This window comes from Mesorhizobium sp. LNHC209A00, from assembly GCF_000502915.1.
In the GTDB taxonomy this organism is placed as follows: domain Bacteria; phylum Pseudomonadota; class Alphaproteobacteria; order Rhizobiales; family Rhizobiaceae; genus Mesorhizobium.
In genome coordinates, this window is record NZ_AYWT01000003.1 from 117,851 (window position 1) to 171,689 (window position 53,839).

63 protein-coding genes, 1 tRNA gene and 2 pseudogenes (1 of these 66 only partly in view) are annotated in these 53,839 nt (G+C 62.1%); 29 read left to right on the forward strand and 37 right to left on the reverse strand.

Going from position 1 to position 53,839, the window contains the following annotated elements; all coding sequences use genetic code 11:
* From X739_RS157725 to sppA, 4 genes are all read right to left on the reverse strand, one after another.
* A protein-coding gene (locus tag X739_RS157725; RefSeq protein WP_023770624.1) for an ornithine cyclodeaminase family protein crosses the window boundary here: on the reverse strand, nucleotides 1-563 show its 5' portion. Its footprint begins 403 nt before the window's first position; the window shows 563 of its 966 coding nt (coding positions 1-563); it begins with the start codon at nucleotides 561-563; its stop codon lies beyond the left edge, outside the window.
* Between the two features lie 36 nt (nucleotides 564-599).
* Nucleotides 600-1,004: a hypothetical protein gene (locus tag X739_RS157720; protein ID WP_023770623.1), complete on the reverse strand. Its 405-nt coding sequence runs from the start codon at nucleotides 1,002-1,004 to the stop codon at nucleotides 600-602.
* Between the two features lie 50 nt (nucleotides 1,005-1,054).
* On the reverse strand, nucleotides 1,055-1,339 hold the full coding sequence (locus tag X739_RS157715; protein ID WP_006200394.1) for an integration host factor subunit beta: 285 nt from the start codon (nucleotides 1,337-1,339) through the stop codon (nucleotides 1,055-1,057).
* 79 nt (nucleotides 1,340-1,418) lie between these two features.
* On the reverse strand, nucleotides 1,419-2,375 hold the full coding sequence (sppA, locus tag X739_RS157710) for a signal peptide peptidase SppA (protein ID WP_023770622.1): 957 nt from the start codon (nucleotides 2,373-2,375) through the stop codon (nucleotides 1,419-1,421).
* 355 nt (nucleotides 2,376-2,730) lie between these two features.
* Here sppA and lptC point away from each other — a divergent pair, with 355 nt between their 5' ends.
* From lptC to ptsN, 6 genes are all read left to right on the forward strand, one after another.
* A complete protein-coding gene (gene lptC, locus X739_RS157705; protein WP_023770621.1) occupies nucleotides 2,731-3,444 on the forward strand; it encodes an LPS export ABC transporter periplasmic protein LptC in 714 nt (237 codons plus the stop codon).
* On the forward strand, nucleotides 3,431-4,039 hold the full coding sequence (locus tag X739_RS157700; protein WP_023770620.1) for an LptA/OstA family protein: 609 nt from the start codon (nucleotides 3,431-3,433) through the stop codon (nucleotides 4,037-4,039). Before lptC ends, X739_RS157700 begins: the two co-directional genes overlap by 14 nt.
* Nucleotides 4,039-4,857 (forward strand): LPS export ABC transporter ATP-binding protein, encoded by an 819-nt coding sequence (lptB, locus tag X739_RS157695; protein WP_023770619.1) that lies wholly within the window; start codon nucleotides 4,039-4,041, stop codon nucleotides 4,855-4,857. Before X739_RS157700 ends, lptB begins: the two co-directional genes overlap by 1 nt.
* A gap of 199 nt (nucleotides 4,858-5,056) precedes the next feature.
* A complete protein-coding gene (gene rpoN / locus X739_RS157690) occupies nucleotides 5,057-6,580 on the forward strand; it encodes an RNA polymerase factor sigma-54 (protein WP_023770618.1) in 1,524 nt (507 codons plus the stop codon).
* 264 nt (nucleotides 6,581-6,844) lie between these two features.
* Nucleotides 6,845-7,429, forward strand: coding sequence for a ribosome-associated translation inhibitor RaiA (raiA, locus tag X739_RS157685; RefSeq protein WP_015315719.1), 585 nt, complete (start codon nucleotides 6,845-6,847; stop codon nucleotides 7,427-7,429).
* A gap of 57 nt (nucleotides 7,430-7,486) precedes the next feature.
* On the forward strand, nucleotides 7,487-7,951 hold the full coding sequence (gene ptsN / locus X739_RS157680) for a PTS IIA-like nitrogen regulatory protein PtsN (RefSeq protein WP_023770617.1): 465 nt from the start codon (nucleotides 7,487-7,489) through the stop codon (nucleotides 7,949-7,951).
* A 70-nt stretch (nucleotides 7,952-8,021) separates the two neighbouring features.
* On the opposite strand, the gene X739_RS157675 is transcribed toward ptsN, so the two are convergent.
* On the reverse strand, nucleotides 8,022-8,279 hold the full coding sequence (locus X739_RS157675; RefSeq protein WP_023770616.1) for a DUF1150 family protein: 258 nt from the start codon (nucleotides 8,277-8,279) through the stop codon (nucleotides 8,022-8,024).
* Nucleotides 8,280-8,343: 64 nt separating this feature from the next.
* Complete coding sequence (locus X739_RS157670) at nucleotides 8,344-8,769, reverse strand: Hsp20 family protein (protein ID WP_023770615.1); 426 nt, start codon at nucleotides 8,767-8,769, stop codon at nucleotides 8,344-8,346.
* Between the two features lie 335 nt (nucleotides 8,770-9,104).
* Between X739_RS157670 and X739_RS157665 the strand changes: the two genes are divergently transcribed.
* On the forward strand, nucleotides 9,105-10,049 hold the full coding sequence (locus X739_RS157665; protein ID WP_023770614.1) for a nucleoside hydrolase: 945 nt from the start codon (nucleotides 9,105-9,107) through the stop codon (nucleotides 10,047-10,049).
* 45 nt (nucleotides 10,050-10,094) lie between these two features.
* Here X739_RS157665 and X739_RS1000000169175 read toward each other — a convergent pair whose 3' ends face one another.
* From X739_RS1000000169175 to X739_RS01000000165880, 9 genes and pseudogenes are all read right to left on the reverse strand, one after another.
* Nucleotides 10,095-10,322, reverse strand: coding sequence for a hypothetical protein (locus tag X739_RS1000000169175; protein ID WP_156939345.1), 228 nt, complete (start codon nucleotides 10,320-10,322; stop codon nucleotides 10,095-10,097).
* Nucleotides 10,295-10,909 carry a LysE family translocator gene (locus X739_RS157660; RefSeq protein ID WP_023770612.1) on the reverse strand — a complete coding sequence of 205 codons (615 nt, stop codon included), beginning with the start codon at nucleotides 10,907-10,909 and terminating at the stop codon, nucleotides 10,295-10,297. The genes X739_RS1000000169175 and X739_RS157660 overlap by 28 nt, the downstream gene beginning before the upstream one ends.
* A gap of 94 nt (nucleotides 10,910-11,003) precedes the next feature.
* Nucleotides 11,004-12,449 (reverse strand): amidase, encoded by a 1,446-nt coding sequence (locus X739_RS157655; protein ID WP_023770611.1) that lies wholly within the window; start codon nucleotides 12,447-12,449, stop codon nucleotides 11,004-11,006.
* Nucleotide 12,450: 1 nt separating this feature from the next.
* Nucleotides 12,451-13,356, reverse strand: coding sequence for a ribokinase (locus tag X739_RS157650; protein ID WP_023781189.1), 906 nt, complete (start codon nucleotides 13,354-13,356; stop codon nucleotides 12,451-12,453).
* Between the two features lie 86 nt (nucleotides 13,357-13,442).
* Nucleotides 13,443-13,925, reverse strand: coding sequence for a hypothetical protein (locus X739_RS157645; protein ID WP_023770609.1), 483 nt, complete (start codon nucleotides 13,923-13,925; stop codon nucleotides 13,443-13,445).
* Complete coding sequence (locus tag X739_RS157640; RefSeq protein WP_023770608.1) at nucleotides 13,900-14,418, reverse strand: hypothetical protein; 519 nt, start codon at nucleotides 14,416-14,418, stop codon at nucleotides 13,900-13,902. The genes X739_RS157645 and X739_RS157640 overlap by 26 nt, the downstream gene beginning before the upstream one ends.
* Nucleotides 14,385-14,777 (reverse strand): hypothetical protein, encoded by a 393-nt coding sequence (locus X739_RS157635; protein WP_023770607.1) that lies wholly within the window; start codon nucleotides 14,775-14,777, stop codon nucleotides 14,385-14,387. The genes X739_RS157640 and X739_RS157635 overlap by 34 nt, the downstream gene beginning before the upstream one ends.
* A gap of 21 nt (nucleotides 14,778-14,798) precedes the next feature.
* A complete protein-coding gene (locus tag X739_RS157630) occupies nucleotides 14,799-15,269 on the reverse strand; it encodes a hypothetical protein (protein ID WP_023770606.1) in 471 nt (156 codons plus the stop codon).
* A gap of 220 nt (nucleotides 15,270-15,489) precedes the next feature.
* Nucleotides 15,490-16,376: pseudogene (locus X739_RS01000000165880) on the reverse strand (bifunctional helix-turn-helix domain-containing protein/methylated-DNA--[protein]-cysteine S-methyltransferase).
* A 327-nt stretch (nucleotides 16,377-16,703) separates the two neighbouring features.
* On the opposite strand from X739_RS01000000165880, the gene X739_RS01000000165885 reads away from it, so the two are divergent.
* Entirely contained in the window at nucleotides 16,704-16,889 is a 186-nt protein-coding gene (locus tag X739_RS01000000165885; protein WP_023770604.1) for a hypothetical protein, read from the forward strand.
* A gap of 76 nt (nucleotides 16,890-16,965) precedes the next feature.
* Here X739_RS01000000165885 and X739_RS157625 read toward each other — a convergent pair whose 3' ends face one another.
* Entirely contained in the window at nucleotides 16,966-17,460 is a 495-nt protein-coding gene (locus tag X739_RS157625) for a DUF2244 domain-containing protein (RefSeq protein WP_023770603.1), read from the reverse strand.
* Between the two features lie 22 nt (nucleotides 17,461-17,482).
* Here X739_RS157625 and nth point away from each other — a divergent pair, with 22 nt between their 5' ends.
* A complete protein-coding gene (nth, locus tag X739_RS157620; RefSeq protein ID WP_023793765.1) occupies nucleotides 17,483-18,295 on the forward strand; it encodes an endonuclease III in 813 nt (270 codons plus the stop codon).
* Here nth and X739_RS157615 read toward each other — a convergent pair.
* Nucleotides 18,283-18,738 carry a DUF2214 family protein gene (locus X739_RS157615; RefSeq protein ID WP_023793768.1) on the reverse strand — a complete coding sequence of 152 codons (456 nt, stop codon included), beginning with the start codon at nucleotides 18,736-18,738 and terminating at the stop codon, nucleotides 18,283-18,285. The genes nth and X739_RS157615 overlap by 13 nt on opposite strands.
* A 200-nt stretch (nucleotides 18,739-18,938) precedes the next feature.
* Between X739_RS157615 and X739_RS157610 the strand changes: the two genes are divergently transcribed.
* Nucleotides 18,939-19,139, forward strand: coding sequence for a YdeI/OmpD-associated family protein (locus X739_RS157610; protein ID WP_023770600.1), 201 nt, complete (start codon nucleotides 18,939-18,941; stop codon nucleotides 19,137-19,139).
* Nucleotides 19,140-19,247: 108 nt separating this feature from the next.
* The gene (locus tag X739_RS157605) at nucleotides 19,248-19,781 is read left to right on the forward strand and encodes a GNAT family N-acetyltransferase (protein WP_023793770.1); all 534 of its coding nucleotides are present in this window, start codon (nucleotides 19,248-19,250) and stop codon (nucleotides 19,779-19,781) included.
* A gap of 175 nt (nucleotides 19,782-19,956) precedes the next feature.
* Here the strand turns inward: X739_RS157605 and X739_RS157600 are convergent, their stop codons facing one another.
* On the reverse strand, nucleotides 19,957-20,727 hold the full coding sequence (locus tag X739_RS157600; protein ID WP_023793773.1) for an IclR family transcriptional regulator: 771 nt from the start codon (nucleotides 20,725-20,727) through the stop codon (nucleotides 19,957-19,959).
* 184 nt (nucleotides 20,728-20,911) lie between these two features.
* On the opposite strand from X739_RS157600, the gene X739_RS157595 reads away from it, so the two are divergent.
* The 5 genes and pseudogenes from X739_RS157595 (at nucleotide 20,912) to X739_RS157580 (ending at nucleotide 26,053) form a co-directional block, all read left to right on the forward strand.
* Nucleotides 20,912-21,889, forward strand: a complete 978-nt coding sequence (locus X739_RS157595) for a tripartite tricarboxylate transporter substrate-binding protein (RefSeq protein ID WP_023770597.1) — start codon at nucleotides 20,912-20,914, stop codon at nucleotides 21,887-21,889.
* Between the two features lie 130 nt (nucleotides 21,890-22,019).
* Nucleotides 22,020-22,556 (forward strand): tripartite tricarboxylate transporter TctB family protein, encoded by a 537-nt coding sequence (locus tag X739_RS157590; RefSeq protein WP_023770596.1) that lies wholly within the window; start codon nucleotides 22,020-22,022, stop codon nucleotides 22,554-22,556.
* 4 nt (nucleotides 22,557-22,560) lie between these two features.
* Nucleotides 22,561-24,084, forward strand: coding sequence for a tripartite tricarboxylate transporter permease (locus X739_RS157585; protein WP_023793776.1), 1,524 nt, complete (start codon nucleotides 22,561-22,563; stop codon nucleotides 24,082-24,084).
* A gap of 15 nt (nucleotides 24,085-24,099) precedes the next feature.
* A pseudogene (locus X739_RS01000000165890) lies at nucleotides 24,100-25,205 on the forward strand (CoA transferase).
* On the forward strand, nucleotides 25,202-26,053 hold the full coding sequence (locus X739_RS157580) for a citryl-CoA lyase (protein ID WP_023781196.1): 852 nt from the start codon (nucleotides 25,202-25,204) through the stop codon (nucleotides 26,051-26,053). Before X739_RS01000000165890 ends, X739_RS157580 begins: the two are co-directional and overlap by 4 nt.
* A gap of 3 nt (nucleotides 26,054-26,056) precedes the next feature.
* Here the strand turns inward: X739_RS157580 and X739_RS157575 are convergent, their stop codons facing one another.
* Together X739_RS157575 and X739_RS157570 are read right to left on the reverse strand one after the other, a co-directional pair.
* Nucleotides 26,057-26,533, reverse strand: coding sequence for an NUDIX hydrolase (locus X739_RS157575; RefSeq protein ID WP_023770592.1), 477 nt, complete (start codon nucleotides 26,531-26,533; stop codon nucleotides 26,057-26,059).
* Between the two features lie 127 nt (nucleotides 26,534-26,660).
* Nucleotides 26,661-26,969: a hypothetical protein gene (locus X739_RS157570; RefSeq protein ID WP_023781198.1), complete on the reverse strand. Its 309-nt coding sequence runs from the start codon at nucleotides 26,967-26,969 to the stop codon at nucleotides 26,661-26,663.
* Nucleotides 26,970-27,350: 381 nt separating this feature from the next.
* Here X739_RS157570 and X739_RS157565 point away from each other — a divergent pair, with 381 nt between their 5' ends.
* The gene (locus X739_RS157565; protein ID WP_023793779.1) at nucleotides 27,351-27,932 is read left to right on the forward strand and encodes an invasion associated locus B family protein; all 582 of its coding nucleotides are present in this window, start codon (nucleotides 27,351-27,353) and stop codon (nucleotides 27,930-27,932) included.
* A gap of 59 nt (nucleotides 27,933-27,991) precedes the next feature.
* On the opposite strand, the gene coaBC is transcribed toward X739_RS157565, so the two are convergent.
* From coaBC to ubiE, 3 genes are all read right to left on the reverse strand, one after another.
* Nucleotides 27,992-29,464, reverse strand: a complete 1,473-nt coding sequence (gene coaBC, locus X739_RS157560) for a bifunctional phosphopantothenoylcysteine decarboxylase/phosphopantothenate--cysteine ligase CoaBC (RefSeq protein ID WP_023793781.1) — start codon at nucleotides 29,462-29,464, stop codon at nucleotides 27,992-27,994.
* Between the two features lie 87 nt (nucleotides 29,465-29,551).
* Complete coding sequence (gene ubiB / locus X739_RS157555; protein ID WP_023781201.1) at nucleotides 29,552-31,126, reverse strand: 2-polyprenylphenol 6-hydroxylase; 1,575 nt, start codon at nucleotides 31,124-31,126, stop codon at nucleotides 29,552-29,554.
* Nucleotides 31,127-31,196: 70 nt separating this feature from the next.
* The gene (gene ubiE / locus X739_RS157550; protein WP_023781202.1) at nucleotides 31,197-31,973 is read right to left on the reverse strand and encodes a bifunctional demethylmenaquinone methyltransferase/2-methoxy-6-polyprenyl-1,4-benzoquinol methylase UbiE; all 777 of its coding nucleotides are present in this window, start codon (nucleotides 31,971-31,973) and stop codon (nucleotides 31,197-31,199) included.
* A gap of 133 nt (nucleotides 31,974-32,106) precedes the next feature.
* Between ubiE and X739_RS157545 the strand changes: the two genes are divergently transcribed.
* From X739_RS157545 to X739_RS157535, 3 genes are all read left to right on the forward strand, one after another.
* Entirely contained in the window at nucleotides 32,107-33,081 is a 975-nt protein-coding gene (locus X739_RS157545; protein WP_023781203.1) for an adenosine deaminase, read from the forward strand.
* A gap of 148 nt (nucleotides 33,082-33,229) precedes the next feature.
* Complete coding sequence (upp, locus tag X739_RS157540; RefSeq protein ID WP_015315749.1) at nucleotides 33,230-33,859, forward strand: uracil phosphoribosyltransferase; 630 nt, start codon at nucleotides 33,230-33,232, stop codon at nucleotides 33,857-33,859.
* A 120-nt stretch (nucleotides 33,860-33,979) separates the two neighbouring features.
* Nucleotides 33,980-34,543 (forward strand): TIGR02281 family clan AA aspartic protease, encoded by a 564-nt coding sequence (locus X739_RS157535; protein WP_023793785.1) that lies wholly within the window; start codon nucleotides 33,980-33,982, stop codon nucleotides 34,541-34,543.
* Between the two features lie 6 nt (nucleotides 34,544-34,549).
* Here the strand turns inward: X739_RS157535 and deoA are convergent, their stop codons facing one another.
* From deoA to X739_RS157505, 6 genes are all read right to left on the reverse strand, one after another.
* The gene (deoA, locus tag X739_RS157530) at nucleotides 34,550-35,869 is read right to left on the reverse strand and encodes a thymidine phosphorylase (RefSeq protein ID WP_023781205.1); all 1,320 of its coding nucleotides are present in this window, start codon (nucleotides 35,867-35,869) and stop codon (nucleotides 34,550-34,552) included.
* Nucleotides 35,869-36,678 (reverse strand): purine-nucleoside phosphorylase, encoded by an 810-nt coding sequence (locus X739_RS157525; protein ID WP_023781206.1) that lies wholly within the window; start codon nucleotides 36,676-36,678, stop codon nucleotides 35,869-35,871. The genes deoA and X739_RS157525 overlap by 1 nt, the downstream gene beginning before the upstream one ends.
* Nucleotides 36,679-36,691: 13 nt before the next feature.
* Nucleotides 36,692-37,084 (reverse strand): cytidine deaminase, encoded by a 393-nt coding sequence (cdd, locus tag X739_RS157520; protein ID WP_023781207.1) that lies wholly within the window; start codon nucleotides 37,082-37,084, stop codon nucleotides 36,692-36,694.
* 65 nt (nucleotides 37,085-37,149) lie between these two features.
* Complete coding sequence (locus X739_RS157515; protein ID WP_023770582.1) at nucleotides 37,150-38,121, reverse strand: ABC transporter permease; 972 nt, start codon at nucleotides 38,119-38,121, stop codon at nucleotides 37,150-37,152.
* Between the two features lies 1 nt (nucleotide 38,122).
* Nucleotides 38,123-39,262, reverse strand: a complete 1,140-nt coding sequence (locus X739_RS157510) for an ABC transporter permease (RefSeq protein ID WP_023781208.1) — start codon at nucleotides 39,260-39,262, stop codon at nucleotides 38,123-38,125.
* Nucleotides 39,259-40,791, reverse strand: a complete 1,533-nt coding sequence (locus tag X739_RS157505; RefSeq protein ID WP_023793790.1) for an ABC transporter ATP-binding protein — start codon at nucleotides 40,789-40,791, stop codon at nucleotides 39,259-39,261. Before X739_RS157505 ends, X739_RS157510 begins: the two co-directional genes overlap by 4 nt.
* A 216-nt stretch (nucleotides 40,792-41,007) precedes the next feature.
* Here X739_RS157505 and X739_RS157500 point away from each other — a divergent pair, with 216 nt between their 5' ends.
* Nucleotides 41,008-41,214, forward strand: coding sequence for a SlyX family protein (locus tag X739_RS157500; RefSeq protein WP_198026135.1), 207 nt, complete (start codon nucleotides 41,008-41,010; stop codon nucleotides 41,212-41,214).
* A 22-nt stretch (nucleotides 41,215-41,236) separates the two neighbouring features.
* The gene (locus X739_RS157495; protein ID WP_023770580.1) at nucleotides 41,237-41,635 is read left to right on the forward strand and encodes a hypothetical protein; all 399 of its coding nucleotides are present in this window, start codon (nucleotides 41,237-41,239) and stop codon (nucleotides 41,633-41,635) included.
* On the opposite strand, the gene X739_RS157490 is transcribed toward X739_RS157495, so the two are convergent.
* The 4 genes from X739_RS157490 to X739_RS01000000165895 form a co-directional block, all read right to left on the reverse strand.
* Complete coding sequence (locus X739_RS157490) at nucleotides 41,614-42,090, reverse strand: GNAT family N-acetyltransferase (RefSeq protein ID WP_023781211.1); 477 nt, start codon at nucleotides 42,088-42,090, stop codon at nucleotides 41,614-41,616. The genes X739_RS157495 and X739_RS157490 overlap by 22 nt on opposite strands.
* 101 nt (nucleotides 42,091-42,191) lie before the next feature.
* Entirely contained in the window at nucleotides 42,192-43,181 is a 990-nt protein-coding gene (locus tag X739_RS157485; RefSeq protein ID WP_023770579.1) for a BMP family ABC transporter substrate-binding protein, read from the reverse strand.
* Between the two features lie 245 nt (nucleotides 43,182-43,426).
* Nucleotides 43,427-43,750 carry a hypothetical protein gene (locus X739_RS157480; protein ID WP_023781212.1) on the reverse strand — a complete coding sequence of 108 codons (324 nt, stop codon included), beginning with the start codon at nucleotides 43,748-43,750 and terminating at the stop codon, nucleotides 43,427-43,429.
* 132 nt (nucleotides 43,751-43,882) lie between these two features.
* Nucleotides 43,883-44,617: a DUF2569 domain-containing protein gene (locus X739_RS01000000165895; RefSeq protein WP_245273797.1), complete on the reverse strand. Its 735-nt coding sequence runs from the start codon at nucleotides 44,615-44,617 to the stop codon at nucleotides 43,883-43,885.
* Between the two features lie 370 nt (nucleotides 44,618-44,987).
* Here X739_RS01000000165895 and X739_RS157475 point away from each other — a divergent pair.
* The 3 genes from X739_RS157475 to X739_RS0133930 all read left to right on the forward strand — a co-directional run bounded on the left by X739_RS157475 (nucleotide 44,988) and on the right by X739_RS0133930 (nucleotide 48,446).
* A tRNA-Ser gene (locus tag X739_RS157475) sits at nucleotides 44,988-45,077 on the forward strand.
* 524 nt (nucleotides 45,078-45,601) lie between these two features.
* Nucleotides 45,602-47,752 carry an ATP-binding domain-containing protein gene (locus X739_RS157470; RefSeq protein WP_023793794.1) on the forward strand — a complete coding sequence of 717 codons (2,151 nt, stop codon included), beginning with the start codon at nucleotides 45,602-45,604 and terminating at the stop codon, nucleotides 47,750-47,752.
* Nucleotides 47,745-48,446, forward strand: a complete 702-nt coding sequence (locus X739_RS0133930; RefSeq protein ID WP_023793796.1) for a DUF2290 domain-containing protein — start codon at nucleotides 47,745-47,747, stop codon at nucleotides 48,444-48,446. Before X739_RS157470 ends, X739_RS0133930 begins: the two co-directional genes overlap by 8 nt.
* Nucleotides 48,447-48,762: 316 nt before the next feature.
* Here the strand turns inward: X739_RS0133930 and X739_RS157465 are convergent, their stop codons facing one another.
* A complete protein-coding gene (locus X739_RS157465; protein ID WP_023793799.1) occupies nucleotides 48,763-49,218 on the reverse strand; it encodes a hypothetical protein in 456 nt (151 codons plus the stop codon).
* Between the two features lie 128 nt (nucleotides 49,219-49,346).
* Between X739_RS157465 and X739_RS1000000167750 the strand changes: the two genes are divergently transcribed.
* Both X739_RS1000000167750 and X739_RS157455 read left to right on the forward strand, forming a co-directional pair.
* A complete protein-coding gene (locus X739_RS1000000167750; RefSeq protein ID WP_245273798.1) occupies nucleotides 49,347-49,811 on the forward strand; it encodes a hypothetical protein in 465 nt (154 codons plus the stop codon).
* Between the two features lie 73 nt (nucleotides 49,812-49,884).
* Nucleotides 49,885-50,178 carry a hypothetical protein gene (locus X739_RS157455; protein ID WP_023793804.1) on the forward strand — a complete coding sequence of 98 codons (294 nt, stop codon included), beginning with the start codon at nucleotides 49,885-49,887 and terminating at the stop codon, nucleotides 50,176-50,178.
* A gap of 6 nt (nucleotides 50,179-50,184) precedes the next feature.
* Here the strand turns inward: X739_RS157455 and X739_RS157450 are convergent, their stop codons facing one another.
* On the reverse strand, nucleotides 50,185-50,898 hold the full coding sequence (locus tag X739_RS157450; RefSeq protein ID WP_023793806.1) for an SOS response-associated peptidase: 714 nt from the start codon (nucleotides 50,896-50,898) through the stop codon (nucleotides 50,185-50,187).
* 360 nt (nucleotides 50,899-51,258) lie between these two features.
* Nucleotides 51,259-51,405: a hypothetical protein gene (locus X739_RS1000000169180; RefSeq protein WP_023793810.1), complete on the reverse strand. Its 147-nt coding sequence runs from the start codon at nucleotides 51,403-51,405 to the stop codon at nucleotides 51,259-51,261.
* 636 nt (nucleotides 51,406-52,041) lie between these two features.
* Here X739_RS1000000169180 and X739_RS157440 point away from each other — a divergent pair.
* Complete coding sequence (locus tag X739_RS157440; RefSeq protein ID WP_023770576.1) at nucleotides 52,042-52,344, forward strand: DUF982 domain-containing protein; 303 nt, start codon at nucleotides 52,042-52,044, stop codon at nucleotides 52,342-52,344.
* 117 nt (nucleotides 52,345-52,461) lie between these two features.
* Here the strand turns inward: X739_RS157440 and X739_RS157435 are convergent, their stop codons facing one another.
* Complete coding sequence (locus X739_RS157435) at nucleotides 52,462-52,698, reverse strand: hypothetical protein (protein WP_023770575.1); 237 nt, start codon at nucleotides 52,696-52,698, stop codon at nucleotides 52,462-52,464.
* 217 nt (nucleotides 52,699-52,915) lie between these two features.
* Between X739_RS157435 and X739_RS157430 the strand changes: the two genes are divergently transcribed.
* The gene (locus tag X739_RS157430; protein ID WP_023770574.1) at nucleotides 52,916-53,635 is read left to right on the forward strand and encodes a Crp/Fnr family transcriptional regulator; all 720 of its coding nucleotides are present in this window, start codon (nucleotides 52,916-52,918) and stop codon (nucleotides 53,633-53,635) included.
* Nucleotides 53,636-53,839 lie beyond the last annotated feature (204 nt).

Below are 53,839 nucleotides of genomic sequence, written 5' to 3' on the forward strand. Positions count from 1 at the left end.
GCGGCGCCGGCCGCGAAGCCCTCGGCGCGCAGATCGGCCGCGACTTTCTCGGCGTTGGCCGGGGTGCGGTTCCAGATGCGAATGGTCTTGATCGGTCGCACGGCGCTGTGCGCCTTGGCCAGGAAGGGCGACAGCGCGCCGGCGCCGACCACAAGCAGCCGCGAGGCATCGTCGCGGGCGAGATAGGACGCGGCGAGCGCCGAGGCGCACGCCGTGCGCCACTGCGTCAGCCGCTGGCCGTCGATCAGGGCTTCCGGCTCGCCGGTGCTGCCATCGAGCAGGAGATAGAGCCCCATCACGGCGGGCTTGCCGACGGCGTTGTTGTCTGGCGAGACGGTGACGATCTTGACGCCGATATGGCCGCCGGCGGAACCTCCCGCGGCGTGAAAATCGGTCCAGGCGGGCATCAGCAGCAAGGTCGACGCCGCGCCGTCAGGCCTTTCGACCGCGTGATGATGCCTGACCGGCTGCACCGCGCCCTCGCGAAATGCCGTGCGCAATGTATCGACCAGTCCAGGAAAGGTCAGCGCACGATCGACCTCCGCGGCCGAAATGGTCAGCATGAAAAGCTCCGTAAAAGAAACGCGCCGATCTGCGGCTCAATTGGTCGGCTTCGGCAATGCCGACCCCTGGGCCGACCCCTGGGCCGACCCCTGGGCCGACCCTTGAGCCGACCCTTGAGCGGATCCTTGGGCTGATGCCTGCGGCACCGCGGGCGTGCGGCTGACTGCCTGGCGCAGGTTTTCGGCCTCGACACCGCGCTGGCGCGCCAGTTTGCGGTAGTGGCCCTGCTTGACCCATGTCGCCAGGCTGCCGACGACCATGCCGATGGCGAGCGCCAGGAACAGGAAGATGAACAGCGGCAAGGTGAGCGTCAGCTTCGGATTGCCGGGATTGAACGGGTCCAGCGTGAAGGCGACGAGTTCGCGGTTGGCCACGGCCAATGCGATCAGGATGATCGCTAGGGGCACGAAGACCACGATGAGCATGAGGCGATTGAGCATGATGTTTTCCGTCGCAAGCGGGCCGATAGGGCCGTCCGGCGCTGACGCGCCTACTTGCCGCCGTTCAGCCTTTCACGCAATTCCTTGCCGGTCTTGAAGAACGGCACCCATTTCTCCTCGACCTCGACGGATTCGCCGGTACGCGGGTTGCGGCCGGTGCGGGCAGGTCGGTTCTTCACCGAAAAAGCGCCGAAACCGCGCAATTCGACCCGGTTGCCCTCGGCAAGCGCGTCGGTGATTTCATCGAAGATCGCGCCGACGATGTTTTCGACGTCGCGCAGGAAAAGATGCGGATTGCGCGTGGCAATAATCTGCACAAGCTCGGACTTGATCATCAGACGGGTCCCCGTGAAAGCAGTTCGGCCAAAATTATCAGGATGATTTTATTTGCTTTTTCAGCTGTCCCAACGCGTCTCAAGGGTGCCAGACGGAAACGAGACCGTCAAGAAACAAGCGGTCGGCGCCAAGTTCATGGATCACGTCGCCGCCGGAGTCCGGCAGGCCGAGCGCGCCGGCGATCGTGCGTGCCATAGCCTTCGAGAACAGGAAACCGCCGCGTCGTTCCGTGTCCTTCCACTCGACCACCTTGAGCTTGGCATCGACACCCTTGGTCGCCAGCCAGTCGATCGCCACGGACTCGCCGCCGACAGCGTCGATCAGCCCGTTGGCAACACCCTGGCGGCCAGTGAAGATCGAACCGTCGGCCAGCGCCAGCGCCTGTTCGTGGGTCATCTTGCGGCGTTCGGCGACGATGCCGACGAACCAGTCGTAGCTGTCCAGGATGAGCTTGCGGACCATGGCGCGCTCGTCGTCATTGGTCGGCTTGAAGGGCGAGGGTGAGGCTTTCAGCGGCGAGGATTTGACCTCCTCCAGCTTGACGCCGAGCTTGTCCATCAGGCCGCTGACGTCAGGATACTGGATCAGCACGCCGATCGAGCCGACGATCGAGGTCTTGCGGGCGACAATATGGTCGGCGGCACTGGCGATCATGTAGCCCGCCGACGCGGCGAGCGTACCGACCTCGGCCACGACAGGCTTGTCGGCGGCCAGCTTGCGAACCTCCTCGTAGATCGATTCCCCGCCGACGGTGGTGCCGCCAGGAGAATCGACCACAAGGATCACGCCTTTTACTTTCGGCGACTGGCGGATGGCTTCCAACCGCTTGATCAGTTCGTCGTCCTCGGTGATTGTGCCTTCGACCCTGACCTTGGCGATGTGATCGACGGCGGAGCCGCCGAAATCGTCGCCATAGAACCAGGCCGACAGCGCAATCACCCCGAGCGCCACGATGCCAAAGGCCGCAACACGCCAGAAAGTCAGCTTGCGCCGCAAGCGGCGGCGGTCGATCAGGTCGTCGGCTCTCAATGCCATCGTCAGCCTCACAGTCATCGGGAAGAGACGCTTTTAGACCATGATGTCTTGATCGGGAAGCAGTTCCGTCCCGCACATGGCGCGGCAATCCGCGCGCAGGGGTCCGTGTTGTCTGTTTCGTGACTGGCCTGTGGGGGCGGCGCAAGGTAAGTGGGAAGAACTTCGGTGGTGAAAAAAGACGCAAGGGCGTCTATTTCTGTTATGAAGCATTGGCTGTTTGCGCTGACCCGGGTTTCGTTTGTGCACGGCAGCTGTCACATTTTTGCGGTTTTCGTCGGCTTGTGCTTGCGCGAGGGCGCTGGCCTCCCACGTATAGGCGGTGCTCCCCGGGCAGGGGTTTTAGAAGAAAGCAGTCATGTTAGCGCGACCGAATGAACCGACCAGCCCGGAGACGGAGTTGGCTCCCCCGGCGGATGGCTGGACGCGGGGCGAAGCTTTCGACCGCGCCCAACGTCATTCGCGCCGCGTGCGCGTGCTCAAATTCGCCGTGCCCTTGGCCGCGGCATTGATTGCCATCGCCTTCCCGGTCTATTCCTACCTCGCCGCGCCCGTCTCCGTCGCGGTGCAGGCCGAAGGCACAGCCTTCTCCAACGGCAAGCTGGTGATGGCCAATCCCAAACTCAACGGGTTCACCAAGCAGAAGCAGCCCTATTCGATGACGGCGCTGCGTGCCATCCAGGATGTGAGCACGCAAGGCATCATCGAACTCGAAGGCATAGACGCCAAGGTGCCGATCGCCCCCGACAATGTCGCGGCGATCAAAGCCTCGCGCGGTACCTACGATCGCGACGGCAATACGATGAAGCTGAACAGCGACGTCACCATCACCACGACCGACGGCCTGCAAGCCAAGTTCAAATCGGTCTTCCTCGACATGGGCAAAGGCACTATGAAGACGGATGATCCCGTCGATGTCAGCCGTGGCGGGTCGCAGATCAGGGCGGATTCGATGTCGGTCCAGGACAATGGCAAGATCCTGGTGTTCGAGAACAAGGTTCGTGTCAACATCGATCCCGCCGTTCTAAAGGCGGCTGAGGCAAAGGGCGAAGAAGCGAATGTGGCTCAATAGTTCGACACGGCTTGCGGCCGCAACTTCGGCGCTGTTCCTGCTCAGCCTGGCGCCGGCGCTGGCGCAGTCGGGAGCGGCCAGCCAGGTGTCGGGTCTCAAATTGGCCGGCGACAAGCCGATCCAGATCGAAAGCGACAAGCTGGAAGTCCATCAGGCCGACAGCGTCGCGATCTTCACCGGCAATGTCACCGTCGTCCAGGGGCCGACGCTGATGAAGGCCGGCAAGATGATGGTCTACTACGTCAAGGACCCCAACGCGGGCGCCAAGGGCGCTGAAGCCGCTGGCGCGGCGGCCATGACCGGCTCGGCCAACATCGATCACCTGGAGATCTCCGACAAGGTCTACATCAAGTCGGATCAGCAGGTCGCGACCGGCGATCAGGGCAGTTTCGACATGAAGAGCCAGGTGCTGGTGCTTTCGGGCAAAAAGGTCGTCCTTTCGCAAAACGACAATGTTCTGGTCGGCTGCAAGCTCACCGTACAGATGAAAACCGGGCTCGCTCAAGTCGATCCATGCGCTGGGCAGCGTGTGCAGATGTCGATCACACCCCCGCCGAAATCGGATGCGCCGAAATCGGGAGCGACGAACCCCTGATGGTCAGCCTGTCGTCGCTGACGGCGCGTCTTCCGGGACGGGCCGCAGGCAAGCTTTCGGCTCCGGCCACGGTCACTGTCGACAAGGCGAAGTTCAAGGGAACCTTGATCGCCAAGGGTCTGACCAAGAGCTACAAGGGCCGCAAGGTCGTCAGCGGCGTTACGCTGGGCGTGCGCGCCGGCGAGGCCGTCGGGCTGCTCGGCCCCAACGGCGCCGGCAAGACGACCTGTTTCTACATGGTCACGGGCCTGGTGCCGGTGGATGAAGGCACGATCGAAATCGACGGCTTCGACGTCACCTCGATGCCGATGTATCGTCGCGCGCGCCTCGGCATCGGCTATCTGCCTCAGGAGGCCTCGATCTTTCGCGGCCTCAATGTCGAGCAGAACATCCGCGCCGTGCTCGAAGTGGTCGAAAAGGATCGCAAGGTCCGCGAGCGCAACCTCGACGAACTGCTCGAGGAATTTCACATCAGCCATCTACGCAAGGCGCCATCCATGTCGCTCTCGGGCGGCGAAAGGCGTCGCCTGGAAATCGCGCGGGCGCTGGCGACACGCCCGGCCTACATGCTGCTCGACGAGCCCTTCGCCGGCATCGATCCGATCGCCGTCGCCGATATCCAGCAACTGGTGCGTCACCTGACAGCGCGCGGCATCGGGGTCCTCATCACCGACCACAATGTGCGTGAGACGCTCGGCCTGATCGATCGTGCCTATATCATCCACGCCGGCCAGGTGCTCACTCACGGCCGCGCCGACGAAGTTGTGGCAAATCCCGATGTGCGGCGGCTTTATCTCGGCGAGGGTTTTACGCTCTGAGCGTGAAATTTGTTTCCTGATACGATTTTTTGCCCGCCAGCGACCTATTTTCCGCGATTTTGCTCCGGGATAACGCTCCGGTAAGCGGGTTTTGCTAGGCTTTGCCTTGACAAGCAAAAGCCGGGCCAGTTTCTATGGCCGGCCGTGAAATTCATTTCCGGAAGTTGGAACGCGTAGAGGAGGCGTTTGAAACCGAACCATGGCATTGGCGGCCAAACTACAGCTCCGACAGTCGCAGTCGCTGGTGATGACGCCGCAGCTGATGCAGTCGATTCGGCTGCTGCAGTTCACCCATGTCGAACTCGAGCACTTCATCGACGAGGAGATCGAGCGCAACCCCCTGCTGGAGCGCGCCGAGCCGCAGGATGATGCCGCGAGCGACCAGGCGCAGAAGCCCGACGTAGAGCCGCAAGCGGCCGCCGATGGCGACTGGTTCGAGAACGAGGCGGGATGGAGCGCCGAAGCGATCTCGGAAAAGCTCGACACATCCCTGGAAAACCTGTTTCCCGATGACCCCGGCACCAGCGAGCGGCTGGGGCCCGACCTGACGGCGCAATGGAAATCGGCTTCGGGCAGTGGAGGCTCCTCGTCCGAGGGGCTCGACGCCGGCGACATGGCGGCGAGCGGGATCACGCTGCGCGACCATGTCGGCGAGCAGGTCGCGCTCGCCTTCATCGATCCCGTCGCGCGGCTGATCGCCGGAGAACTTGCCGATGGGCTCGACGAGACGGGCTATGTCAGGGCCGATCTGGCGGAGATCGCCGCGCGGCTTGGCACCAACGAGGTCGCGGTGGGCAAGGTGCTGGCCGTGTGCCAGACCTTCGAGCCGGCCGGCCTGTTTGCCCGGGATCTCGCGGAATGCCTTTCGCTGCAGCTTGCCGTGCGTGACCGTCTCGATCCGGCCATGAAGGCCCTGGTCGCCAATCTCGAATTGCTGGCGCGCCGCGATTTTCAGACGCTGAAGCGGCTCTGCGGCGTCGACGAAGAGGATTTGCTGGACATGCTGGCCGAAATCCGGGCGCTCGACCCGCGGCCGGGCATGGCGTTTTCGGGCGGTGCCAGCGATGCGATCGTCGCCGATGTCGAGGTGCGGGCGGCCAATGACGGCAGCTGGACCGTCGAACTCAATGCCGAAACGCTGCCGCGCGTGCTGGTCGACCACATCTATTTCGCCCAGGTGTCGCCGCACGCGAAGAACCAGGCGGAGAAGGATTTCCTGGCCGAGTGCCTGCAGAACGCCAACTGGCTGACACGCAGCCTCGACCAGCGGGCCAAGACGATCCTCAAAGTGGCCTCGGAAATTGTGCGCCAGCAGGATGCCTTCCTCGTCCATGGCGTGCGCCAGCTGAAGCCACTCAACCTGCGCACGGTGGCGGACGCCATCGGCATGCACGAATCGACGGTCAGCCGGGTGACCGCCAACAAATACATGCTCACCCCGCGCGGCGTGTTCGAGCTGCGCTACTTCTTCACGGCCTCGATCGCGGCATCGGGTGGTGGCGATGCGCATTCCTCGGAAGCGGTGCGTGATCGCATCAAGCAAATGATCGACGAGGAGAAGCCCGTCGATGTGCTGTCGGACGATGCTATTGTCGACATGCTCAGGGAAAGCGGTGTCGATATCGCCCGGCGCACGGTCGCCAAGTACCGGGAAGGCATGAATATTCCCTCCTCGGTACAGCGCCGGCGCGAGAAACGGGCGCTCGCCAGCGCCGGCCGCTAGGCGTTCACGATTTCCACAGCTTTCAAGTTTCATTGACAAGCCACGGTGAAGTGGCTAGAAGCCCGCCCGCATGAGACGGGCTTGATGCCCGCTAGCGGATGGTCCGTCACGACAATGACCCGGGATGGTCAAGAAGGCGGCTTGTGATCAACCGGAAAGTTCGGATTTAAATCGGCGCGAGTGACGCCGCAAAGCTTGTGCGCACGGATCACGAGTATAAACTCGGGCCAGTTTGAAGCCTGAGCAAGGAAGGTCAGTTTTCAGATGAATCTGCGCATTTCGGGAAAGCACATGGATATCGGCGATGCGTTCCGTACACGCATCAACGATCGTGTCGGTGAAGCGATCGGCAAATATTTCGATCGCGGCTTCGCGGGGCATGTCACGGTCATAAAATCGGGCTCGCGCTATTCCGCGGATTGCATGATCCGGTTGGATTCCGGCGCCTCGCTGCAGGCCACCGGCGATGCCCAGGATCCGACACTCGCCTTCGAGGCCGCGGCCGATCGGCTGGAAACCCGGCTTCGGCGTTACAAGCGCCGTCTGAAATCGCACAATTCAGGCAATGGAAACGGCGAGTTGACCGACATCGCTTACACGGTGATGGCACCGCTTGCCGATGACGATGAGGAAATCCCGGAGGATTTCGCACCGGCCATCGTCGCCGAATCGACCATGACGCTGAAGACCATGTCGGTGGCCTCGGCCGTCATCGAACTCGATACCAAGGACAGTCCCGTGCTTGTTTTCCGCAATGCCGGAACCGACCATCTCAACATCGTCTATCGCCGGCCCGACGGAAACATCGGCTGGATCGATCCGTCCACGACCAAAGTCGCACAGGGATAAAAGCCAGCCGCACGAGGGGTGGGGACTGGCGCGGCAGGCGAACAAGGATTTTCAAGCATGGATCTGAGCGATCTTATCAGCGTTCCGGCGATTTTGCCGGCGTTGAAGGCGAACTCCAAGAAGCAGCTTCTGCAATTGCTGTCCGAACGGGCGGCGACCGTTTCAGGCATTCCGGAACGGGAGGTGTTCGACACCATCCTGCAGCGCGAGCGGCTGGGCTCGACCGGCGTCGGCAACGGCATCGCCATCCCGCATGGCAAGCTCGCCGGCGTGAAGCGCATCGCCGGCGTTTTCGCCCGGCTGGAGACGCCGGTCGATTTCGAATCGCTGGATGACCAGCCGGTCGATCTGGTGTTCCTGCTGCTGGCGCCCGAAGGGGCGGGTGCCGATCATCTCAAGGCACTGTCGCGCATTGCGCGCGTGCTGCGCGACGCCGACACCGTGGCCAAGGTCAGGGGCACGCGCGACGCCGCGGCGATCCATGCGCTTTTGTCGGATACGCAGGCCTCGCACGCGGCCTGAAGCCATCTTTTTAAATATTGCTCCAAGGGCCGCCATGGGCGGCCCTTTCAGTTCAGCCAACCAATTGTCTTTAATGAATGGCGACGGTGGTCAGGTCGTTTTCCATGGCGCCGGCCAGCGCGCGGTCACGCGCGTCGGAAAGCAGGATCGGCTGGCCATTGGCTCCAAACAGAGCCCAAAGCTCCATGCCGGGCGCGATTTCACCGATGTTGGGGAAGCGGCCGAGCAGTTCGTCGCTCGAAACCTTGCGCAGATAGGCGACAGAGCCTTCGCCGAGATGGGCGAATTCGCCGTTGGTCATGGTGATGGTTTCGTCAGTTCTGGTCATTTCAAGCCTCCTTGGCGCGAGGACGCCGCTCAAGGCCATCCCGCATGAGAGCCATCGGTAAAGATCAGTCTTTCACCGATATGTTTATTTTCCGTACCAGCCGTTCCGACTCCGGCCGATCAAGGTCGATCGACAAAAGGCCGTTCTTAAGCTCCGCCGCGATCACACGCATGCCATCGGCCAGCACGAAGCAGCGCTGGAACTGGCGTGCGGCAATGCCGCGATGAAGGAATTCGCGCTCGGTATCGTCGGTCTGGCGACCGCGCACGACCAACTGGTTTTCCTCCGTTGTCACATCGAGATCGCTTTCGGCGAAACCGGCGACGGCGAGTGTAATGCGCAGCCTTTCGGCGTTGCCGTCGGCACCGCTCAGGCGCTCGATGTTGTAGGGAGGGTAGCTGTCGCCGGACTTCGCCAGACGCTCCAAGGTCTTTTCCATGGCGTCGAAACCCAGGAGAAGCGGGCTGGAGAAAGGCGTCATTCGGCTCATGTTACACTGTCCTCTCAAGAGCGACATAAACTGGAAAAACCCAAATGGCATTTTTCCCGGTGGTCTTGATATGGTCCGCCCCGCGAGCAAGTTCAAGCCACCGAAAGACCCGTCCAAGGAGGCCATGTCGCGGACCCACGGAAATAGCCCAGGATCACGTCGTGGACTCACAGGAATAATCGACATGGCGCTTGAAACGACGCGCGGATGCAAGGAGAAGCGCGCAGGCCGGAACCGTCCCCCGTCAAGCGGTTCAGCAGCTTTGCAGCCGGTTGGCGTCTTTCGGGCGCGGGACCGGTCCGGTGAGCTGATGGCCAGCCAAACAAGGAATTGAAATGCCCCAACCACGCAAGATCATCATCGACACCGATCCCGGCCAGGACGACGCCATCGCGATTCTGCTGGCGCTTGGCAGTCCTGAACTGCAGATCGTCGGCATATCGGCCGTAGCCGGCAACGTGCCGCTGAAGCTCACCGAAAAGAACGCCCGCAAGATCTGCGAACTGGCCGGCCGGCCCGATATCAAGGTCTACTCCGGCGCCATCCGTCCGTTGGCTCGCGAACTGGTCACCGCCGAGGAGGTCCATGGCAAGACGGGCTTGAACGGACCGGATTTACCCGAACCGACAATGAAGCTGCAGGACCAGTATGCCGTCGATTTCATTGTCGAGACGCTGATGAAGGAAGAGAGCGGCACCATCACGCTCTGCCCGCTCGGGCCGCTCACCAATGTTGCGCTGGCGCTAATCCGAGAGCCCCGGATTGCGCCGCGCATCAAGGAAATCGTGCTGATGGGCGGTGGCTTCTTCGAGGGCGGCAACGTCACGCCCACGGCCGAATTCAACATCTATGTCGATCCGCATGCCGCCGACGTCGTTTTCCGGTCCGGCATCCCGATCGTGATGATGCCCCTTGATGTCACCCACAAGGCGCTGACCACGTCCAAGCGCATCGAGGCCTTCCGCAAGCTCGGCACCAAGGTCGGCATCGCCGCCGCCGAGATGCTTGAATTTTTCGAGCGTTACGACGAAGGCAAATACGGCACGGATGGCGGACCGCTGCACGACCCCTGCGTCATCGCCTACTTGTTGAAGCCAGGTCTGTTCAAAGGCCGCTATTGCAATGTCACCGTGGAAACCACCTCCGAACTGACCATGGGCATGACCGTGGTCGACTGGTGGGGGGTTACCTCCAGGGAAAAGAACGCCATGGTGATGCGCGACATCGACCATGATGGTTTCTTCGCGCTGCTGGTGGAGAGGTTGGGGCGGCATAACTGACGTTTGGAACCGCCGACGAGCGCGCGTTGTCACCGGCACGCGTTGTCACCCATTGAGCAATCGATAGGTGTCGACGTCGTGCTTGTGGTGTTGCCGTTCAATAGGAACGAGCGAGCCGACAAGATGCGGTCGCGCGACGTCATCGTCGATCGAAATTCGCGTGTTGTCATCAAGGCGCACGTCGTAAAGTTGTGCAGCAGCGTACAATTCTTCAACATGTCCCTGCGAAGAACGCGCTTTCGCCGTTACTTCGCCTTCGAAAACGCCAGCCACAGGCCGCCGCCGACCATGAAGCTGCCGCTGATCCGCGACAGGAGCTTGATGCGGCTGGCCGACAGCATGCGCCCGGCCCGGCCGGCGGCGAGCGCATAGGTCGAATCCGACATGGCGGCGAAGATCATGGCGGTCAAGCCCATGATGACGATCTGCAGTGGGTAGTTGCCGGCGGGAGATATGAACTGCGGAAAGAAGGCGCCAAAGAAGATCAGTGTCTTTGGATTGCTCAGCGCCACGGCCAAGCCCTGCAGGAAGAAGCCGCCGCGTGGTTTGCGGGCGGTTCCGTCGGCGTTCAGCGTGCCCTTCGAGCGGAACATCTGCACGCCCATCCAGATCAGGTAGGCAGCACCGATCAGCCTGACCCACTCGAACCAGTGGCCCATGCCCGAAATCAGCGTGTTGAGGCCGATGCCGACGATGGCGATCATGACTGCAAGGCCGGCTTGCGTGCCGGCGACATTGGCGAGACCGGCGCGAGTACCGTGGCGGATGCTGTTGGCGATGATCAGTGTGACCGTCGGTCCCGGCACCAGGATGATGACGATGCAGGCAAGGACATAGGCAGCGTAGAGTTCCAGCGACATGATTTTTCCTCGCAACACCGTTATCACGGCCTGTCAGGCGACAATCAATGCATGCGGCGAGGACGGGCGCAAGCCGGCACGCGCCGCCTCTGGCTCAGGCCCCTGCGGACCAGGGCAACGTCGTCTCATAGGCAGCCGCGGCCTTCAGCACGGCGAGATCGTCGCGTGGCCTGCCGATCAGCTGCATGCCCATCGGCCGGCCCCTGTCGTCGAAGCCGGCGGGAACATTGACCGCCGGGCAACCGCCCAGGGTGGCGAAGGCCGAAACCTGCATCCAGCGATGATAACTGTCCATCATCCGTCCCGCGACTTCGCGGGGCCAATGGGTGCCGACATCGAACGGAAAGACCTGTGCGGTAGGCAGCGCGATAAGGTCGAAGCGGTCGAACATCGACAGCAGCGTGCGGTACCAGGAGGTTCGGACGACCGAGGCCGCTCGTATCTCCGGCGCCGTCAACCGCATCGCGTTTTCCACTTCCCATACGGCTTCCGGCTTCAGCAGGCCACGCCTGGCGGGATCGTCATAGTGTACTTTCAAGGCGCAGCCGCTGCTGGCCTGCCGCAGCACCACGAAGGCCTGCCAGAGTGCCTCGAAATCGAAATCCGGTCGCAAGGGCTCGGTCAGGAAAGATACATCCGTGAACCGTGCGAGTGCTGCCTCGCATAAGTCGAGGATGCCGGGTTCGATCGGCAGATGACCGCTGAGATCGCCGAGCCAGGCGATGCGGCCACCGGTCGCCGCCGTCGCGAGCCCTTCGAGGAAGGAGCCTTGCTTCTCATAGGAGAGAGGCGCCTGCGGATGGTAGCCGGCCTGCACGTCGAGCAAGAGCGCCATGTCGGCGACGTTGCGGCCCATCGGCCCCTCGACGCCCATCTGCGCGTGGAAAACCTCGAAGTCGGGACCGCTGGGCACGAGCCCCTGCGATGGCCGAAAACCGTAGACATTGTTCCAGGCCGCCGGGTTGCGCAGCGAGCCGCCGAAATCGCTGCCATCGGCGACGGGCACCATGTCGAGTGCCAGCGCCACCGCCGCTCCGCCACTCGAGCCGCCGGCGGTCAGCGCCGGATCGAAAGCGTTCAGCGTCGGTCCGAAAACATTGTTGTAGGTGTTGGAGCCGAGCCCGAATTCGGGAACGTTGGTCTTACCGATGATGATGGCGCCGGCGTCGCGGATGCGTTCGACGAAGAAATCGTCTTCCTGCGGCACGAAATCGGCGAAGATCGGCGAGCCGAACGAGGTCCTGAGGCCGGTGGTCGAGGCAAGGTCCTTGATGGCGATGGGGAGGCCAAAGAGGGGGCTGGTTCCGTCCGTCCGCCTGATATCGGCGGCATCGGCCTCACGCAGGATGTCGGCACGGTCGCGCAACGAGACGATGGCGTTAACCATTGGATTGACCGCGTCGATGCGGTCCAGGAACGCCGTCACCACCTCGCGCACGGAGAGTTTCTTCCGGCGGATAGCATCGGCAAGCTCGACAGCCGACAGGCGGCAGATGTCGCTGGCCGCGGGCACAGCGTGTCTGGTGCGGGGACGCATCATCTCAACGGGCTTGCTGCAAGGCCTGGTCGACATCCTTGGCCAGTGGGATCGCCGGCTGGGCGCCGGGCTTGAGGCAAGCCAACGAGCCGGCGGCGCCGGCACGCGCCAATGCCTGTTCGAGCGTGAGGCCCGACGACAGGCCGGCGGCGAAATAGCCGCAAAAGGTGTCGCCGGCCCCGACCGTGTCGACCGGCGTGATCTGCAAAGCAGCGACGGTCAGGAATTCGCTCGGCGTCGCCGCCATCACGCCGTCGCCGCCGAGCGTGACGACGATGATGCGTCCAGTCTTGCTGGCATAGTCGCGCATGCGCGCCGCACGATCGCGGCCTTTCAGGGCAAGGGCTTCGCCATAGAGGTCGAATTCGGTTTCGTTCGCGACCGCATAGTCGGCCTTGCCGAGGAAGGCGGCTGCCCCGGCATGGAAAGGGGCGGTGTTGAGGACAGTGATCGCGCCGGCCGCCCTTGCTTGGTCTAGGGCCGCATCCACCGTCGCGAGCGGAATTTCATGCTGCAGCAGCACGACGTCGCCCTTTGTCAGAAAAGCCTTGGAGAGGTCGCCGGGCACCACGGAAGCGTTGGCGCCGGGCACGACGGCGATGATGTTTTCGCCGTCATCGCCGACCATGATCAGCGCCGTGCCGGTCGAGGCGAAGGTTTCTCCCACGCCCGACAGGTCGACCTTGGCCTCGCGCAGCAAAGCCAGTGCCTCCGGTGCGAAATTGTCCTTGCCGACGGCGCCGACCATCCGCACCTGAGCCCCGGCACGCGCGGCGGCGAGTGCCTGGTTGGCGCCCTTTCCGCCGGGGGCCGTCTTGAAGCTGGAACCGCTCACCGTCTCACCGGGGCTCGGCAAGCGATCGACATTGGCGATAAGGTCGAGGTTGATCGAACCGACTACGATAATCAAGAAATGCCTCCTACTGATGCGCGGAAGCTATCCTGCCGAGCCCTGCGATGCCAGACCACGCGAATGGTCCAGCGTGATTTGCCGCCTCACTCGCATCGCACGGTGACGATGCCCTGATAGTTGCCGGCGGGAAAGATACCGCTCGACTTGGTGGCGGTGAGGTCGATCTGCATGGCGTGGGTGCCGTTGGCGACCCTTTGCGGCACGCTTCCGTTGTTGTCGACCCCCGAGCCATCGAGGCGGAAGACCGAGGCGAAGGTCACGTTGGTGCCGCCGCCGCTCGGCGCGGACGAGAATGCCGCAGGCGCCGGTGCTGAAACCGAATAGCAGTCCAGCAAGTTGAGCAGCGAGCACAGAAAGGAACTTGCCACCACGGTGGCGCTGGCGCTTGATCCGCCTGCCTGCTTGGAACCCAGTATGCCGATGGCCGGATTTGCGGTCATGGTGCCCGATGCCCCGACGATGATGGTGCAGGTGCCGATGATCGCAGCCTGCGCCGGAAGGCAGCAGCCGGCGAGCGCGGCCATCGCGAGCAGCGCGCGGTTATTTCCTCTTCTTTTTCTTGCCATCGCCGCTTCCGGTCCTGATGCTCCAGCCTTCGTTGGCCCATCCGGGTGATGCGGCCACGGGCGTGGGAGCGCTAGCTGCCACGCTCGCAGTCGGCCCGTCACCGCCGAGGCCCATCTTGAGGAGCTTCAGCTCCAGCTGCAGGCGCTCGACCTCAAGCTCGTAGAGGCGGCTGCAATCGACGCGCTTCGGCGTACGCCCGATCGGAATCACCACACGGCCGTAGGTGGCGATGTCGTTGTTCGCCTGATTGTTGCCTCTGATGACGCCAAGGTCGAGATAGGCACCGGTGCCCGATACGGCCGAGCGACAGGTGGTTCCGTCGGAAGCGTGGACCTCATCCTGCCCTTGAGGCAAGGTCACGCCGGGCAGGTTGAAGCCGCTCTCATTCTGATTGAGGTTGTAGACATCCTCGGCCAAAACCGGCGAGATCCCTGCCCAGATTGCCGCAAACGCGACTGTCAGGACTTGCGGTGCCCAAAAAACTTTCCGCATATCTGTGCCCTTATCTGCGTCTGTTGATTGGGAAAGGGGATGCTCTCGGTACAGATACGCACTTTACGCTCGGCAGCGCCGCCGAAGGGCACGACCACGAGGACAGGACGGGACGCCTGCGAGCCCAGTTGGAAAACGCTCGGAGAGATCTTGGCGTCCACTGGCTGAAAATTCTGATCGTAGACGTGGATTTCGACCTTGATCTTCTGGCCGTAGGGATTGGCGGGAAACACGCGGACCGCGAAGGCGTCGGTGAAACTGTTGACCTCACCCCGCATCGGCGACATCGACTGGGCGCTGGCGGCAATGGCCGGCAGGCCGACGGCCAGCGCCGTTGCCAGGACTCGTGCATGTTTCAAGGACCCCTCCTTCGCGACGGCCTATTCGCAGCGCAGTGTTACCGTTGCCTGATAGTTTCCGGTGGCGAAGCGGTTGCTGCCGCCCTTGGTGCCGGCGAGATGGACCGAGACAAGGTCGGCGCCGGGGACAGTGAGGGCGGTGGTGGCCCCCGTTTCAGCGGTCGTGTGAGCGCCGCTGGCCGAATAGGTGGGTGTCCAGGTGGTGGCCGTGCTGTCCGCGGCGGGCACAGTGGTGAGGGTCACCGGATCGACGCTAAGTGAAACACCCCCCGTGGTGGTGAGCGTGACTGTTCCAGCCGAACCGCCGCTGTTGTGGGAGCTCAGCGACTGAAGGTCCGCGCTCACCGTCATCGTGCCGTTGGTGCCGACAACGAGCGTACAGGTCGCGGTGATGGTGCCATTGAAAATGACATTCTGCGTTGTGGCCATCGCCGCGTGGTCCAGGCACATGACCAGCAAGGCTGCACCAAACACGGTGCGGAACAACTTCATCGAGATCCTCCTATTAAGTCGGATCGCCCGAATTAATATGGATCATCATCGCTTTATCGTGGTTAATTTAGCGTAAACTCAAATAAGGATTTGAAAGAACGCGGTGAAGAAACCGGCGGTTGTCCAAGGTTGTATCCAGAAGTTCCAAATTCATGCGCAATAATACTGCGTATTCCAAATATTGGTATATTCTATGCGACGGAAAGCAAAAATCGACATTTCACGACGAAATCTGCCCCGCCTCCCAGCCGAGGATGGCGCGCTTGCGGGTCAGGCCCCAGTGATAGCCGGTGAGATCGCCTGATTTGCCGATGGCGCGGTGGCAAGGCACCACGAAGGAGAGCGGGTNAGCGGGTTGGCGCCGTTGGCGGCGCCGACCGCGCGGCTGGCGCTCGGCGCACCAATGCTGGCCGCGATCGAGGAATAGGTACGGGCCTTGCCCATCGGAATCTGGAGCAGCGCCTCCCAGACGCGGACCTGGAAGTCGGTCCCGATCATGACGACATGAAGCGGCTGATCGGCGCGCCAGAGCGTCGGCTCGAAGATGCGCGCGGCATAGGGCCCTGTCGCTTCCCTGTCGTCGACATAGAGCGCGTTCGGCCAGCGGCCGGACATGTCGGCAAAAGCGGTGCGTTCCTCGCCGGCGTCGCAGAAGGCGAGGCCGGCAAGCCCGCGGTCGGTGGCCATGATCAGGGCAGTGCCGAACGGGGAGCTGTGATAGCCGTAGCGGATGGTGAGGCCAGCGCCGCGCGTCTTGTAGTCGCCCGGTGACATCGCCTCATGGGTGACGAACAGGTCGTGCAGCCTGCCGGGGCCGGACATGCCCAGTTCGAAGGAGGTTTCGAGCAGAGGCATTCCTGAATCGAGCAGCCTGCGCGCATGGTCCAGCGTCACCGCCTGCAGGAAGGCCTTGGGCGAAAGGCCGGCCCAGCGGGTGAAGAGTTTTTGCAAGCCGGTCGGCGTCTCGCCGACCTCCTCGGCCAGTTCTTCCAGCGATGGCTGGTCGCGATAGTCGAGGCTGATCTTTTCGATGGCGCGGCGCACGATTTCGTAGTCGCTGCCCTCAGGCGTGATGTCCTTCTTGAGGACTGCCGTGTGTGTGCTCATGGACCTGTCTCCTTGGGCTGGAATATCGCCCCTTGGGGCGCGGATCGCCACCCGAAACTTGCCTTCTTGCAGCCCTTGCCCAGATAGACCCGGGCTTCGAGCCAGCGAGCCGCTGATGGCTGGCGAAAAAGTCCATCCGGCGGGGGCAAAAGAGACATTGCTCATGACGCTCCACCGCAACGCGCTGGAGAGCCGGATGCCGGATCCGCTGCTTGGGTTCATTTCGCGGACCCGCAGGCGAACTGGTCTTCGACGCCTATAGCCGTTTCGGCCTGACGCTGCTTCGTCTCAATCCGACGATCAAGGCGACGGGCGCGCCAAGGTCCATTGGGGATCGACGACCCGCACGAACTGGAACGGGCGGTTCCGAAGCTGCGGTTCAGCGAGGGCATCTCGGCCTACAAGCCTGAGCACGCTGCCCGAATGGGCTGGTCCGCCAAGCTGTTCGTTCGCGTTTGGAAATACGTTCCGGCGCTGCGCAAGATCGGCAGGCTGCTGCGGTATCGCTTCTGAAGCACAGTGTTAGTCGCGAACCGCCCTATCTGTTTGTTTCCACGCAATTCCCAACGGAAATTTCCTGGAATTGCCTTTAGCGCGCCTTGGCGGTCGCCAGCGCGCGCGAGAAGGCAGTGGCGAAGCTCTCGCGCGAATCGGGGTCGAGGAAGCCGCCGATCGGCACGTTCTGTCCTTGTGCTTCCACGGTCATTTTGGTGATGCCGATCTCGGCGTGCCGGGCGATCGAAAACCGTACCCAGAACGGATTGAAGCGATGCGCTTCCGACTTTCCCGAGGGGGCCGTCTTGCGAATGTCGAGGCTGGTGCGCGAGACCGACACTTCCTCGCGGGCGCGTGCAGCCCGGTAATTGACGCGGAAGGCGATGTAGACGGCCACCACGTCGAGGCCGAAGAAGCCGAACACCGGCCAGGCACCGCGCGACAGGAAAAACGCACCCGTCACCAGCCAGCCGAACATCAGTGCGCCCATCAGGATCAGGAAGCCCGTCCTGCCCAGCGACCGGTGCGGGGTCAGCAATGCATGAAAGAAGGGCTCGTCAGCCTGAAACGAGGCGTTTGTGTCACTCATGACAGACTATTATAGGAGGGAAATGGCGCGTCCCAAGTCCAATGAGTCTTCCATGCCCGAAAAAGAGCTGCCGGCCGGACGGCGTGATGGGTCCAATGCCAAGCCGCGCCCTCGGCCGCTGCGGCGCTCGTCCCGCTACAGCCCGGCCGAAGTGCATGAGATTTTCCGGCGTTTTTCGGTACAGCGGCCGGAGCCGAGGGGCGAACTCGAACACGTCAATGCCTTCACGCTGCTGGTGGCGGTGGTGCTTTCGGCGCAAGCGACCGATGCGGGTGTCAACAAAGCGACGCGGGCTCTGTTCAAGGTTGCCGACACGCCGCAAAAGATGCTGGCGCTCGGTGAAACCAAGGTCGGCGACTATATCAGGACCATCGGTCTCTGGCGCAACAAGGCCAAGAACGTCATCGCCCTATCGCAGGCGCTGATCAGCGACCATGGCGGCGAGGTGCCGGATGACCGCGATGAACTGGTCAAGTTGCCCGGTGTCGGGCGCAAGACCGCCAATGTCGTGCTCAACATGGCCTTCGGCCAGCATACGATGGCGGTCGACACGCATATCTTGCGCATCGGCAACCGGCTTGGCCTGGCGCCGGGCAAGACGCCGGAACAGGTCGAGCAGGGGTTGTTGAAGATCATACCGGACGAGTATATGCGCCATGCGCATCACTGGCTGATCCTGCACGGCCGCTATGTCTGCAAGGCGCGCAAGCCGGATTGCCCGGCCTGCGTCATTGCCGATATTTGCAAGGCAGAGGTGAAGACGAACAGCATTCCGGCGCCCCTGGTGCCGATCGCTCCGCTTGAAACTGTCGCCGCCGAAGATCAGATGCCGTAGCCGCGCGCCATCGCCGCCGCGAACACCGGGATCAGCAGGAAGACGACAGCCTCGGCGCGGATGTAGGTCTTCACCGAAGCCAGTTCGCCCAAGGGCACGGCGAAGGATGGATCGGCGCTGGCCTGCCTGTTCCAGGAAATGAAACGGACGGTCGGGATGATCGACAGCAGACCGACGATCGCAAACGCCGTCATCTTGGCCCAGAACACCCAGTTGTGGACGTAGAACTCCCAGCCTTTGAGCCCCCAGACGAGACGGCCGATGCCGACGACGATGATGAGGGCGGCGATGATGCCGTAATGGCGGTCGATGGCGGCGAGCCGCTTCAGTGTCGCGGCGGGCAGGTCGCCACGGATCAGCACGAATTCGGCGCCGATGATCCCCGCCAGCGAGAACACCAGCAGGTGATGAACAATGGCAAGCGCAAGGTCGGTTGTATCCATGCTCGTCGCCCCAGGTCGATGGCCCAAACTCGCCTGTAAAAAGGTCGCGTTGGCAGGTGCTGAATCATCCTGCGGGGAAATAACACCGCCGCATGGATTTCCCATAGCGGAGTCCGCACCTAGCCATAGGCAGCGTTGACGCCGAATCCTGGCAGGTTACGTTCGCAGACGTGACCGGATTGAAACGAGCCGTGAACCCGATGACCGACACGGTCCGCGCTGCCCTGGTGGAGCGCGGGCTGACGACCGCCTATGAGGCTCGGCCGGACTATCAGAGGAACGACTATCTGGGCTGGATCCGCCGCGCCAAGCGACCGGACACCAGGCGAAAGCGGCTCGACCAGATGCTGGATGAATTGCAGCGTGGTGGTGTCTACATGAATATGGTTTGGCACGGCTGAAGTTCTCTTCGATCAACTAGGCCTCCCTGGATGATGGCGCGTATCGCCCTGGCCCTTGCACCGCACCAGCGATTTGCTAAGCGCTGACGATCAGCGAGGCATATCGTCATGAAAAATCCGCACGGCGTTCCGGTCATCGAGACCGAGCGAACCATTCTAAGGGCGCACCGACTGGAGGATTTCGATGCCTATACCGCCATGTGGGCCGACCCCGTCGTCACCCGCTTCATCGGCGGCAAGCCGCGCACGCGTGAGGAAAGCTGGATGCGCTTCCTGCGCCATGCCGGCCTGTGGTCGCTGCTTGGCTACGGCTTCTGGGCCATCGAGGAGAAAGCGACCGGCCGCTTCGTCGGTGAGGCCGGTTTCCACGATCTGAAGCGCGACATGGAGCCGTCGATCGAAGGCATCCCAGAGGCGGGGTGGGCGCTCGCCCCGGCCGCGCACGGCGCCGGCCTTGCCACGGAGATCGTCAGCCGCGTGCATGGCTGGGGCGACGAGACGTTCGGACGTGCCAGAACCGTCTGCATCATCGATCCCGAAAATACGGCTTCGCTGAACGTCGCCAGGAAGTGCGGCTATACCGAGCTGACGCAGACCCTCTATCACGATGCGCCGACCATCCTGTTGGAGCGGCTGCCCTGAGCGGTGTCAGGCGAGGCGGAGGGCGCCGACAACCAACCGGCCAGGCGCTACAAACGCGCAATCCGGACGGAAAACCGCTGCACACCTGACCTGCCGCGGCCGGCCTTGAGCCGCAGCTTCCCTACAAGGGCGGCGAACGGAAGTTGGAGGTCTTCCGACGCCATAATGGCGGGAGCTAGCGCCAAGCCTCCGTCGCGAGGCTCACCTGATCCAGCATGGAGGCATCCCCGCCGAAGGCGCGAGTGGCGCGGGCCGCCGCCTCAAGCAGCGGGCGCTTCATGCGCCCAAGGAAGGCAGCGTCGACGCGCGTGCTTGGACCAGCCAGCGTCAAGGCGCCAAGCAGCACGTGGCCCGGCCCAAAAACCGGTGCCGAGACGCCTGCCGTTTCGTGGTCCCGGTCACCCACAGCGAGACAATTGAACGTTTTACGGATGGTTTCGTAGGGTTCGCCCTGCTGTCCCGAAAACGCCGCCAGCACGCGCCCGCCCGAGCCCGCGAGCAGAGGCAATACGTCGCCTTCGCGTATCGTGTAGCGGATCGGATGCTTGGATTCGACCCGATAAAGACAGGTGCGCACGTCTCCCGAGCGGACGTAGAAGGCAACACTCTCCCAACTTCGTTCGGAGAGATCGCGCATGATCGGCAACAGGATGTCCGCCGCCACCACCGAACGCTGGTAAAGCGCGCCAAGCCGAAAGGCGGCGGGTCCGACGCGATAGCGCCCATCGTCCAGGCGCTCGAGCAGTTGCCCGCGCAACAGCGAATTGGCGAGCCGCAGTATCGTACTTTTGTAAAGCCCAGTGCGCATCGCGATTTCAGCAAGACTTAGCGAGCGGTCGGCCGTGCTGAAGGCATCGAGGATGGCGATCGCCCGGTCGAGTGCCGCAACACCTTCGACGGAGGTGCGCCGGATTTCGGCATCAGCCGAGTTGCCTTGTAAGTCCATTGCGGTTCCCAATCCGGAGAAGCCCGAGCGGAACCACTCTGTCGCGCCACCGCACCGTTCTGTCCAGAAGAATGTCGTTCCTGTTGACGGAACAAGGTAAAATCTGCTTGAACTTGATCACGGGTCTGTGAACAGGCGCGTTTTGGCAGGCACCGGAGGAGGTGTCGTGATCTGGAGGAATCCCATGCTGAACAGACGCAGATTTTTGATGAGCACGGTGGCGGCTGGCGCGGCCGGGCTGGTGGCATCGCATTTCTCACCCGCCTTCGCCGAAGGTGCACCTCAAGTCCAAATCTTCGTGCCGGCAGCGCCCGGCGGCGGCTGGGACCAGACGGCGCGCACGATGGATCAGGTGCTGCGCGGCGAGAAGCTCATCTCCGGCTCCCAGATCACCAATGTCGGTGGCGCCGGCGGCACGGTAGGGCTGCCGCAGTTCATCAATCAGTGGAGCGGCAAAGGCAATTCGCTCATGGTCGCGGGCATGGTCATGGTGGGGGCTATCATCGCCAACAAGGCAGCCAACAACCTGACCCAAGTCACGCCCATCGCTCGTCTCACCGGTGAGTTCGAGGCCTTGGTGGTGCCGGCGGACTCGCCGTTCAAGACGGCCGCCGATTTCGTCGCGGCGCTCAAGGCCGACCCGACGAAGGTTCCTGTCGCGGGCGGCTCGGCCGGTGGCTCCGACCACATCCTGTTCGGCCTGATCGCCAAGACGGTTGGCGTTCCGGCTCCCAGCCTCTCCTATGTACCGTTCGCGGGGGGCGGCGAAGCTCTGTCGGCATTGCTCGGCAACCAGGTGGCGGCCGGCATTTCCGGCTTCGGCGAGTTCTCCGAGCAAGTCAAGGCGGGCGCGCTCAGGCTGCTCGCCATTTCGGCCGACAAGCGCCAGGACGGCATCGACGCGCCGACGCTGAAGGAAGCCGGCATCGATGTAGAACTGTTCAACTGGCGCGGCGTCTTCGCGCCGCCCGGCATTTCCGACGCCGACAAGGCGGCGATGATCACGCTCGTCGAAACCATGGCCAAGAGCGATGCATGGGCGACCGAATGCAAGAACCGCAACTGGACGTCCATCCTGCTCACCGGCGACGATTACGCGAAATTCGTCACCGAGGATTCGGCTCGCATCGAGGCCATCCTCAAAGATCTCGGTCTCGCCTGATTTTCCCCAAGGGACGGCGCGAGCCGTCCCACATTCTTCAATTGCAGCCGGCCGCAGGGAGGCGATCGGTACTAGAGGGCACGGCGAAGGTTGGCCGCGGTCTCGGCCATCCATAGCGGGGAGGACATTCATGAGCACCATCAACCAGCAGGCGGCGCCCTCGCGGCTTGCCATGCCGGAATTGCTGATCGGCGTCGGCCTCCTGGCCTGCGCCGGGGCCGTGGCCTGGCAGACGCTGGCGATCCCGATCTCGCCGCTCTATTCCAAGGTTGGTCCGACCGTCTTTCCCTATCTCACCATGGTCGGACTGGTTGTGCTTTCCCTGGCGCTCATCCTCGCCGCGCTTCGCGGCGGCTGGCAGCCGGAGGAGGAAAAGGAAACGCCGACCGACTGGAAGGCGATGGGCTTCGTCGTCATCGGTCTGCTGGCCAATCTTGTGCTCATCCAGCCGCTCGGCTTCACGGCCGCATCGGTCATCATGTTCGTTCTGGTCTGTTACGGTTTCGGCAGCAGGCATACGCTGCGGGATGTGCTCACCGGCCTTGTGCTGGCGCTGGCTGCTTATTTCGGCTTTGCCAAGGCGCTCGGCGTCAACATCGGCGCCGGTTTTGTCGAGAACCAGCTCAACATGGTGATCGACGCGTTCACAAGCACGCTAGGAGGCTGAGACCATGGATACGCTCAGCCATCTCGCACATGGTTTCGCGGTCGCTTTCAGCCCGACCAATCTTTTGTGGTGCCTGCTCGGCACGACGCTTGGCACCGCCATCGGCGTGCTGCCTGGACTTGGGCCGGCACTGACTATCGCGCTGCTGTTGCCGATCACCTATCAGGTGGCGCCGGAGGCGTCCTTCATCCTGTTCGCCGGTATCTATTACGGCGCCATGTATGGCGGCTCGACGACGTCGATCCTGCTCAACACGCCAGGCGAGAGCGCAACCATCGTGACGGCGCTGGAAGGCAACAAGATGGCCCGCTCCGGCCGCGGCGGCGCCGCGCTCGCCACCTCCGCGATCGGCTCGTTCGTCGCCGGCACCCTTGGCACGCTCGGCGTCGCCTTCCTGGCCCCGGTCGTGGTCAAGTTCGCGCTGGCTTTTGGCCCGGCGGAGTATTTTTCGCTGATGGTGCTCGCCTTCATCACGGTTTCGGCGGTGCTTGGGTCGTCGGCGGTGCGAGGCCTGACCAGCCTGTTTGCCGGCTTTGTAATCGGGATGATCGGCGTGGATCTGCAGACGGGCCAGCCGCGCTTCACCTTCGGCATGACGGAATTGCTCGACGGCGTCGACGTCATCATCGCCGCCGTCGGTCTGTTCGCGGTTGGCGAGACGCTCTACATGGCCTCGCGCCGCTATGCCGGCAAGGACGAGATCGTGCCGCTGAAAGGCTCGCTCTACATGACGGCGGCCGAATGGGGCCGCTCATGGAAGGCCTGGCTGCGGGGAGCGGCGATCGGCTTTCCGATCGGCGCCATGCCGGCCGGCGGCGCCGAGATCCCGACCTTCCTGTCCTATGCCATCGAAAAGAAACTGTCGAAGCACAAGCAGGAGTTCGGTACGGTCGGCGCCATCGAAGGCGTTGCAGGCCCCGAAGCCGCCAACAACGCGTCCGCGGCCGGCGTGCTGGTGCCGATGTTGACGCTTGGGCTACCGACCTCGGCGACGGCGGCGATCATGCTGTCGGCCTTCCAGAGCTACGGCATCAACCCTGGACCGCTGCTGTTGACGACACAGGCCGATCTCGTCTGGGGGCTGATCGCCAGCCTGTTCATCGCCAATGTCATCCTGGTCATCCTCAACCTGCCGCTGATCGGCCTGTGGGTGCGGCTGCTGAAGATCCCGGCGCCGCAACTTTATGCCGGGATCCTGGTGTTCGCCACTGTCGGCACCTACGGCATCTCGCAGTCGCCGATCGATCTCGTCATCCTCTATCTCCTGGGTGCCGCGGGCTTCCTGATGCGGCGGTTCGATTTCCCGACCGCGCCCGTCATCATCGGCATGATCCTGGGACCGCTCGCCGAAACCCAGTTCCGACGGGCGATGACTATCTCCAACGGCGACTGGTCGGTGTTCTACAAGCATCCGCTGTCGCTGACCCTGCTGACGCTCGCCTTCATCGGCCTCGTCGGGCCGCATGTCTGGGCCTTCATCGAGCACCGTCGGCGGCGTGGTCCCGAACATGTGCCGGGCGATGCCTGAGCGATCTGAAAAGATATGACAGACCTGCTTTCCGGTATCCGCGTCCTCGACCTGACCAATGTTCTCGCCGGGCCTTACTGTGCCTATCAGCTGGCCTTGCTGGGAGCTGACGTGATCAAGGTCGAAGGGCCGCAAGGCGGCGACCTGGCGCGCCAGCTCGGCGGCTCGCCAAAGCTCAACAGCGCGGGTATGGGCGCATCGTTCCTGGCCCAGAACGCCGGCAAACGATCGGTCATGCTCGACCTCAAGAGCGAGACGGATCGCGAGCGCTTCCTCGACCTGGTCGCCAGCGCCGATGCGCTGGTCGAGAATTTTCGTCCCGGCGTGATGAAACGTCTCGGGCTTGGCTACGAGATGCTGAGGGCGGTCCGCCCGAGCCTCGTCTATTGCGCGATATCGGGTTTCGGGCAGAGCGGGCCAATGCGCGACAACCCGGCCTATGACCAGATCATCCAGGGTCTTTCCGGGATCATGAGCATAACCGGCACGCCGGAAACCGCGCCGCTGCGCGTCGGCTATCCCGTCGCCGACACGCTGGGAGGCTTGGTCGGCGCGTTCTCCATCGCCGCGGCACTGGTCAGGCAGAAGACATCGGGCGAGGNGTCGATCCCAAGCCGATGGGCAATGAGAACATGACGGCGGCTCCCTCCGGCGCCTTCCGCACCGGCGACGGGCTCATCAACATCGCCGCCAATAAGCAGGAGCAGTTCGTGGCGCTGTGCCGTCTGATCGGACGGCCGGAACTGGCGTCGGACCCGCGCTTTGCCGAGCGCGAAACCCGCAAGCAGAACCGCGCCGCGCTCAAGGCCGAGATCGAGGATGCTCTGGCAAGCGATCCGGCGGCAATTTGGGAAGAGACGCTCAACCGAGCCGGCGTGCCGGCGGGCCGGGTACTGACGATCCCACAAGTGCTGACCGAACCACAGGTGCTCGAACGCCAGGTGACGGCTCGTTTCGAGAATGTGGCTGGAATGGAAGGGCCGCTGACCGTCCTGCGCGGCGGTTTCATGATAGACGGCACGGCACCGTTGCCGACGCGGCCACCGCCAGTGCTGGGCGAGCACATGGACGAGGTGTTCGCCGGTCTGCCGCCGCACGCCAAGGCAAAGGCCCTGACATGAGCGGCGTGGAGAAGAAAACAGGCCGCGCGCGCGGCGAGGAATGGTGGCAGACCGGCATCATCGAGATGAGCCCCGGTGTGATCCGGCTGCGCGGCTACGAGATCCAGGACCTGATCGGCCGCGTCAGCTTCCCGGCTGTCATCTGGCTGATGCTGCGTGGCGAATTGCCCAGCGAGGACGAGGCGGCACTGCTCGGCATTGCCTTGGGGGCGGCCGTCGACCACGGGCCACAGGCGCCGTCGATCGCCATCGCCCGCATGGCGGCCACCTGTGGCGTCGGCATCAACAGCGCCATGGCCTCGGCCATCAACGTGCTGGGCGACGTGCATGGCGGCGCCGGCGAGCAGGCGCTTTCCTTCTATGGCGATATTGCCGTGGCGCTCGATGGCGGCATGGCCCTAAACGAAGCGGTTTCGACACGTCTCGACCGGTTCTTCGGGCAGGAGAAGGGCTATGTGCCGGGGCTTGGCCATCGCTTCCATCCTGTCGATCCGCGCGCGCCGCGCCTGCTGGAACTGGTCAGAGATTTTGCCGCGCGTGGCGTGGTCAACGGCCGCTTTGCCGACATCGCCGAGGCCGTCGAGGCCGACGTAGCGCGGCGCAAGGGCAAAAAAATCCCGCTCAACATCGATGGCGCCACCGCCGTCATCTATGGCGAGCTCGGCTTTCCGCCGCCGCTGACGCGCGGGCTCTTCGTGCTGTCGCGTTCCGTCGGCATCCTGGCGCATGCCTGGGAGCAATCTCAGCAGTCCGAGCGCAACAAGGGGCCGCTGCCGCGCGAATGGCTGTGGGCCTATAGCGGTCCGCCGGCACGGCCGCTTCCCGGAGATGAGGGCGCGGACAATTGAGGCTTATGCCTGCTCGAGCGGCGTGGGCCCGGGAAGCTTCAAGGTGTTCACCAGCGTCGAGAGATCGGGCTCGTCGATGAGCATCGCGGCGTCGGCCGGCGCCAGCCAGGCCCGCTGCCGCCGCTTGGCTTCCTGCCAATCGGCAAGCTCTTCCGTCACTTCCAGCAGAAACACGACGACGTCGACGCGGACAAAGCGGTTGGCCAAGCGTTTCCAATAGGAATAGGTGCCCGCCGGCTGCTTCAGCGTCTTGCCGAGCACGCCGGCTTCCTCCAGCGCCTCGATGGTGGCTGCCTTGCGCCCGCTCTTGCCTTTCATCGGCCATCCCTTGGGCACGATGAAGCGTCTCGTGGTTCTCGATGTAACCAGCATCACCTCGATGCCGCCATGCGCGTTTAGCCGGAAGGGTATCGCCGCCACCTGGCGGATCCCTTCGCCCCGCTTGGCTTGGCGTACGGCCTTTTTCTTGGTGGCTGCCATCTCAATAATCCAGTCGCTGCAATGCCCCTTAGCGTGCCGCGACGCCTTTGGAAAATCCAAACTACCGCAGGGACATCCGAAGTGCCCTATCATGTAAGTCGGCTAAATAAAAGAAGCTGCCCGTCCGTCAGCGGCAGGTGCTCACGGCGGTGTTGCCGATTATTTGCGTCTGGCAGCTCGGCCTGACCTGCGGCACGACCGGCGGCGGTTGCTGGACGATGATGCGATCCTGGGCACGATACTGCTGTTGCTGCTGCTGAAACTGCTGCCGCTGAACCCGGTTTTGCAAGGCTTGCAGATCGTTCTGCTGGATGAGTGTGTTGTTTCTGACCGCGGGATTGAGCACCTGCGCGGAAGCGGGCGTCGCAAAGCCGGCGGAAACCGCTCCAGCCAGCACCACCAATGGGAAAATCATCGATGAACGACGCGTATACATCCATTCATTCCTGCAAGAAATCTCATCACACCAGATATATAGGACGTTTGCCCGGCGATGCCATGGCGAATGCCGATCAGCCTCACGCCAACCGAGCCGCGCAAGGGCTTGTACCCGCGCGCTGGCTGCGTGTTCCGGTAAGGAAGAAGGGTCGGTTGCCGGTTTCAACTTTTTCCACCGAGGAGGGGGAGATCGAAGGCCGCTTCGCCGCGGCGGGGAATCTGCTGGCAACCCCGCATTGCACTGACGGAGGCGATCGATTCGCCGCTCTATCGGGTCGGCGCCTGCCTCGAGCTGAATTGCGGCAATGGCGTCGGTATGTCCGTCAGGTATAATGGCGCCTTCGGGAAACGGAGGCGGAGCCGGGCGGGTGAGATCTTGATGAGGAAATACGCGTATTTCGCAGCAGTGCTGGGTGCTGCCTGCATCGCAGGCCTGCCGGCCATGGCGGCGCAAACCAAGGGCGACAAGGTGACGGCAACGCCGCCCGCCGCAACTGACGCGCCGCAACTGCCGGGTGGTGCTTCGGCCTTCTCCGAAACCCATGGTGACTGGACGGTCAATTGCCAGATATCGGGCACGAACAAGGTCTGCAGCCTGTCGCATCAGCAGTTCAACAAGCGAAGCAACCAGCGGCTTTTGGCGATCGAGCTGTCGAACAAGACCGGCGAGGATGCGACCGGAACGCTCGCCCTGCCTTTCGGTCTGGCGCTTGCAAAGGGTGTCGCGCTGACCGTCGACGATCAGAAGCTCGACGGCAGCCCGCCGTTCAGCACCTGCCAGGTGATCGGCTGCCTAGTGCCAGTGGCGTTCGATGCCAATGTCACGCCGCTGCTCAAGAACGGCACCACACTCAAGATCGATGCGTTCGCGGCCGATACGGGGCAAGTCGTAAGCTTTTCCATTCCGCTCAATGGCTTCAGCGGTGCGCTTGCCCGCACGGCGGAGCTTTTGGCCAACTGACGGCTTGGCTCACCGCAAGCGACAGGGGTGTTGGCGGCCAACGCTTCCGCCGACACTTGTCAGACGACGATCGTCTTCAACCGCTCGGCGATGAGCGCGGCAAGCCGTGCCGCTACCTCGTCCTTGGTCATTTCAGGCCATTCCTCGACGCCGGCCTTCGACACGATCCGCACCCGGTTGCGATCGCTGCCCATCACGCCTGAAGAACCGATGCCGCTTTGGTGCGACACATCGTTGGCGACGATAAGATCGGCCCCTTTCTTCCTGAGCTTGGCCTCGGCGTTGCGCAAGAGATCCTGCGTCTCGGCGGCAAAGCCGACGACCAGAGCTGGTCGCTGCTCGTGGTGGCCGACACTCGCCAATATGTCGGGGTTTTCGACCATGCGCAGCACCGGCGGGCCTTCGCCCGCGACCTTCTTGATCTTCTCACCGGCTGAATTCTCGGGGCGCCAGTCGGCAACGGCGGCGACGAACACCGCGGCGTCGGCGGGCAGAAGCTGTTCCACCGCGTCGCGCAGCTCCTGCGCCCGTTCGACATGGAGGGTCTTCACTCCGGCCGGATCGGCGATGGTGACGGGACCGGAGACGAGGCGCACATCGGCGCCGAGCCTTGCCAATGCCGCGGCGATGGCGTGGCCCTGCTTGCCGGACGAGCGGTTCGCGATATAGCGCACCGGGTCGATCGGCTCGTGCGTCGGGCCCGACGTGACGATGATCTTCCGTCCCGCCAGTGGCTTGGGGCCGGCATCGAGCAGCGCCTCGACCGCGGCGACGATCTCCAGCGGTTCGGCCATGCGGCCTTCGCCGGCCTCATTGCTCTCGGCCATCTCACCCTTGGCGGGGCCGACGAAGGTGATGCCGTCCTTGCCCAAGCTCGCGCGGTTACGGCGGGTGGCGGGATGCGACCACATCCTGGGGTTCATCGCCGGGGCCATCAGGACCGGCTTGTCGGTGGCGATGAGCACGGTCGAGGCCAGATCGCTGGCATGGCCATTGGCGAGCTTGGCCATCAGGTCGGCGGTGGCGGGCGCCACCACCAGGAGGTCCGCCTCGCGCGACAGCCTGATATGGCCGACATCGTGCTCATCCTTGCGGTCGAACAGGTCGGTGAAGGCATGGTCGGCGGAGAGCGTACCAGCCGACAGCGTGGTGACGAACTCCTGCGCCGCCGATGTCATGACGACGCGCACCGCCGCGCCGCGCTCGCGCAGCCGGCGAATGAGGTCGAGCGCCTTGTAAGCGGCGATGCCGCCGCCGATGATGAGCAGGATGCGCTTGTTGGAAAGCGTGCCTCGCGGCAAGCTCTTGCCTGTCAAGGCTGACGCCCGGATCGGCGTGCCTTGCGAATTGGTGAGTTCTTGAAGGGCTTTCTCGATCTGGTCGAGACGACCAATCGGGCCCACCTGGCCGTCGACAGCGGCCCGGATCATCACCCGCGCCTGTTCTTCCATGGAGCGATCGTTTGCCGCCGCCAGGCGGCGCAGCAACTCCTTGATCTCATCGTCTAGGTTACGGATCGTGATGGTGGCCATCTGATTGCACTCTACTCATCTTGCCTGATAGCGATGATAGCAATGCAATCAAATTGCCGCAACCAGCTGGCTTGCCGGAATACGGGCCTAGTGAAGCGTCCAGGCAATGTAGACCAGCGTCAGCGCGATCACCCATAAGGCGACACGGCCGGAACGGCTGTAGCGCGCTTCGGCCTTACCTATGGCGCGGGCGGTCGCCTCATCGAAGCGCAGGCCGTGCTCGGCCATCAGGTCGATCTCTCGCGACAGCCGTTCCGTACGGGCCGCGAGTTCCGGCGCCTGGCGGATCAGCGCCAGCATCGCCTTGCCGCCGTCGCGCGCGTCGGCCAGCAAGCCGCGCGGCCCGAGGTTCCCGGCGATCCAGCCGCCGACCACCGGTTCGGCGGTCTTCCACATGTTGAAAGCCGGATCCAGCGTGCGCGCCACGCCCTCGACAACCACCATGGTCTTCTGCAACAGGATCAATTCCGGCCGTGTCGCCATGTCGAAGAGTTCGGTCACCTCGAACAGCAGCGTCAGAAGCTTGGCCATCGAAATGGTTTCGGCGGGCTGGCCGTGGATCGGCTCGCCGATGGCACGGATCGCCTGGGCGAAGGCAGAGACATTGTGCTGGCGCGGGACATAGCCGGCCTCGAAATGCACCTCGGCGACGCGCAGATAGTCGCGTGTAATGAAGCCGTAGAGGATCTCGGCGAGGAAGCGGCGCTCCTTCTTGCCGAGGCGCCCGGCAATGCCGAGATCGACGGCGACGATGGTGCCGTTCGCCTCGACGAACAGATTGCCCGGATGCATGTCGGCGTGGAAGAAGCCGTCGCGCAGCGTATGGCGCAGGAAAGACTGGATGAGGTTGGTGGCGATTGCCTTAAGGTCATGGCCGGCGCTTTGCAGGCCGGCGATGTCGTTCATCTTGACGCCGTCCACCCATTCCATGGTCAGCACGTCGCGGCCGGTGCGTTCCCAGTCCACCGAAGGCACGCGGAAGCCAGGGTCTTCCCTGGTGCTTTGGCCTAGTTCCGAGAGCGCGGCCGCCTCGAGGCGCAGGTCCATCTCGATCCTGGTGGTCTGCGCCAGCGTCTCGGTCACCTCGACCGGCCTCAGCCGGCGCGACGACGGTATGTATTTCTCTTGCAGGCGGGCGGCGAGGAAATAGCTTTCGAGGTCCTGAAAGAAGCGGCGTCGCACGCCCGGCCGGATGACCTTGACCGCTACCTTCCTGACGACACCACCATCGAGGGTTTCAGCGGCATGGACCTGAGCGATGGAAGCCGCGGCGACCGGGTCGCCGAATTGCTTGTAAAGATCGCCGAGTTTGCGCCCGAGCGAGGCTTCGATGGCGGCGACCGCTTCGGCCGTCGGGAAGGTGTGCATCTTGTCCTGCAGCATGGCGAGATCGAGCGCCATGTCGTTGCCGACGACATCGGGCCGCGTGGCCAGGAACTGACCAAGCTTGACGTAGGATGGGCCGAGCCGGACCACCGCCTTGGCCAGCCGATCGCTGCGCTGATAGGCGAGCGCGCGGCGGCGGGTGAACAGCCGAGCCAGCCGCCAGCCGAATTTCGGCAGCCCGGACAGTTCCTCGCCGGGCAAGGCGGCAACGACGCCCTCGCGCACCAGCACCCAACCGGCCCGTACGAGCCGGAACCCCGCGCTGACGGTGCTCATGGCCGCATCCGCCCTACCGGTTCATCGAACTGGCGCAAGGCTCGTCGCGTGAGGAAGATCGGCGACGGCTTCAAAGCTTCCAGCCCGAATGCAGGGCCGCTATGCCGCCGGAATAGTTGCGGAAGGAAACGCGGCCGAAGCCGGCCCGAGAAATCATCGCCGCGAAGTTTTGCTGATTGGGGAATTTCGCGATCGATTCGACCAGATAGGAATAGGGCTCGCCGTCCCCGGTGACCAACTTGCCGATCCTGGGGATGGCATTGAACGACCAGGCTTCGTAGACCTTGTCGAGCAGCGGCATCTCGACCTCGGAGAACTCCAGGCACAGGAGACGACCCCCGGGCTTCAGCACGCGGAACGCCTCGCCCAGGGCCACGTCGATATGCGGGACATTGCGAATGCCGAAGGCGATGGTGTAGGCGTCGAAGTTGGCGTCAGGGAAGGGCAGTTCCTCGGCGTTGGCCTCGACGAAATCGGTGTTGGCGGACAAACCCTTCTTATCGGCCCTGTCGCGGCCGACGGCGAGCATCGAGCCGTTGATGTCGAGCACGGTGGCATGGGCATGGCCATGGCTGGCATCGACGATGCGGAAAGCGATGTCGCCGGTACCGCCGGCAACATCGAGCACGCGCCAGCCCGCGCGCTTGGGCGGATTGAGCCAGGCGACCATGGCATCCTTCCACAGCCGGTGCAGGCCGACAGACATCAGGTCGTTCATCAGGTCGTAGCGGTTGGCGACCTTGTGGAAAACATCGTTGACCAGGGATTGCTTCTCGCCTTCCCCTACACGCTTGAAACCATAGGAGGTTTCCATGCCGCCGGCGGCCGTGGTTCTCTCAACTGACATTTTTTTGATCCGTCATAAAACCGGCGGGACCATAGCCGATCGATGATGCGGGCGCTATTGTTTAAGGCGCGGTGTTCAGCCGCGCTTCCAGGTGGTGGGTTTCAAGACCTGGACTGACCGACGGGATGATTGAATGCCTCTGAAAGCGGAACTGCACTGCCACATCGAAGGGGCAGCGGCGCCCGATCTCGTCATCCGCCAGGCGCAGAAGTACGACAAGGACACTTCGCCTTATATCCAGAACGGTTCCTTCGTCTGGCACGATTTCACCTCCTTTCTCGCAGCCTATGATTTCTCCGCCGACCTGTTCCGGACCGAGGAGGATTATGCGCGGCTGGCCGACCACTATCTGACCAGCCTGGCCCGCGATGGAGCCATCTACTCCGAGGTGTTCACCTCGCCGGACCACGCGGCGAAAGCCGGGCTGTCACCCAAGGCCTACACCGATGCGCTCGGCGAAGGCATGCTGCGCGCCAAGGCAAAAACCGGCATCGAGGGGCGCATGATCGTCACCGGCGTGCGCCATGTCGGTGTCGAGTCGATCGAGCGTGCGGCACGCTTCGCGGCGCGTTGCGGCCACCCGCTGGTCACCGGGTTCGGCGTCGCCGGCGATGAGCGCGTGGGCGAGATGGAGGACTATGTCAGGGCTTTCGAGATCGCGCGCGAGGCCGGGCTCGGCATCACCGTTCATGCCGGCGAACTGACGGGCTGGGAAACCGTCCAGGCGGCACTCGACCATATCCGCCCGTCGCGCATCGGCCATGGCGTGCGCGCCATCGAAAACACCGACCTTGTCCGGCGTATCGCCGACGAGGGTGTCGTGCTGGAATGCTGCCCCGGCTCCAATATCGCGCTCAAGGTGTTCGACAGTTTCGCCGATCATCCCTTTCCCGCCCTGCAGGCGGCCGGCTGCAAGATGACACTCAACTCCGACGACCCGCCCTATTTCTGGACCTCGCTGAAGCGCGAATACGATATCGCCGCCGAACATTTCTCGATGAGCGAAAAGGCGCTTGCCGCTGTCACCAGAACAGCCATCGAAGCCGCCTTCGTCGACAGGAAGACCAAGACAGCGCTTCTCGCCCGGCTGAACGGCGCGACACGCTGATTTCTTCCGACAAAGCTGTGGTCGGTGCGGGCCAAGCGGTTCCTTGGCCGGTCCATTGTCGCTAGGGTTCGCCCAAGCAGCTTGAAGCGCGGCATATCCGAAAGGATCCATGCGCGCGGTCTCGGGCGACACGCATCAGGAGAACATCATGAAGGGCGTCACCGTCGTCGATCATCCGCTTGTCCAGCACAAGCTGACCATCATGCGCAAGAAGGAAACCTCGACGGCCGGCTTCCGGCGGTTGCTGCGTGAGATATCGCTGCTGCTCGGCTATGAGGTCACCCGCAACCTCGAACTGACAACGACAACCATCGAAACGCCTATGGAGACGATGGAGGCTCCGACGCTGGAGGGCAAGAAGCTGGTCTTCGCCTCGGTGCTGCGCGCCGGCAACGGCTTGCTCGAAGGTTTGCTCGACTTGGTGCCGGCGGCCCGCGTCGCCCATGTCGGCCTCTACCGCGATCACGAAACGCTGGAGGCCGTCGAGTATTTCTTCAAGGCGCCGAGCGACCTCGCCGATCGGCTGGTCATCGTCGTCGACCCGATGCTGGCGACAGCCAATTCGGCGATCGCGGCGATCGACAAGTTGAAAGAGCGCGGCGCCACCAACATCCGCTTCCTGTGCCTGCTGGCGGCGCCCGAAGGCATCGAGCGCTTTACCAAGGCGCATCCGGATGTTCCGGTCTTTACCGCGTCCATCGACCGCCAGCTCAACGAGAAGGGCTACATCATGCCCGGCCTTGGCGATGCCGGCGACCGCATGTACGGGACGAAGTAATACCGAACAATGTGCTTGGTGTTTTTTACCAGGCGTTTACGCAAAGGCGGGGTTCCGGCGCGCGTTAAAGCGGCAAACACCATCCGGCGCTAATGATCAGCTCTTCACAAAGGCCGATCCATGCTGCGCAAGCTTCTCATTCTCAGCGTCTTTGCCGGTGCGTCGGCATCGATCCCGGTCGTTTACCAGTCGAATCCGCGAATATTCGAAAACCTGCTGAAATCGGCGGTGACGGCCAAGCCAGCGGCCGAGACGCAACCGGATGTCAGCCTGGCTTCCGTTCCCGACAAGCCGGTAGCGCCGCTGCCGACCGGCCGGAAGGTCGTGGTCGCGGCGGACGGGCGCGGACACTTCTCGTCGACCTTCAAGCTCAACGGCCGTCAAGTCGACGGCATGATCGACACCGGTGCGACGCTGGTCGCGGTCAATATGTCGACGGCACGTCGGATCGGACTGTCGCTCAATCCCTCCGATTTCAGCCACGAGGTCAACACCGCCAACGGCACCATCAAGGCAGCCGTGGTGACGATCGATCGCCTGCAGATCGGCAGCATCAGCGTCGAGGGTGTGCAGGCGATCGTGCTCGACGACAGGGCACTGCGCACCAACCTGATCGGCATGAGCTTCCTCAACAGGCTCGGCAAATACCAGGCTGAGAACGGCACATTGCTGCTGGTTCAGTAGGTCCACTCAGCCACGCGGCAGAATCCGCCGGATGACCGACTTGTCGGCGGCCGGCTTCGAAGCACCGATCGCATAGGCTGAGAGCACGGTCGCGGCTGCCGTCTCGGCATCGCACGGTGAGCGGGCGTGGATCAGCGCCAGGGCATCTCCGACGTGTACTTCCGCGCCTATGGGCAGCAGCCTGGTGATGCCGACCGAGGAGTCGATCTTGTCGTCGGGCCGGGTGCGGCCACCGCCTAGGCCGACGACCGCAAGACCGATGTCGCGGGTGGCGATGCCAGTGACGAAACCCTCTGACGTCGCCTTCACCGCGATTTCCGTTTCTGCTTCCGACAGATATTTCTCCGGCTTCTCGATGAAATCAATGGGGCCGCCAAGCACCGTCACCATGCGCGCGAAGGTGGCGGCGGCGCGACCGCTGGCGAGCGTCTCGGTGGCGCGGCGCATGCCGTCCTGGTTCGACGATACCAGTCCCGCCGACTGCAGCATTTCGGCGGCCAGCGCCAGCGTCACCTCCTCCAGCCGCCGGTCGCGCAGGCGGCCGGTCAGGAAATCGACGGCATTGCGCACCTCGACGGCATTGCCGGCGGCGGAGGCAAGCGGTTCGTTCATGCCGGTGATCAGCGCCGAGACTTTCAGTCCGGCGCCGCTGGCGACCTCGACGAGGCTATTGGCAAGCGCGGTCGCATCCCGGGACTTCTCCATGAACGCGCCATTGCCGACCTTGACGTCGAGCACCAGAGATTGCAGACCCGCCGCGAGCTTCTTCGACAGGATCGATGCGGTGATCAGCGGCACGGACTCCACGGTTCCGGTCACGTCGCGGATGGCGTAGAGCCGGCGATCGGCAGGGGCCAGGTCGGCGGTCTGGCCGATGATGGCGCAGCCGGTTTCCAGCACGGCTTTGCGGAACAGCGCGATGTCGGGTTGGCTGATGTAGCCGGGGATGGCATCCATCTTGTCCAGCGTGCCGCCGGTATGGCCGAGGCCGCGGCCCGAGATCATCGGCACATAGGCACCGCAGGCGGCAACGATCGGCGCCAGCATCAGCGAGACATTGTCGCCGACACCGCCCGTGGAATGTTTGTCGGTGACAGGGCCTGGCAAATCCGACCAGTCGAGCACGTCGCCGGAATCGCGCATGGCCAGCGTCATCGCCACCGCCTCGTCGCGGTTCATGCCGTTGAAGAACACCGCCATGGCGAAGGCCGCGACCTGGCCGTCGGTTACGGTACCAGACGTCACGCCGTCGATGAAGGCGGCGATCTCGTGAGGCGCCAGCCTGTGGCCGTCGCGCTTGTGACGGATGATTTCCTGTGGAAGCATCAGCTCTCCAGCAGCCCGTCACGGAACACGCGCTGCAGCACCGTTGCCAGCCGCGATCCGCCAACCGGCGCCATGTCCTTGGTTTCCTGGTGCGAAAGCTCGGCTCCGGTCATGCCGGCGGCCAAATTGGTGATGACCGAGCAGGCGGCGACGCGCAGGCCGAGGAAACGCGCGAGAATGACTTCCGGCACGGTCGACATGCCGACGGCGTTGGCGCCCATGATGCGCGCCATGCGGATTTCGGCCGGTGTCTCGAAACAGGGGCCCGAGAACCACATGTAGACGCCCTTGTGCAGCGCTGTGCCGGTCGCCTTCGCCGCGCCTTCGATCGCCTCGCGGATGCCGGCATCATAAGCTTCGGTCAGGCCGACGAAACGGCGGTCGCTGGGCTCGCCGATCAGCGGATTGGTGCCGGAGAAGTTGATATGATCTGTGAGCAGCATCACCGAACCCGGCGGCATATCCGGATCGACCGAGCCGGCTGCGTTGGTGAGGATCAGTTTCGTGACGCCGATGCCGGCGAGCACCTCCAGCACCGGCCGCATCGCCGCGGCGTCCCCATGCTCGTAATAGTGGGCACGGCCGGACAGCATGAGCACCGGAACGCCGGCAAACAGGCCGGCGACCACTTGGCCGGCGTGGCCGCTGACACCGCTCCTGGGAAAGCCGGGCAGGTCGGCATAGGAGACGCGGATCGGATTCTCGATCCGGTCGACCAAGCCGCCCAAGCCGGAACCCAACACCAGAGCGGTCGACGGCGCCAGGCCGTCCAGCCTTTCGATAAGGTGGTCGACCGTTTTTTGCGTCATATCAGCCAACTCTTCATTTCAAGATGTCGCCGCGGAAGCCATAGGGCAGCATGTCGCCCATCGTGACCGTTTCTGCGACGCCCGCAGCGTCGCAGAGATAGAGCTTCGTTTCCGGGCGGCAGAATTCGGCCAGCCGCTGGCGGCAGCCGCCGCAAGGCGAGCATTTGGCCATGCGTTCGGCAAGGACGGCGATTTCAACGATCTTGCCGCCGCCGCCCATGATGTAATGGCCAAGCGCGGTGGTCTCGGCGCACCAGCCTTCCGGATAAGAGGCGACCTCGATATTGGCGCCGGTGAAGACGCGTCCGTCCTCGGTGCGTAGGGCGGCGCCCACCGGGAACTTGGAATAGGGCGCATAGGCCTTGGCCATGGCTGCCTTGGCCGCTTCGAACAGATCATGCGACATTCAGGTATTCTCTCCGACGATCATGTCCAAAACCCGGCGCTTCGTCCGCGCCGAACTGTCGAGCGTTAGCGTTCCTTGACATAGGGCACGCCGCCGGCGCGCGGCGGGATGGCCTTGCCGATGAAGCCGGCAAGCAGGATCACGGTGAGGATATAGGGCAGGGCCTGCATGAACTGCACCGACACCTTGCCGACAATGGGCAGCGGTGTTCCCTGCAGGCGGATCGACGCCGCGTCGAGGAAGCCGAACAGCAGGCAGGCGAACATGGCGTTGACCGGCTTCCATTTGGCGAAGATCAGCGCGGCCAGCGCGATGTAGCCCTTGCCCGCCGTCATGTCTTTCACGAAGCCGCCATTCTGCACCATCGAAAGATAGGCCCCTGCGAATCCGGTCAGGATGCCCGTGCAGATCAGCGCGCGATAGCGCAGCCAGGCGACCGAGATGCCGGCGGTGTCGACCGCGGCCGGATTCTCGCCGACCGCGCGCAGCCTGAGCCCAAAGCGCGTGCGAAACAGCACCCACCAGGTGAACGGCACCATCGCAAAGGCGAAATAGACGAGGATCGAATGGCCGGAGATCAGTTCGGCATAGATCGGACCGATGATCGGCACGCCCCTGATTGCATCGGCGCCGGGCCAGATGATCGCCTCGAATCGTTCGCCCGGTTGTAGCGCCGGCGTGCGGCCACCCTGCTGGAACCAAGCCTGGCCGAGAATGATGGTCGATCCGGCGGCGACGAAGTTGATCGCAACGCCCGAAACGATCTGGTTGCCGCGATGGGTGATCGAGGCAAAGCCGTGCACCAAAGCGAAGGCGACTGAGATCAGGATCGCCATGCCGAGGCCGATAAGCGCGGAATGGAACACCGAAGCCGCGGCAGCACCCGCGAAGGCGCCGACCAGCATCTTGCCTTCGAGGCCGATGTCGAAAATGCCGGCCCGCTCCGAATAGAGGCCGGCGAGGCAGGCAAGCAGCAGCGGCACCGACAGGCGGATGGTAGAGTCCAGCACCTGGATGACCGCGTTGAAGATATCCATCTCAGGCGCCCTTCCCGTTGACGGCCTGCATGCCCACCGACTTCGGGCTGAACGAGGCGAACAGAGCCTGGATATAGGGCCGGAACATATGCTCCAGCGCGCCGGCGAAGAGGATGACCAATCCTTGAATGATGACGATCATGTCGCGGCTGATTGCCGGCATCTCGAAGGCGAGTTCGGCGCCGCCCTGGTAAAGCATGCCGAACAGGATCGCCGCCAGCACGATGCCGACCGGATGCAGGCGGCCCATCAGCGCCACGGCGATACCGACGAACCCGGCGCCCGAAACGAAGTCGATCGCGACATTGTGCTGGTCGCCCATCACCGGGTTGAGCGCCATCATGCCGGCCAGAGCGCCCGAAATCATCATCGCAGTGATGATGATGCGGGTTTCCGAAATGCCGGCATAGCGGGCCGCTTTCGGGCTGTGGCCATAGGTGCGCATCTCGTAGCCGAGCTTGGTGCGCCAGATCAGCAGCCACACCAGGAAAGCCATCACCAGCGCCAGCAGGAAGCAGATGTTGAGCGGGGCCGATCGGATCTTGGCGCCGAACAATTCGATGATCCAGTTGAGTTTCGGCAACTCCGCGCCGGCGAGGAAGTTGCGCGTCTGCGGCGCCTGCGACCCTGCCGGCTTCAGCGGACCGACCAGCAGGTAGACCATGATCGAGGCGGCGATGAAGTTGAACATGATCGTCGTGATGACGATGTGCGAGCCGCGCTTGGCCTGCAGGTAGGCGGGGATCAACGCCCACAATGCGCCCACGAGTGCGGAGGCCACGATCGCCAGCGGAAAAGTCAGCCACCAGGGCAGTGTGCTGTCGAGGGAAAGGCAGACGATGGCGATGCCGAGGCCGGCGATGTAGGCCTGTCCCTCGGTGCCGATGTTGAACAGTCCGCAATGCGCCGCCACAGCCACCGAAAGCCCGGTGAATATGAACGTCGTGGCATAGAAGAGGGTAAAGGCGATGCCTGTGCCCTTGCCGAAGGCGCCTTCGACCAGGATGACGGCGGCGCGGAATGGGTTTTCGCCGACCAGCATGACGACGAAGCCAGCGACGATGAAGGCGACCGACAGGTTGATCAGCGGGATCAGCCCGTAGTCGGCCCAGGCAGGCAATTTGGCGTAAGGCGTGCTCATTGCGCCGCCTCCTGATGCTCGACACCGGCCATCAGCAGGCCGAGCTCGCCTTCGGTCGCGTCGGGGCCGCGCTCGCCGACGACCCTTCCGGCAAACATCACCAGAATGCGGTCGGAAAGCGAGCGGATCTCGTCTAGCTCGACCGAGACCACCAGCACCGCCTTGCCCTGGTCGCGCATGGCGATCAGGCGCTTGTGGATGAACTCGATGGCGCCGACGTCGACGCCCCGCGTCGGCTGTCCGACGATCAGCACGCCGGGGTCCTGTTCGATTTCACGCGCGAGCACGATCTTCTGCTGGTTGCCGCCGGAAAAATTGGCCGTCTTCAGGCGCGGATTGCCGGGACGAATGTCGTATTTCTCGATCTTGTCCCTGGCGTCGGCCATGATTGCATCGATGTTGAGGAACGGTCCTCTGAGGTAACGGGGATCGTCGTGGTAGCCGAGGATGGAATTCTCGTTCTCCTCGAAGGCCAGCACCAGCCCGACATGGTGGCGGTCTTCCGGTACGTGGGCGAGGCCACGGTCGCGCAATTCGCCGGGATCGGCCTTGCCGGTGAGATCGATCGGCTTGCCGTCGAGCGTCACGGAACCGGAAACGGCGTGCCTGATGCCGGAAATCGCCTCAAGCAACTCGGATTGCCCGTTGCCGGCGACGCCGGCGATGCCGACGATCTCGCCGGCTCTGATATCGAAGGAGACGTCGTCGACCATGGTGACGCCGCGCGAATCCCTGACCGTCAGGTTCTTGACCGCGAGCTTGACGGCACCGGCCTCGGCCTCGCCCTTTTCGACCCTCAAGAGGACACGCCGCCCGACCATCAGTTCGGCCAGTTCCTCGACCGTGGTTTTCCTGGTCTCCCGGGTCGCCACCATCGTGCCCTGACGCATCACCGACACGGTGTCGGTGATGGCCATGATCTCGCGCAGCTTGTGGGTGATCAGCACCACCGTCTTTCCCTGTTCCTTCAACTGCCTGAGGATGCGGAACAGGTGGTCGGCCTCGGCCGGCGTCAAAACGCCCGTCGGCTCGTCGAGGATCAGGATTTCGGCACCGCGATAAAGCGCCTTCAGGATTTCCACGCGCTGCTGCAGGCCGACCGGCAGTTCTTCGATGATCGCATCGGGATCGACTTCCAGCCCGTATTCTCGCTCAAGCCGGTCCAGCTCGGAGCGCGCTTTGGCAATGCTGCTCTTCAGCAGCGCATCGGTTTCGGCGCCGAGGATGATGTTCTCCAGCACCGAGAAATTGTCGACCAGCATGAAATGCTGGTGCACCATGCCGATGCCGAGCGCGATCGCGTCGTTGGGTGTCTTGATCGATGCCGGCTTGGCGCCGACGCGGATCTCGCCGCTGTCGGCCTGGTAGAAGCCATAGAGGATCGACATCAGCGTCGACTTGCCGGCGCCGTTTTCGCCGACGATGCCATGGATGGTGCCGCGCGCGATCTCCAGATTGATGTCGCGGTTGGCGCGCACCGCGCCGAAATTCTTGTTGATGCCGATCAGTTCGATTGCGGCTTGCGCCATGCAGCCTGTCCCACTCTTATTTTTTTATCGCTTGGTCAAAACGCCTAGCATGGCGCTCCGCTTATGCCAATTGTCCGGAGCAGCATCCACTCTCGACAAATCCCCGCACGCTTGTCAATTTCGAACGTGGCCGAAGCTCTCACATTCGCTACTATGACGAGGTCGATTTGACGTTGCGGCGCAAGGTGTCGCGGTACAAACTGGGGACTTTGCATGATCATGCCCGCCGACCGGCTGACGACGCTGGAAATCCGCGCCGCCGAGCAGGAGAAGACCATCGAGGAACTGTCGGGCCAGATCGCCGAGCAGTGGAAGGTGATCGAACGCATGCAGCGCAAGCTCGATGCGCTGACCGACCGCTTCCTGGCGCTTGAAGAGCAGTCGGCACAGGATGTGCCGGTGACCAAGCCGCCACACTGGTGAGGAGAGGGGGAGGGCACGGATCATGGCCGGTGAGAGCGATCGTATCGCAAGGGCCGGCGACTATGTGCTGGGCCTGATGAACGATGCCGACCGCGAGCGGGCCGAGCGCGATCTCGAGATCGACCCTGCGTTCCGCGACGCGGTGGTGCAGCTGGCCGAACGCATGCATGTCTTCGATCGGGCCGAACAGCCAGCCGGCGTCAATCATTGGGAACTGGTTACGCAGCGCCTCGCCGAAATGCCGCAGATGCGAGGCGTTGGCCTGGGCGGCAACGATGCCAAGTCGCCGACAGTAATCCGAAACCCGTCCCGACAGCCGTACGGCGTCGGCGTGCATTCGCTCGGCGGTAGGCATGGACTTGTCGTCATGGCCGGGCTGATTGCGGCCTTCGCGCTCGGCTATCTCCTGGGCACATTGTGATCGAGCCGGCGCGACATCAACATCATCGTTTCGCCGTCCTGCTCGCACACCTCGATCGCGTCCCAGCCGAGCGCCGCGTAAAACCCGCGCGCTTGCCAGGTGTAGAGGTAGAGCGTCTCGACCCCGGCTGACGCCGCATGCGCTTCGATCGCCTTGACCAGCGCGGTGCCGGTTCCCTTGCCCCGATGGCCGGCATCGACGACAAGCCCGGCCAACCACGGTGTCAGATCATGCGCCGGTTCCAGTTCATGGCGGACCAGCAGGCAGGTGCCTACCGGCACATCGTTCACACGGGCAACCAAAGCCTTTTCAACGCCGTCGCTGGTGAGCAGGTTGCGAAGCCCTGCCGCATCCTCTTCCAGCGTCCTTCCCGTCCCCTCGAAGAAGGCGGCAATCCGCAGTCGCGCGACGACTTCGATGTCATGCCCGCGCATGGGTTCGATCGTTGGCTGCATTCGTCGCTCCATGCCATCCGCGAGTTTCGTTCGATCGGCAAAAGCAAAACCGCCGGGCTTTCGCCCAGCGGTTGCGGATCATGGCCGTATGGCGCCGCGGATCAATAGGGGCAGGCGTTGTCGGCTGTGTAGTCGTGCACCTTGACCGTGCCGGCGATGATGTCGGCCTTGGCTTTTTCGACGGCCGCCTTCATTTCGTCGGTCACCAGTGCCTTGTTGTTGTCGTCCATGGCGTAGTCGACGCCGCCTTCCTTGAGGCCCAGATTCTCGACGCCACCCTTGAAGGTGCCGTTCTTGCCATCCATGAAGGCGGTGTAGACGGCAACGTCCACGCGCTTCAGCATCGAGGTCAGCACCTTGCCGGGCTGCAGTCCGTTCTGGTTGGAGTCGACGCCGATGCCGAGCTTGCCGGCATCCGCCGCCGCCTGCAGCACACCGACGCCGGTGCCGCCGGCGGCCGCGTAAACCACGTCGGCTCCCTGGTCGATCTGCGTCTTGGCGATCTCGCCACCCTTGGCTGGATCGTTCCACGCCGCCGGCGTATCGCCAGTCATGTTCTGGATGACGTCGGTCGCGCCAGCGGACTTGGCGCCGCCGACATAGCCGCATTCGAACTTGCGGATCAGCGGGATGTCCATGCCGCCGACGAAGGCAACCTTCTTCGACTTCGACGCCATCGCGGCCATGATGCCGACGAGATAGGAGCCTTCATTCTCCTTGAACACCAGCGAGCGGACATTGGGCAGGTCGACCGCATCGTCGATGATGGCGAAGTTGAGGTCCGGGTATTCGGCCGCGATCTTCTTCAGCGCATCCTCCCAGGCAAAGCCGGCCATGACGATCGGGTTGTGGCCGTCCTCGGCGAAGCGGCGCAGCGCCTGCTCGCGCTGCGAGGCGTTGGATACTTCGAACTCGACATAGGCGACGCCGGTCTCGGTCTTGAATTTTTCGGCGCCATGGTAGGCAGCCTCATTGAAGGATTTGTCGAACTTGCCGCCCAGATCATAGAGGATGGCCGGCTGGACATCCGCGGCGAATGCCGGAAGAACCATTGCGGTTGCGGCCAGGAGGCCGAGAACGATACGTTTCATGTGATCCACACCCTGTCGGTTATTTTTTCCGTTACACACCGCCTGCCTGCCCGGTTCTCCGGCAAGCAAACGACGTTAGCCAGGAGTGCATTCCCCTCCCGCTCCCGGGCAATCTGGCACGGCCCGAAACAAAATTCACGCGGAATTTTGACCTTTTGGAAAAGCGTACCATGGGCAAGCCCCGCCGCGATCCGATCTTGCGTGCAAGCTTTCAACAGCCGGCCGGAATGGTGCGGGAGATGGGTTCAGTTGGTGGCGAACTGTCCCGTGCGCCGCTGCCGCCGATAACCGATGGCGTACAGCAGGAAGGCCAGCACCGCGAAGACGGCAAAGCCCGGCTGGTTGAGCCCCCAGGCGATGACTGTGTCCCACAGCAGCGGACCGGCCTTGCCGCGGACGAAGGTTTCGAAGGCGGCCCGCGTGTCCGGCGAGACGGCCAGCCAACTGGCGTTGAGCGGGGTCAGCACAAGGGCCGAAGCCGCCACCGTGCGCGTCGTGTCGAGCACCGCCATGATGACGGAAACCGACAGCGCGACCATGGCCGCAAGACGAAAGACGAAGCGAAACATCAAGGCTCTCCCCCGGTTCACCCTGGACGCCGACCAGAAGACCACCGGCACATATCCGAAACAGACATAGAATGCGTGCGGTTCGGCTGCAATCGCGATACGCGAATTTGAAGGCCGGCGCTTTCTGAGCTCCTATGCGACCGGCTGGCGCCTGGGGCGGTGAACGAGCCAGACGGCAAGAATGCCTCCGGCAATGGCGCCGACCACCAGCCCGGCCAGTCCGATGAAGGCGGCAAAGTAGCCGCAGCCGCCCTCGAAGCAGCTGACCTCGGCGACATCGGCGATCACCGAGCCAGCCAGGAAACCGCCAACGGCGCCGATGACCGCGCCCAGGACGATGCCGAGCAAGGCAGCCACGATGGAAACGAAGACCGACGGCGCTTCGGCGCGCGGCCTGGCATAGACGCCCTCGGCGCCGGAGCCACGGCGCAGCAGATAGATGCAGAGCAGGCCGATGGCGATTTCGGCGCCGCCGATAAGCAGGCTCCTGGCGGAAAAGACGAAATCGGGCACGGCGAGCACATAGCCCTGCCTGGCCAGCACCCAGGCGATGGTCGCCACCTGCCAGATGATGAACTGGCGCGGGAAGCGCGCCGAGCGGCCAAAGGCAAGGCCGAGCAAATAAAGCCCCCACAGGATGGTGATGATGTCGACGGCAAGCCCGCCCAGGAGGAAATAGAAGATCCTGTCCGCCAGGCCGGAATTGCCGGTCAGCCACCAGGCGGAGGCCAGGCCGTAGACCGACCACGCCATGACGAAGATGAGCCAGCCCGCCGGCACGTAGGAAAGCCCGCTGTCCGGCCGCCCGGTTGGCGCCTGCCCACTAACCGGCATGCCACCGCCCGGTTGTTCATTGCCTGATGTCATGCCCAGACGATGCCCCTCGCAAAGCCTCCGTTCCACTCGACAGGTGGCCCGCGACGAAGTCAAGCGCGCCCGGCCTTGCGGGCTCGTCTGTGCACATTATTCGGGGCGTCGGCACCTTGAACCGGATGCCGCGGCGGCCTCACGAAGCGTTGTGTGGCCGGCAAAGCGAATAGACTGTCGTTATGGCTTGGCATTCGGCGCGGGATCGACTAGATGAGCCCCGCGCCTGTTGCTTTGACGGCTCAGGTGCCGGGAGAGGTGTCCGCTGGTTGGCGGCACCCATAGCGCGGAAATCGCTACCGCTCCCTGAAGGGACCGCATTGTCCCCAACCCGCGCGGCGAAACCGGCCGTCGCGAAAAATGCAAGGACGGAGAGGTGGCCGAGTGGTTGAAGGCGCACGCCTGGAAAGTGTGTTTACGGGAGACCGTAACGCGGGTTCGAATCCCGCTCTCTCCGCCACACCCCATTGATTTCATTATATCATTTTAGATTTCGCGGAGCGTACCCGCCAAAATGCCCATCAATTGGAGCGGCATTGATTGTTTCGGGTTGCTACAGAATGAGACAGCCGGTCTGGGCGCAAGCTCATATGATAGAGCAGTAGTCTTGAAATTATTGGTCGGGAGTTCAGTCCCTCTCAGGCGGCACCGCTCCCACAAAGCGGCCGGATTTCCTGCGGCCAATTTGGAAACGCCGTTCGGGCCAGATTCCTTATCGTGCCGGTTAAAAACGACGCTACTCCAGTTTGACGGCACCAAATGGATTGTCTGCCAACAGCACCATTTCACCCCGGCGGCCCGAGCGACAACCGTGGCTTCCAGAGTATGATGCGGAGAGCTTTCTTGCTCGCCGGCAAGAGTGTCACGTGCGCAAGGCGTTCTATGAGACACAAAACAATCTCTTCCGGCCCGACGCGCTTCCGGCTAAAGGTTGAATAGGCAAGGCGTTCGTACTCCGGACTGCCTAGCGCAAAAGGGTTTAGAATGGCACTAGACATCGTCGTTACAACGGATCGTTACCATCAAGATCCCAATTCACGGAATCTGATTGACTACATCCGGGCCCAGCAAAAGCCCCTTCTGGTTGATAAAGCTGTCCTATATTATGATTTTCCTGCCTATGTTGACTACGAAACGGAGACTACACGGCCAGACATTCTCATATTTTCGCCGAACCATGGGTTTGTTGCTGTTCGCTTTTTGGATGATAGCCTTTTTGTTCGCGCACGAGAGACAATTGCGGGAATCGACCGTGGGTTAAACGACTTTTGTAGTAATTTATATTCCCGCATTATTCGTAGCCGCGAACTGAGGGTTAGCCGGACGAAGGCGATTTTGGAGGTTCATCCCTTAATTTTCGACACGACACGCAACAAAGCTTCTTCTGCGGCTGCCGATCTCGAAAGTGAAACCTGTTCAAGCTACGAGCAGTTCGCGGCTCTCTTCAATAGCTGGCGTATGCAGGAAATCCCGGCATCCGCAATGGCAGAAGCGAGATCCGTAGTCGAAGGCGCTAAGGCTCTTTCTCGACCTGTCAAGCGAACAATAGACGATCCAGAAAAGCAGCCCCTCGCGGTGGCGATGGCCGCGCTTGAGGACGAGATTGCCAATTTCGATCAGAAACAGCGGCACATCGCACTCGTTGACGTCGGAGGGCCAGCCCGCATTCGGGGCCTCGCGGGTTCTGGAAAGACTGTCATCCTAGCAATGAAAGTAGCTCACCTTCATCTTAACAATCCTTCCGCAACGATCCTGATAACGTTCCTCACCAAGAGCCTACGGGCCACAATAAAAAACTTAATTACAAAATTTTATCGACACTATTCAGAAAGCGATCCTGACTGGAAAACGATACATATTCGCCATGGTTGGGGTGGCTCATCTTTGCCAGGGGCTTACTCCGACGCGTGCAGACGAATAGGAAAGGCACCACTAACTCTTTCGGAAGCACAAAGTTTGGCTCGCGGTAACGCTTCGAGCGCATTCGAAGCAGCATGCTCCAATCTTATGGCTTCCGGCGAGGTAAAACCACATTATGATCATATCCTGATTGATGAGGGGCAAGATTTTCCTGTTTCTTTCTATCAGCTTTGCTACACGTTGGCCAAGGGAGAGCAAGATAGAAAGAGTATTGTTTGGGCTTACGACGAACTGCAGGATATTATGAATGTGAAAATTCGCCAACCTAAAGCTCTCTTCGGCGTAGACGACAAAGGGCGCGCTCGGGTTGATCTCGACAGATCATCGGCGCACATGCCACCCGGGGCCACCAATGATGCCGTTTTGAGCAAGTGCTATCGAAATCAGAGAGATGTGCTTGTCACAGCTCATGCGCTCGGATTCGGGGTATACGGCGGGATCGTGCAACTACTGGAAAGTGCAGATCATTGGAGAGATGTTGGCTATGAAGTTGAGAGTGGCGAGTTAGCCACAGGATCGATAGTCCGCATCCGGCGCCCTGACGAAAACAGCCCGCTTCATATTGGGAACACTCCAAAATTCCCACTGATTGACTGGCATCTTGCAACCGACCTAGCCCAAGAGGTTGAGTGGGTTACCGCGAGTATCATCAAATTCATTGGTGGAGGCTTGTCGCCCGAGGAAATTGTCGTCATCTCTCTGGATGACAGGCACGCAAAATTCTACCTAGCTTCAATCGCTGAGAATCTAGCTGAAAAAGGGATTGCAACAAATAACGTCATCGCAGATCCGTACAATGAGCCGCCCTTCTCGATTGCAGGGAAAGTTACGCTCTCAACGGTTTATCGGGCAAAAGGTAACGAAGCGGCAGCAGTCTTCGCAGTGGGTGTGGACGGTGTCGAGCGGCGCGCTCGATCTGGCAGAAATAAGATTTTTACCGCCTTCACTAGGTCAAAGGCTTGGTTGCGTGTAAGCGGTATTGGGGCGCCTGCGCAAAAGATTTTCGAAGAGATGGAAAAAGCAAAAAAACTTGCGCCGGCGTTGGTTTTCAAGATGCCTGATTTGGCAGAAGTGGAAACCATCCAGCGAGGGTTTAGCCGCAAACAGGCGAAGGCAAAGGCAGCAAGAGAGGCGTACATTAAAACGCTTGTGGATGCTGGTTACTCGTTCGAAGAAATAGAGGAAGAGCTAGCGGCAGGGCTGAGGCGTGAATAGAGATTATGTCCGCGCTGACATTGCAAAGGGCTGGACGTTTTTAAAGACGCTTGAACTAGGGCAAATTTTTTCAAATCCGATGCCAATTGTAAGCAGCGAAGAGTTTCGTGACTCTGCGCTCAACCATGATGAGAGCTACGAGAACCTGTATCTTACTGGGCTTCGGCAGCGAGATTACAACATCCTGCTATTGGATTTTTCGTTTCTGCAAATTGGCATTTCCGAAGAACACCATGTTCGCTACGGATACTATCCCAACCCTTTCCTGGGTTCATCTGAAAGAGCAATCGCCGAGTTAGGCGAACTTCACACATATGTCGATGAGGGATTGATCAGCATTGAAGGTTACCTGGCAAAGATTGGAGAGTTGAGGCGAAGCCAACATGCTCCGCTATTGCGCTATGAAAACGCACCAAGCCAGTACCGCGAATACATACATCCATGTTCGCACTTTCACATGGGCCATCACGATACTAACCGATGGCCCTTGCAACGTGTGCTGACACCGCTAGCTTTCTGCATGATTGTAGCCCGCCAGTTTTACTCTGGTTCGTGGTTCTCGGCCGGAGAGATCACGCTTTTTGGGAAGCGTCAGGTACCTGATGGGTTTCTTGAGGACGTTAAAGAAGATTGCCGAATTCTGGGAGACGATCTTTTTTCGAGTAAGGAGGCTCGGTTATTCGCATTTACGTGATCGGTGAGAACGGCAGGCAAAAATCCGATCCAATCCCGGTATTTCGCTTGCGCAATTTCAGGCGTATCGGTTGGCGTTATCCGATCCACAGTTGCCGCCGCTGTGGGGGTGATCTCGAAGAGCTGCGCCACCAATGCCGCGCCGTCCGCCGTGAGCGTATAGGCATATCGGGCGACCGGATCGGGCAGCATGGCGAGAGTGATGTTGAAGGCGGTCAGAAGGCCGGTGTCGTCTCGACCGGGCAATAGTTGCCAATCTCGACCGGGCGACAATTTGTCCAGCCGTTTAGCCAGTGCGGTGCGAGCGACTGGACGCGTTAGCGCTTGGTCGCTTCCAATTGCTCGACGCGGCGCAATAGGTCGGCGTCTTCAATTATCCCCTTGCTCGCCGTGATCGCCTCAAGCAATTGCTTCGCTTCATCCGGACTTATCTCCCCGGACCACGCGGCCTGTAGAACGGTCTTAGCCAGTTGTTCGCTTGTCGGGTTTTCCGGAACGTCGGGCAATTCGACCGTTCGGTTCTTTGAAATGAATGGATCGCATCCATAGCGGAGCAAGACTTCAGCGGCCTTGATATCCCCTGCCATCATCTTGCCGACGAGCATAGTCATAGCTGTTTGCGCGTGTTCGTTGGCCGTATCGATCGCCTGTCGGGAAACTCTTGAACGCGATCCGACCTTTTTAAATCCTTTATGGCCCGGCAGGAATTTGCCGGTCCGTTCATCTTTGCCGTCGCCGTCGTCAATGCCGGAATTGGGCAGCGAATTTACCATTTCTGTCAGCCATTTTATTGGAGGTTTATGACCGGTCGGATAATTTAGCAGGCTGTGGAAATGGACCTGAAAATTACCCGACCGGACCGACACTAGCGGATCGTCCAATCTGCTAGGCGGATTTACCCATGAGCAAATCGAGCGATTGCGCATCGCTCAAGTCGCTGGATTGCGCGGTAAAATCGATCGTCGCGAGCAACAGCTTATTTGCAGCGTCTACCGCTTCTTCGCGGAGCTTAATTTTGTCGACATTCGCCTTTGCAAGCAGATTTTCGGCAATGCCGGAACCCAGCCGACGATCACGCCGCCTTGTGCAGACCTTGTGCCGTGCGCATGAGGTCGGCCAGCTAATCCGCGTCCGGTGTATCCCCTGCAACATCACGCGCCACTACCCGGCCGGCGACCTCGCCAAGCTGCTTGGGGATATTCCATTTTGGGATGTTGAACGTCACATGCGGTGTGAGCGCTGTAAGCGCCGTGAGTTCGATATCGACATCCTGTTGCCGAGCGCATCCGACGGCTTGAAGATACGCGTTCGGCGGCTTGCCGGCGTCCGCTTGGTGCGCCAAGTAATCTGGCGCGACGATGGCTAGCCAGAGCGTGTCGGTGTCTTTCTGGTCGCAATTCTCGGCCCGTGCCCATTGGGTGCCGGTGCCGGGAGGGGACATGGTGCAGACAAGCCCGCGTGATATAGCGGTCCTGTTGCTGGTCATCATGGTGATACTCATGATCGGCCCCGCCGTTGTTCTCGGAATACAGGATTTGTGGTTTCTACAAAGCGGCGAATGGACTTCGGTTACAGTTTTCGACTTCCTTCACGCTGTCGGCGTCATAGCGGCCTGGCTAGATCACCCTGACGATTGGATAGGTCCGTGGAAGATCCTGAACTGGATGCCTCTGTCCATGGGGACATCCGTCCTTGCGGGAATCCTTTTGATCATGTGGATTAAATGGGGTTGAGGCAGTCTAGAACAGCGACCCCTGGGCAGGCGTCGAGGGCGCCTGTTGCGGAAATTTGATCTGCGTGGCGGGCTTCTCAACGATCACCAGCGCGTCGTCGGGCGCGGTCCGCTGCAAGTGCCGTGCTTCCGACCAAGGCGCTGTCAGCCAGGTCTCGGTCTCTTCTGGCGTGGTCAGGATCACCGGCATTGCCTTCTCATGGATTGGCGTGATGAGGGCGTTCGGCTTGGTCGTCATGAAAGCGTAGAGCTCGAAGTCGCCGGGACCGTCCTTGACCTTGCGGACGCCCTGCCAGGGCGTCCACAGGCCGGCGAAGAAGAACAGCGGTTGGCTTTCATTGCGCGCGAACCAATAGTTTCGTTGGACGCCGGTTTCAGGGTCTTTGTCGCCTGGTGTAGGCGAAGGTTCCGCGAAACTCGTAACTGGCACGACGCACCGATGCTCGACCCCGACATACTGCTGCCAGTGGCCATACTGTGGATTGCGCACGTTCGTCGTGCCGTAGTCAGCCTTGCCTTTCACGCGCTCCGCTGGCGTTGGTAGACCCCACAGCAGCTTGACTAACTCCCGCTGCCCGTCCGCCGCATTGCGAACCACCGGCCCAGACTGGTTTGGATAGATATCAACGGACGGTTCAAGATTGCCGACGATATCGCGCAAGGCGCGCGTCCATTGGCGGACCGCCTCTTGGGTCGTGGTGATGTTGTAGAGGTTGCACATTAGCCTAGAATTGCGGAATCCGAATCAAACCGCAACCGTGGCAGACCAAGATGGTAAGAGTAGTTCCCGTGGGGAAAAGCGACGCGCCGCATCGGTGTTTTGTCCATACCAGTCGAACAACTGGTGGACATAATTGAGTCGCGCAAGGTCAAGCGGATCACCGCGAGCAAGTTATTTTGGAGGAAGACCGTCGAATTTACCTCTATTGCAGGGCTCGTTGGCGCAGCGGTTCTGGGTTGGTTCGGCGTCCTTGCGAAGCTTTTTACGACCGCTGCCAAGCCTTGATCAAACTTCGAGCGAAAGCGTCATGTGGATAATCCACAAAGTCTTAAACCGCGCGTGGGAGGCATGCCCTGGTTGTCAGTCGACGTCGTTCTTTGCGCAGTAGCCGCAATCCATGGCGCTTTCTTCAACAATCCTCTTGATCGCTGCCATGAACTCCTTGTGGTCAGAGTCGATCTCGCCATCACGAACCTTGACTGCACCTATGCGATAGGCGTCCTCCACGAAGCGCTATCCATTTGATCGATGATGAAGACATCATCGTGGAGCGGGCACTTTGACAGCGCCCCTGCTGTTACCGCAACCCGTCGAGCCTGCGCATTCACGCCCCATCCTCAGCATATCGTCTTTTGCACCACACATGGTGAGTGATCGAGCCGGTCCATATACAATGTGATCGTCTAAAACCGAAATCCGACCCATCACCTTGCTTAGCTGTGAATCTCAAACCGAACGCTGAAACGGCCTCCAACCATTTCGACCAAGATAGCGCTAGCCGAAGCGGGAACGTCAACGGGAAGCGGTGACAAAACCAGCCCCGCAATCTGCTACAAAATGACTGCCATTACCCATCAACCATTGAAATCATTGACTTTATCTTTCGCTCTTCGTTTCCCGCTCTCTCCGCCAGCTTCCCTTTTCCGCAGGCGCTTCTGGGACAGCCTAGCTATATCGAGCCTTAATCGTCTTCTCGCCGGGCCGGTGGATCAGGACGTAAGATTTCCGGCGCACTCAGGCGTGCGGTCCGCAAAGTGTCCTGTTTGCTCCGGAACCTCCTGGCTCGCGATGCGTTTCCCGGCGTCTCATCATAGATCCCGCCAGGATTTCTCCGAGCACCGCGACCAATCAGGAGCCCTCTTCATGCATGACAAGCTGTTTCATTCGCCCGTCGCACTGACCGTCGGTCTGGGCTTCAAGCGCGAAATCGCCTCGCTGGCCGAAATGCACGATTTCCTGACCAACTGGACGACCTCCCGCCGTGGTCCGCTTTATCACAATGCCGTCGAGGCGTGCGGCCTAGCCCTGGAAGGCTGCATCACGAGGGACGAGGCGCGCCATGCGCTTGTTGAATTCGCGGAAGCCACCGGTATTCTCTGGCCCGAGATCGAACCTGTCATCGTGGCGCGGGCCGTCGCACGCGGCCATGGCGGCTACGCCGCCTGATCGTTCGACTTGCCATCGCGGTGGCCAGGTCGTACGGCCGCCCCTAAAGCCCGGCGTGGCGCTTCGAGCCGGGCTTTTCCATTCCAACTTGCGGAGGGTCCGCAGATCAGGCCGCGGTCAATCACACCAACTCGATGAGATGACGAGCGATGCTTCGAAGACCTGGCGCCCGCTCTCGTCGCGCACCTTCACGGTAATGGCCGTTCGGTCGTTTTCGATCATCTCGTCGCGAATGATGTCGGGCAGGATGAGAATTGCCTCGCGCCGCAGACGCTCGCGCGAGTCGAACACCTGACCATGGTCATCCACCGTCAGGCCATCGCCATTGTAAAGGTCAAGAAAGTATCTGGGCATGATGCGGCCGAATCCCGAGCTGATGAAATTGCCAAGAGAGACTGATCGACAATTCGCGGGCTAAGCCGTTGTTCCATAAGAGATGATCTTCGTGGCGAATAAGCGCCTTCTAACAAATGTTAATGCCCGCCGGCGCCCGACGACCTAGTGCTTCGGTAGCCGCCCCTTGCTTTCGACAGTTGGCGATCGGCTCTGAGCCCTTTCGCTGGAGATAGCGGTGCTGGAATCCCTGTATCTGAATCTCGCCCAGCACGACGCGCTTTCCGATGCCGAAAAGGCGCTGCTGGCTGAAGCCATGACTTTCGAGCGGCATTTCGCGGTCGGTCAGGATATCGTCGCATCGGGCGCGCGGCCCGCCTATTCGACCCTCATCCTCGACGGTTTGGCGGCGCGCTATAAGGTGCTCGAGAGCGGCGGCCGGCAGTTCACCTCGCTGCAGGTGCCCGGCGATTTCGTCGATCTCCACGCCTTCCTCCTGAAGACGATGGATCACGGCATCGTTGCCATGTCGCCCTGCCATGTCATGTTCGCCGATCACAGCCGGCTTCGTGCCATCACCGAGGAAGCGCCTCATCTGACGCGGCTGCTGTGGCTGGATACGCTGGTCGATGGCGCCATCCATCGCGAGTGGATCGTGGCGATGGGCCGTCGCTCCAAGACCTCACACCTGGCCCATCTCCTCTGTGAGCTTTTCGTACGACTGCAGGTGGTGCAGCGCACCAACGGCATGAGCTTTCATCTGCCGCTCTCACAGGCCGAACTGGCCGATGTGCTCGGTCTTTCCGTCGTACACATGAACCGCGTCATCGGCGCCTTGCGCAAAGTCGGCGTCGTCAACTGGGCAAATCACACGGTGACAATCCTGGATTGGCACAGGCTCCAGGAAATCGCCGAGTTCGATCCGACTTATCTCAGCCTGACGCGGGAGCCGCGGTAGCGTCCCAGCAAGGCCGCAAAGCGCGGCGGCATATCCTTCGCGGCAATCCGCGTCGACGAGCTGCTCTTAGACGGCGAGCCGCGCCGGAAACCTTTATAGAATTCCTATTTCTTTCCCATCCGCCCCGTCTCGAACCTTTATGGTGATCGGGTCCATATTCAGGTCGAGCAAAAGCCGTCGGGCGCCGCCGCAGTGCTGCGCGCC

Coding starts and splice junctions, on each gene's coding strand:
- X739_RS157720 (WP_023770623.1), bottom strand. CDS start 1,004: ATGCTCAATCGCCTCATGCTCATCGTGGTCTTCGTGCCCCTAGCGATC.
- X739_RS157715 (WP_006200394.1), bottom strand. CDS start 1,339: ATGATCAAGTCCGAGCTTGTGCAGATTATTGCCACGCGCAATCCGCAT.
- sppA (WP_023770622.1), bottom strand. CDS start 2,375: ATGGCATTGAGAGCCGACGACCTGATCGACCGCCGCCGCTTGCGGCGC.
- lptC (WP_023770621.1), top strand. CDS start 2,731: ATGTTAGCGCGACCGAATGAACCGACCAGCCCGGAGACGGAGTTGGCT.
- X739_RS157700 (WP_023770620.1), top strand. CDS start 3,431: ATGTGGCTCAATAGTTCGACACGGCTTGCGGCCGCAACTTCGGCGCTG.
- lptB (WP_023770619.1), top strand. CDS start 4,039: ATGGTCAGCCTGTCGTCGCTGACGGCGCGTCTTCCGGGACGGGCCGCA.
- rpoN (WP_023770618.1), top strand. CDS start 5,057: ATGGCATTGGCGGCCAAACTACAGCTCCGACAGTCGCAGTCGCTGGTG.
- raiA (WP_015315719.1), top strand. CDS start 6,845: ATGAATCTGCGCATTTCGGGAAAGCACATGGATATCGGCGATGCGTTC.
- ptsN (WP_023770617.1), top strand. CDS start 7,487: ATGGATCTGAGCGATCTTATCAGCGTTCCGGCGATTTTGCCGGCGTTG.
- X739_RS157675 (WP_023770616.1), bottom strand. CDS start 8,279: ATGACCAGAACTGACGAAACCATCACCATGACCAACGGCGAATTCGCC.
- X739_RS157670 (WP_023770615.1), bottom strand. CDS start 8,769: ATGAGCCGAATGACGCCTTTCTCCAGCCCGCTTCTCCTGGGTTTCGAC.
- X739_RS157665 (WP_023770614.1), top strand. CDS start 9,105: ATGCCCCAACCACGCAAGATCATCATCGACACCGATCCCGGCCAGGAC.
- X739_RS157660 (WP_023770612.1), bottom strand. CDS start 10,909: ATGTCGCTGGAACTCTACGCTGCCTATGTCCTTGCCTGCATCGTCATC.
- X739_RS157655 (WP_023770611.1), bottom strand. CDS start 12,449: ATGATGCGTCCCCGCACCAGACACGCTGTGCCCGCGGCCAGCGACATC.
- X739_RS157645 (WP_023770609.1), bottom strand. CDS start 13,925: ATGGCAAGAAAAAGAAGAGGAAATAACCGCGCGCTGCTCGCGATGGCC.
- X739_RS157640 (WP_023770608.1), bottom strand. CDS start 14,418: ATGCGGAAAGTTTTTTGGGCACCGCAAGTCCTGACAGTCGCGTTTGCG.
- X739_RS157630 (WP_023770606.1), bottom strand. CDS start 15,269: ATGAAGTTGTTCCGCACCGTGTTTGGTGCAGCCTTGCTGGTCATGTGC.
- X739_RS157625 (WP_023770603.1), bottom strand. CDS start 17,460: ATGAGTGACACAAACGCCTCGTTTCAGGCTGACGAGCCCTTCTTTCAT.
- nth (WP_023793765.1), top strand. CDS start 17,483: ATGGCGCGTCCCAAGTCCAATGAGTCTTCCATGCCCGAAAAAGAGCTG.
- X739_RS157615 (WP_023793768.1), bottom strand. CDS start 18,738: ATGGATACAACCGACCTTGCGCTTGCCATTGTTCATCACCTGCTGGTG.
- X739_RS157610 (WP_023770600.1), top strand. CDS start 18,939: ATGACCGACACGGTCCGCGCTGCCCTGGTGGAGCGCGGGCTGACGACC.
- X739_RS157605 (WP_023793770.1), top strand. CDS start 19,248: ATGAAAAATCCGCACGGCGTTCCGGTCATCGAGACCGAGCGAACCATT.
- X739_RS157600 (WP_023793773.1), bottom strand. CDS start 20,727: ATGGACTTACAAGGCAACTCGGCTGATGCCGAAATCCGGCGCACCTCC.
- X739_RS157595 (WP_023770597.1), top strand. CDS start 20,912: ATGCTGAACAGACGCAGATTTTTGATGAGCACGGTGGCGGCTGGCGCG.
- X739_RS157590 (WP_023770596.1), top strand. CDS start 22,020: ATGAGCACCATCAACCAGCAGGCGGCGCCCTCGCGGCTTGCCATGCCG.
- X739_RS157585 (WP_023793776.1), top strand. CDS start 22,561: ATGGATACGCTCAGCCATCTCGCACATGGTTTCGCGGTCGCTTTCAGC.
- X739_RS157580 (WP_023781196.1), top strand. CDS start 25,202: ATGAGCGGCGTGGAGAAGAAAACAGGCCGCGCGCGCGGCGAGGAATGG.
- X739_RS157575 (WP_023770592.1), bottom strand. CDS start 26,533: ATGGCAGCCACCAAGAAAAAGGCCGTACGCCAAGCCAAGCGGGGCGAA.
- X739_RS157570 (WP_023781198.1), bottom strand. CDS start 26,969: ATGTATACGCGTCGTTCATCGATGATTTTCCCATTGGTGGTGCTGGCT.
- X739_RS157565 (WP_023793779.1), top strand. CDS start 27,351: ATGAGGAAATACGCGTATTTCGCAGCAGTGCTGGGTGCTGCCTGCATC.
- coaBC (WP_023793781.1), bottom strand. CDS start 29,464: ATGGCCACCATCACGATCCGTAACCTAGACGATGAGATCAAGGAGTTG.
- ubiB (WP_023781201.1), bottom strand. CDS start 31,126: ATGAGCACCGTCAGCGCGGGGTTCCGGCTCGTACGGGCCGGTTGGGTG.
- ubiE (WP_023781202.1), bottom strand. CDS start 31,973: ATGTCAGTTGAGAGAACCACGGCCGCCGGCGGCATGGAAACCTCCTAT.
- X739_RS157545 (WP_023781203.1), top strand. CDS start 32,107: ATGCCTCTGAAAGCGGAACTGCACTGCCACATCGAAGGGGCAGCGGCG.
- upp (WP_015315749.1), top strand. CDS start 33,230: ATGAAGGGCGTCACCGTCGTCGATCATCCGCTTGTCCAGCACAAGCTG.
- X739_RS157535 (WP_023793785.1), top strand. CDS start 33,980: ATGCTGCGCAAGCTTCTCATTCTCAGCGTCTTTGCCGGTGCGTCGGCA.
- deoA (WP_023781205.1), bottom strand. CDS start 35,869: ATGCTTCCACAGGAAATCATCCGTCACAAGCGCGACGGCCACAGGCTG.
- X739_RS157525 (WP_023781206.1), bottom strand. CDS start 36,678: ATGACGCAAAAAACGGTCGACCACCTTATCGAAAGGCTGGACGGCCTG.
- cdd (WP_023781207.1), bottom strand. CDS start 37,084: ATGTCGCATGATCTGTTCGAAGCGGCCAAGGCAGCCATGGCCAAGGCC.
- X739_RS157515 (WP_023770582.1), bottom strand. CDS start 38,121: ATGGATATCTTCAACGCGGTCATCCAGGTGCTGGACTCTACCATCCGC.
- X739_RS157510 (WP_023781208.1), bottom strand. CDS start 39,262: ATGAGCACGCCTTACGCCAAATTGCCTGCCTGGGCCGACTACGGGCTG.
- X739_RS157505 (WP_023793790.1), bottom strand. CDS start 40,791: ATGGCGCAAGCCGCAATCGAACTGATCGGCATCAACAAGAATTTCGGC.
- X739_RS157495 (WP_023770580.1), top strand. CDS start 41,237: ATGGCCGGTGAGAGCGATCGTATCGCAAGGGCCGGCGACTATGTGCTG.
- X739_RS157490 (WP_023781211.1), bottom strand. CDS start 42,090: ATGCAGCCAACGATCGAACCCATGCGCGGGCATGACATCGAAGTCGTC.
- X739_RS157485 (WP_023770579.1), bottom strand. CDS start 43,181: ATGAAACGTATCGTTCTCGGCCTCCTGGCCGCAACCGCAATGGTTCTT.
- X739_RS157480 (WP_023781212.1), bottom strand. CDS start 43,750: ATGTTTCGCTTCGTCTTTCGTCTTGCGGCCATGGTCGCGCTGTCGGTT.
- X739_RS01000000165895 (WP_245273797.1), bottom strand. CDS start 44,617: ATGACATCAGGCAATGAACAACCGGGCGGTGGCATGCCGGTTAGTGGG.
- X739_RS157470 (WP_023793794.1), top strand. CDS start 45,602: ATGGCACTAGACATCGTCGTTACAACGGATCGTTACCATCAAGATCCC.
- X739_RS157465 (WP_023793799.1), bottom strand. CDS start 49,218: ATGGTAAATTCGCTGCCCAATTCCGGCATTGACGACGGCGACGGCAAA.
- X739_RS1000000167750 (WP_245273798.1), top strand. CDS start 49,347: ATGAGCAAATCGAGCGATTGCGCATCGCTCAAGTCGCTGGATTGCGCG.
- X739_RS157455 (WP_023793804.1), top strand. CDS start 49,885: ATGGTGCAGACAAGCCCGCGTGATATAGCGGTCCTGTTGCTGGTCATC.
- X739_RS157450 (WP_023793806.1), bottom strand. CDS start 50,898: ATGTGCAACCTCTACAACATCACCACGACCCAAGAGGCGGTCCGCCAA.
- X739_RS157440 (WP_023770576.1), top strand. CDS start 52,042: ATGCATGACAAGCTGTTTCATTCGCCCGTCGCACTGACCGTCGGTCTG.
- X739_RS157435 (WP_023770575.1), bottom strand. CDS start 52,698: ATGCCCAGATACTTTCTTGACCTTTACAATGGCGATGGCCTGACGGTG.